The sequence below is a fragment of the Allomuricauda sp. F6463D genome (assembly GCF_023015965.1).
GTDB lineage: Bacteria > Bacteroidota > Bacteroidia > Flavobacteriales > Flavobacteriaceae > Flagellimonas.
Genome location: NZ_JALKAN010000001.1, coordinates 1174187 through 1231857, shown reverse-complemented (window position 1 = coordinate 1231857; position 57671 = coordinate 1174187). Strand labels below are relative to the sequence as shown.

At 45.1% G+C, this 57671-nt stretch carries 55 protein-coding genes (2 of these 55 running past the window's edge); 48 read left to right on the top strand and 7 right to left on the bottom strand.

Going from position 1 to position 57671, the window contains the following annotated elements:
- A protein-coding gene (locus MWU56_RS05420) for a zinc-dependent metalloprotease (protein ID WP_141673188.1) crosses the window boundary here: on the top strand, positions 1-1925 show its 3' portion. It extends 382 nt beyond the left edge of the window; only the last 1925 of its 2307 coding nucleotides appear in the window; the start codon falls outside the window, past its left edge; it ends in the stop codon at positions 1923-1925.
- 395 nt (positions 1926-2320) lie between these two features.
- Here the strand turns inward: MWU56_RS05420 and MWU56_RS05415 are convergent, their stop codons facing one another.
- The 4 genes from MWU56_RS05415 to MWU56_RS05400 all read right to left on the bottom strand — a co-directional run bounded on the left by MWU56_RS05415 (position 2321) and on the right by MWU56_RS05400 (position 4490).
- Positions 2321-2557, bottom strand: a complete 237-nt coding sequence (locus tag MWU56_RS05415; protein WP_067029123.1) for a DUF6520 family protein — start codon at positions 2555-2557, stop codon at positions 2321-2323.
- Positions 2558-2609: 52 nt separating this feature from the next.
- A complete protein-coding gene (locus MWU56_RS05410; protein ID WP_247042864.1) occupies positions 2610-3062 on the bottom strand; it encodes a MauE/DoxX family redox-associated membrane protein in 453 nt (150 codons plus the stop codon).
- Positions 3063-3158: 96 nt separating this feature from the next.
- Positions 3159-4085, bottom strand: a complete 927-nt coding sequence (locus MWU56_RS05405) for a helix-turn-helix domain-containing protein (RefSeq protein WP_247042862.1) — start codon at positions 4083-4085, stop codon at positions 3159-3161.
- Between the two features lie 18 nt (positions 4086-4103).
- A complete protein-coding gene (locus MWU56_RS05400) occupies positions 4104-4490 on the bottom strand; it encodes a hypothetical protein (protein WP_247042860.1) in 387 nt (128 codons plus the stop codon).
- A gap of 198 nt (positions 4491-4688) precedes the next feature.
- Here MWU56_RS05400 and MWU56_RS05395 point away from each other — a divergent pair, with 198 nt between their 5' ends.
- The 13 genes from MWU56_RS05395 (at position 4689) to MWU56_RS05335 (ending at position 16743) form a co-directional block, all read left to right on the top strand.
- Positions 4689-7094, top strand: a complete 2406-nt coding sequence (locus tag MWU56_RS05395; RefSeq protein WP_247042858.1) for an aminotransferase class I/II-fold pyridoxal phosphate-dependent enzyme — start codon at positions 4689-4691, stop codon at positions 7092-7094.
- Between the two features lie 12 nt (positions 7095-7106).
- Positions 7107-7946, top strand: coding sequence for an RteC domain-containing protein (locus MWU56_RS05390; protein ID WP_247042857.1), 840 nt, complete (start codon positions 7107-7109; stop codon positions 7944-7946).
- A 284-nt stretch (positions 7947-8230) separates the two neighbouring features.
- Complete coding sequence (locus MWU56_RS05385) at positions 8231-8509, top strand: helix-turn-helix domain-containing protein (RefSeq protein WP_247042856.1); 279 nt, start codon at positions 8231-8233, stop codon at positions 8507-8509.
- Positions 8460-9050, top strand: a complete 591-nt coding sequence (locus MWU56_RS05380) for a hypothetical protein (RefSeq protein WP_247042855.1) — start codon at positions 8460-8462, stop codon at positions 9048-9050. Before MWU56_RS05385 ends, MWU56_RS05380 begins: the two co-directional genes overlap by 50 nt.
- Positions 9047-9709: an ATPase gene (locus MWU56_RS05375; protein WP_247042854.1), complete on the top strand. Its 663-nt coding sequence runs from the start codon at positions 9047-9049 to the stop codon at positions 9707-9709. The genes MWU56_RS05380 and MWU56_RS05375 overlap by 4 nt, the downstream gene beginning before the upstream one ends.
- A 291-nt stretch (positions 9710-10000) precedes the next feature.
- Positions 10001-10288: a hypothetical protein gene (locus MWU56_RS05370; RefSeq protein ID WP_247042853.1), complete on the top strand. Its 288-nt coding sequence runs from the start codon at positions 10001-10003 to the stop codon at positions 10286-10288.
- Positions 10288-10566 (top strand): hypothetical protein, encoded by a 279-nt coding sequence (locus MWU56_RS05365; protein WP_247042852.1) that lies wholly within the window; start codon positions 10288-10290, stop codon positions 10564-10566. Before MWU56_RS05370 ends, MWU56_RS05365 begins: the two co-directional genes overlap by 1 nt.
- A complete protein-coding gene (locus MWU56_RS05360; protein ID WP_247042851.1) occupies positions 10559-12970 on the top strand; it encodes a TraG family conjugative transposon ATPase in 2412 nt (803 codons plus the stop codon). The genes MWU56_RS05365 and MWU56_RS05360 overlap by 8 nt, the downstream gene beginning before the upstream one ends.
- Positions 12967-13572 (top strand): conjugal transfer protein, encoded by a 606-nt coding sequence (locus MWU56_RS05355; protein ID WP_083157924.1) that lies wholly within the window; start codon positions 12967-12969, stop codon positions 13570-13572. The genes MWU56_RS05360 and MWU56_RS05355 overlap by 4 nt, the downstream gene beginning before the upstream one ends.
- The gene (locus MWU56_RS05350; RefSeq protein ID WP_176712344.1) at positions 13572-14411 is read left to right on the top strand and encodes a hypothetical protein; all 840 of its coding nucleotides are present in this window, start codon (positions 13572-13574) and stop codon (positions 14409-14411) included. The genes MWU56_RS05355 and MWU56_RS05350 overlap by 1 nt, the downstream gene beginning before the upstream one ends.
- Before the next feature lie 10 nt (positions 14412-14421).
- Positions 14422-15048, top strand: a complete 627-nt coding sequence (locus MWU56_RS05345) for a conjugal transfer protein TraK (RefSeq protein WP_067029097.1) — start codon at positions 14422-14424, stop codon at positions 15046-15048.
- Positions 15029-15961, top strand: coding sequence for a conjugative transposon protein TraM (traM, locus tag MWU56_RS05340; RefSeq protein WP_067029095.1), 933 nt, complete (start codon positions 15029-15031; stop codon positions 15959-15961). The genes MWU56_RS05345 and traM overlap by 20 nt, the downstream gene beginning before the upstream one ends.
- Positions 15958-16743, top strand: coding sequence for a DUF4138 domain-containing protein (locus MWU56_RS05335; protein ID WP_067029093.1), 786 nt, complete (start codon positions 15958-15960; stop codon positions 16741-16743). The genes traM and MWU56_RS05335 overlap by 4 nt, the downstream gene beginning before the upstream one ends.
- Positions 16744-17014: 271 nt before the next feature.
- Here the strand turns inward: MWU56_RS05335 and MWU56_RS05330 are convergent, their stop codons facing one another.
- From MWU56_RS05330 to MWU56_RS05320, 3 genes are all read right to left on the bottom strand, one after another.
- Complete coding sequence (locus MWU56_RS05330; protein WP_409552656.1) at positions 17015-19102, bottom strand: copper-translocating P-type ATPase; 2088 nt, start codon at positions 19100-19102, stop codon at positions 17015-17017.
- Between the two features lie 16 nt (positions 19103-19118).
- Entirely contained in the window at positions 19119-19412 is a 294-nt protein-coding gene (locus MWU56_RS05325) for a phosphoribosylpyrophosphate synthetase (protein ID WP_067029136.1), read from the bottom strand.
- 178 nt (positions 19413-19590) lie between these two features.
- Positions 19591-20010, bottom strand: a complete 420-nt coding sequence (locus MWU56_RS05320; RefSeq protein ID WP_067029091.1) for an HYC_CC_PP family protein — start codon at positions 20008-20010, stop codon at positions 19591-19593.
- A 571-nt stretch (positions 20011-20581) separates the two neighbouring features.
- On the opposite strand from MWU56_RS05320, the gene MWU56_RS05315 reads away from it, so the two are divergent.
- The 34 genes from MWU56_RS05315 to MWU56_RS05155 form a co-directional block, all read left to right on the top strand.
- Positions 20582-20998, top strand: coding sequence for an HYC_CC_PP family protein (locus MWU56_RS05315; RefSeq protein ID WP_067035961.1), 417 nt, complete (start codon positions 20582-20584; stop codon positions 20996-20998).
- 104 nt (positions 20999-21102) lie between these two features.
- Positions 21103-24939 (top strand): efflux RND transporter permease subunit, encoded by a 3837-nt coding sequence (locus tag MWU56_RS05310; RefSeq protein WP_067035957.1) that lies wholly within the window; start codon positions 21103-21105, stop codon positions 24937-24939.
- 1 nt (position 24940) lies between these two features.
- Positions 24941-26164, top strand: a complete 1224-nt coding sequence (locus MWU56_RS05305; protein ID WP_067035954.1) for a TolC family protein — start codon at positions 24941-24943, stop codon at positions 26162-26164.
- A 4-nt stretch (positions 26165-26168) separates the two neighbouring features.
- On the top strand, positions 26169-28010 hold the full coding sequence (locus tag MWU56_RS05300; protein ID WP_067035951.1) for an efflux RND transporter periplasmic adaptor subunit: 1842 nt from the start codon (positions 26169-26171) through the stop codon (positions 28008-28010).
- Positions 28011-28035: 25 nt separating this feature from the next.
- Positions 28036-30492, top strand: a complete 2457-nt coding sequence (locus tag MWU56_RS05295; protein ID WP_036385870.1) for a multicopper oxidase domain-containing protein — start codon at positions 28036-28038, stop codon at positions 30490-30492.
- On the top strand, positions 30493-31800 hold the full coding sequence (locus tag MWU56_RS05290; RefSeq protein ID WP_247042850.1) for an APC family permease: 1308 nt from the start codon (positions 30493-30495) through the stop codon (positions 31798-31800). It abuts the gene before it with no gap.
- Between the two features lie 131 nt (positions 31801-31931).
- Positions 31932-32561, top strand: a complete 630-nt coding sequence (locus tag MWU56_RS05285; RefSeq protein ID WP_067035964.1) for a DUF3347 domain-containing protein — start codon at positions 31932-31934, stop codon at positions 32559-32561.
- The gene (locus MWU56_RS05280) at positions 32562-33020 is read left to right on the top strand and encodes a heme-binding domain-containing protein (RefSeq protein WP_036385864.1); all 459 of its coding nucleotides are present in this window, start codon (positions 32562-32564) and stop codon (positions 33018-33020) included. It abuts the gene before it with no gap.
- Positions 33021-33360: 340 nt separating this feature from the next.
- Positions 33361-33858 carry a YybH family protein gene (locus tag MWU56_RS05275; protein ID WP_067035948.1) on the top strand — a complete coding sequence of 166 codons (498 nt, stop codon included), beginning with the start codon at positions 33361-33363 and terminating at the stop codon, positions 33856-33858.
- Positions 33858-34559, top strand: a complete 702-nt coding sequence (locus tag MWU56_RS05270) for a PepSY domain-containing protein (RefSeq protein WP_067035945.1) — start codon at positions 33858-33860, stop codon at positions 34557-34559. The genes MWU56_RS05275 and MWU56_RS05270 overlap by 1 nt, the downstream gene beginning before the upstream one ends.
- Positions 34560-34832: 273 nt before the next feature.
- Positions 34833-35420 carry a helix-turn-helix domain-containing protein gene (locus tag MWU56_RS05265; RefSeq protein WP_036383511.1) on the top strand — a complete coding sequence of 196 codons (588 nt, stop codon included), beginning with the start codon at positions 34833-34835 and terminating at the stop codon, positions 35418-35420.
- A 204-nt stretch (positions 35421-35624) separates the two neighbouring features.
- The gene (locus MWU56_RS05260) at positions 35625-35849 is read left to right on the top strand and encodes a heavy-metal-associated domain-containing protein (RefSeq protein ID WP_161594393.1); all 225 of its coding nucleotides are present in this window, start codon (positions 35625-35627) and stop codon (positions 35847-35849) included.
- 111 nt (positions 35850-35960) lie between these two features.
- On the top strand, positions 35961-36524 hold the full coding sequence (locus MWU56_RS05255; protein WP_067035938.1) for a DUF305 domain-containing protein: 564 nt from the start codon (positions 35961-35963) through the stop codon (positions 36522-36524).
- Positions 36525-36817: 293 nt separating this feature from the next.
- On the top strand, positions 36818-39076 hold the full coding sequence (locus tag MWU56_RS05250; protein WP_247042849.1) for a heavy metal translocating P-type ATPase: 2259 nt from the start codon (positions 36818-36820) through the stop codon (positions 39074-39076).
- A 27-nt stretch (positions 39077-39103) separates the two neighbouring features.
- Positions 39104-39313: a heavy-metal-associated domain-containing protein gene (locus tag MWU56_RS05245; RefSeq protein WP_051947607.1), complete on the top strand. Its 210-nt coding sequence runs from the start codon at positions 39104-39106 to the stop codon at positions 39311-39313.
- 788 nt (positions 39314-40101) lie between these two features.
- The gene (locus MWU56_RS05240) at positions 40102-40347 is read left to right on the top strand and encodes an Arm DNA-binding domain-containing protein (RefSeq protein WP_247042848.1); all 246 of its coding nucleotides are present in this window, start codon (positions 40102-40104) and stop codon (positions 40345-40347) included.
- 57 nt (positions 40348-40404) lie between these two features.
- Positions 40405-40578 carry a hypothetical protein gene (locus tag MWU56_RS05235; RefSeq protein ID WP_247042847.1) on the top strand — a complete coding sequence of 58 codons (174 nt, stop codon included), beginning with the start codon at positions 40405-40407 and terminating at the stop codon, positions 40576-40578.
- An 11-nt stretch (positions 40579-40589) separates the two neighbouring features.
- A complete protein-coding gene (locus MWU56_RS16655) occupies positions 40590-40712 on the top strand; it encodes a phage integrase SAM-like domain-containing protein (protein ID WP_410548920.1) in 123 nt (40 codons plus the stop codon).
- Between the two features lie 71 nt (positions 40713-40783).
- The gene (locus tag MWU56_RS05230) at positions 40784-41413 is read left to right on the top strand and encodes a Pycsar system effector family protein (protein WP_247042846.1); all 630 of its coding nucleotides are present in this window, start codon (positions 40784-40786) and stop codon (positions 41411-41413) included.
- Positions 41414-41794: 381 nt separating this feature from the next.
- Positions 41795-42496, top strand: coding sequence for a DUF2064 domain-containing protein (locus MWU56_RS05225; protein WP_247042844.1), 702 nt, complete (start codon positions 41795-41797; stop codon positions 42494-42496).
- 75 nt (positions 42497-42571) lie between these two features.
- Positions 42572-45823, top strand: coding sequence for a SusC/RagA family TonB-linked outer membrane protein (locus MWU56_RS05220; RefSeq protein ID WP_247042843.1), 3252 nt, complete (start codon positions 42572-42574; stop codon positions 45821-45823).
- Between the two features lie 10 nt (positions 45824-45833).
- Positions 45834-47279, top strand: a complete 1446-nt coding sequence (locus MWU56_RS05215) for a SusD/RagB family nutrient-binding outer membrane lipoprotein (RefSeq protein ID WP_247042840.1) — start codon at positions 45834-45836, stop codon at positions 47277-47279.
- A gap of 20 nt (positions 47280-47299) precedes the next feature.
- Positions 47300-48391, top strand: a complete 1092-nt coding sequence (locus tag MWU56_RS05210) for a nucleoside hydrolase (RefSeq protein ID WP_247042838.1) — start codon at positions 47300-47302, stop codon at positions 48389-48391.
- A 20-nt stretch (positions 48392-48411) separates the two neighbouring features.
- Complete coding sequence (locus MWU56_RS05205) at positions 48412-49401, top strand: phosphotransferase (protein ID WP_247042836.1); 990 nt, start codon at positions 48412-48414, stop codon at positions 49399-49401.
- A 117-nt stretch (positions 49402-49518) separates the two neighbouring features.
- Complete coding sequence (locus tag MWU56_RS05200; RefSeq protein ID WP_247042834.1) at positions 49519-51120, top strand: glutamate synthase-related protein; 1602 nt, start codon at positions 49519-49521, stop codon at positions 51118-51120.
- Positions 51104-51892 (top strand): hypothetical protein, encoded by a 789-nt coding sequence (locus tag MWU56_RS05195; RefSeq protein ID WP_247042832.1) that lies wholly within the window; start codon positions 51104-51106, stop codon positions 51890-51892. The genes MWU56_RS05200 and MWU56_RS05195 overlap by 17 nt, the downstream gene beginning before the upstream one ends.
- A gap of 40 nt (positions 51893-51932) precedes the next feature.
- On the top strand, positions 51933-52157 hold the full coding sequence (locus tag MWU56_RS05190) for a hypothetical protein (RefSeq protein ID WP_247042830.1): 225 nt from the start codon (positions 51933-51935) through the stop codon (positions 52155-52157).
- Between the two features lie 24 nt (positions 52158-52181).
- On the top strand, positions 52182-53042 hold the full coding sequence (locus MWU56_RS05185; RefSeq protein WP_247042829.1) for a sulfite exporter TauE/SafE family protein: 861 nt from the start codon (positions 52182-52184) through the stop codon (positions 53040-53042).
- A gap of 11 nt (positions 53043-53053) precedes the next feature.
- Positions 53054-53200, top strand: coding sequence for a hypothetical protein (locus tag MWU56_RS05180; protein WP_247042827.1), 147 nt, complete (start codon positions 53054-53056; stop codon positions 53198-53200).
- Positions 53197-54390 carry a bifunctional alpha/beta hydrolase/OsmC family protein gene (locus tag MWU56_RS05175; RefSeq protein WP_247042826.1) on the top strand — a complete coding sequence of 398 codons (1194 nt, stop codon included), beginning with the start codon at positions 53197-53199 and terminating at the stop codon, positions 54388-54390. Before MWU56_RS05180 ends, MWU56_RS05175 begins: the two co-directional genes overlap by 4 nt.
- Complete coding sequence (locus MWU56_RS05170) at positions 54380-55762, top strand: FAD-containing oxidoreductase (RefSeq protein ID WP_247042825.1); 1383 nt, start codon at positions 54380-54382, stop codon at positions 55760-55762. Before MWU56_RS05175 ends, MWU56_RS05170 begins: the two co-directional genes overlap by 11 nt.
- A gap of 12 nt (positions 55763-55774) precedes the next feature.
- Positions 55775-56056 (top strand): DUF427 domain-containing protein, encoded by a 282-nt coding sequence (locus MWU56_RS05165; RefSeq protein WP_247042824.1) that lies wholly within the window; start codon positions 55775-55777, stop codon positions 56054-56056.
- The gene (egtB, locus tag MWU56_RS05160; RefSeq protein ID WP_247042823.1) at positions 56056-57204 is read left to right on the top strand and encodes an ergothioneine biosynthesis protein EgtB; all 1149 of its coding nucleotides are present in this window, start codon (positions 56056-56058) and stop codon (positions 57202-57204) included. The genes MWU56_RS05165 and egtB overlap by 1 nt, the downstream gene beginning before the upstream one ends.
- 6 nt (positions 57205-57210) lie before the next feature.
- On the top strand, positions 57211-57671 hold the start of the coding sequence (locus MWU56_RS05155; RefSeq protein WP_247042822.1) for an L-histidine N(alpha)-methyltransferase. The gene runs 499 nt beyond the window's last position; only the first 461 of its 960 coding nucleotides appear in the window; it begins with the start codon at positions 57211-57213; its stop codon lies off the right edge, out of view.

The window sequence follows — 57671 nt, the reverse complement described above, 5'->3', positions numbered from 1 at the left end:
GTATCAATATCACAGATATCCTATTTGATGGATCCCTGGGATGGGAAACGCTATCCAATACACCCAATGTACCAAAATTGACCAGAGTTGTCGGCACCAAGGTGATGGGGGATGAGGTAGTGGTCAAGGTACATCTGGGCCAACAAAAGAAAAACGTCAAAATCATACAGCCGGTTTATTATAGCCTTATGAAGCTGTCAAGTCCCATGGATCCCAGACGGTTTGATTATCGAATGAGTTTTTTGATCGAGGGTATGCCCAACCACCGCGATCGTACCAAAAATGATATGGGAAGTATTGTCCGTTGGCGTTTGGAAAAAAAATATAAGGATAGGCAGACCAGTGTTCCCATCCGTCCCATCACCTTTATCATGTCCCCTGACATCCCGAAGCAATGGAGGACTTATGTCAAAGCCGGTATCTTGGAATGGCTGCCCGCTTTCGAGTCGGCAGGTTTTAAAGATGCCATCGTTGTGCATGAGGTCGATTCCTTGGATGAGTGGTCGAGCCATGGTCTGGGAACTTCAGTAGTTCGATGGTTCAGGAATGGGAATATCAGGGAGTTCGGGGAAAAAAGAAGCGGTTCGACCGTGACCTTGGTGGTGGACCAAAGGTCGGGAGAGATCATAAAATCCGATATTCTGTTGGGTTCTTCCTATGAACATCTGATGGATGCATACTTTATCCGATGCGCGGCCTTGGATGAGCGTGCCCAAACCTATCCCTTTCCCGATGAACTCATGGGGGAATTGATACAATCCTTGGTGGCCCATGAAACAGGTCATGCTTTTGGGATTACTGACAATAGCTATGGGGAATATCGGTACCCCGTTGTTAAAATGGGTGATGTACAATGGCTTCAAACGATGGGCCATACCCCGAGTATTATGAATTATGCCCGTCATAACAATATGGCACAACCCGAAGATAGTATTCCCCCTTCCCTTTTGATACAAAGAGTGGGTCCAACGGATGGATACTATATCCGATGGGGATATCAGGAGTTTCCTGAGGGTTGGTCGGCTGAAAAAAAAAACGATAGTCTGGAACGCCTCATTCGATTGCAGGATACCATTCCTTGGTATCGCTATACGAACGATCAGGGTGAATTCATCGGTCCGACCGCAACGGATGAGGTCGTCGAAACGGATGATCCTGTCAAAGGCGCCAAATTGGCCATGAAAAATCTGGAGAGGGCCATGGCGCTCTTGCCTAAACTGAACCAGGGCCAAAAGGACAATGCACGTATGGAACGTATCCATAGGGAGGCCATTGAACTTTGGTATTTCACTATGAGGCATGTCTTTTCGCTGGTAGGTGGATTTGAGGTATTCTATAAATCGATGGATCAACCCGGGAAAATGTATGATCCCATTCCCTTGGAAACCCAACGGGAGGCCATGGATTTTTTGGTCGATCAGATTGTTGAACCCCCAGAGTGGTTGGCCCGACCAACGTTCAATACCTATTCACGGTTTACGACCTTTCCGGATGAGCTATTTACATACCAACAGTTATTGTTACAGGAGATGTTGAAGCCGAAATTCATGAAACGTTTGCAATATATGGAGACCATCCATGGCTTCAAAGGGGTTATGAATACCTATTTTGTACAACTGCAAAGGGGACTTTTTAGTGAATTGAATGGGAAGGGTGGGTTTGTGGAGCCTAGAAAACAAGGGTTGCAGGCAGCCTATATCGATTCGTTGGTAAAGATTGTTTTGGAAGAAGGTACAGATGTGAAACGCAATCTTGATGTATTTGCCCAAACCGATTATGCCAAAGGCATGATGATGGGACAACTCATACAATTAAAAATACAGATGGATGAAAAGTTGCGGCAGGAAAGGCATCTGGAGCAGAATGGTCATTGGACCCTATGCCTTGCCAAGTTGGAAAAGGTATTTCTGATGGATCCTAATTGACCTTTCTTTTTTTATAGTAGATCATTTTTTTTGAATTAGTGATGAAGTCGTCTGGAAAGCAATTTCTGGGCGGCTTTTTTTATAGGAAGGAGATAGCAACCTTAAGGGGTCAACCAAGCTTTTTGGCGCCTCTTTGAAATAATGATTTGTGGCCAGGCCTATAGTGAGTAAGATCTCTGGTGTACCCTAAGGAATGCAATAAATTATGTTGACTTGGAGTTCAGGATGTTATTTTGCATCAACGGGTTATTGTTCATTTAAAAAGACCCAAAGATCATTTGTGTCGACATGTGGTGTTGCATCGGACAGGGCAATTATTTGACTTTAACGGTTTTTCATATAATAATGAGGCTGTCCTTTTGGACAGCCTCATCTTGACTAACGCATTATGGTGTTTAATCCCATGTACGCTTAGGGTCTGTCAACCCACTGTCATTGAACACCTGATCGAGTCCCTCATAACAGTACCCCTCACCAAGATTGGGACAATCTGTTTGAATTTCAGCATACCCGGATTGGGTAGCGATATAGCCCACATAAGGAAGATTGCTTTCCTCTGTGGCAAAGGCTAGGCCAACCGCCAAAAGGATGGCGAAGGCAGGTAAAACAAGTTTTAAAAAATTAGATTTCATAATACTTAATATTAAAGTTAATGCCTACTCTTTTCTAGGTTTTCGGCTTCCCCTACTGTACAGATTTTTGGGTTGCTTGGATGTTGTATTGTTTCTTCGACCAAATAATCCCTAACAGGGCAAGGACCATAAAGGAGATATTCAATAGTATGTGGTCCTTCCATCCGAGGGCCGAAATGACCCCGCCGCAGGAGCAAGGGATGGAATCACTGTATTTTAGGACTACAATGATATAGGTAGTGAATGAACCCAATAAGACCAAGCTGGCATATAGGGCTAGGGTGCGGTATCTTGTGAACCACAATAGGCCTGCGATTACCAACTCCAGAAAGGGCACGGCCCATGAGATCAAAGAGGCATAGGATGAAATATAAGGCATCCGTTCCAGGCGCCATTGAAAGAGATCTAAATGGTTCAGTTTACTTACCGCTGTATACATGAATAGAATGGTCAGCAAAAGGCTGAACAGGGTAATAAGTTTGGAGTAGATTCCTTTGCGTGACATATCCTTTGATTTGATATGACAAAGTTCGGGAGTCTGATGTATCTCTAAGGGAGTATTTGTTATCTGAAACGGAGTAAATGTATGATTTTAAATATTTTACAACCTTAAATCCGTAGGGGACATTCCATATTTGTCCTTGAATGCCCTTGAAAAATGGGTCTTGCTCTTAAAGCCGGTCATTTGGATGATTTGCTTTATCGTTAAGGAGCTGTGCTGGATCAGGGTCCTTGCCATTCGAAGACGTTCCCTGATCAGAAATCTAAAAATGGTCGTACCATAGATTTGTTTGAAGCCATATTTCAGTTTGTACTCGTTGGTACCCTTCTGACGGGCAAGATCCTGCAAGGTGGGAAGGTCTTTGTCCAGATTGTTGATGATCATATCATGAACGTCCCTGATGATTTGGATGTCCTCTGGCGTCAACGTGACCTTATGCTCCTTGATGCCCTTGGTTACTTTGAGTTTATTTTTGGGCAGCCCCGTTTCAAAAGGCTCCCCCTTGGAAAAGAATACGGAGTTCAACAGGGTTTTTTGACCGCTCCCATCCAAGGCCTGGTACACCGATATTTGACAATCCTTGGCCAGCAAAAGACCATCGTTCGTAATGAATTCCAGGAACAATACCGTTTCAGACCGCTCCCGTTTCAAATGTTTTGCCATCTTCTTGTGCCACCTTTCCTGGGACCGTTCCGTCATGAATTCAGTGATATGTTTTCCGAAAAGATCCTTAGGGGGATAGGACAATAGGGAGCAGGTGCCGTTGGTGAGCAGTTCAATGTGACCATTCGCATCCAAGATCATGGATAGTTGGATGACACATTGTGGGGTGTTGTGCGCGTTTGCAAAACCTTGATGGATAAAGGCCGCCCCTATTTCCTCATTGACCATGTTCAGCATGACCACCAAAGAAGCAATATTGTCATTCTTGTCCATGGGTTCAATGCTATAGAAGAAATTGCCCTTGGCCATTTCCAAGAGCATCTTTTGTATCCGTTTTACCCTAAAGTCATCGCTGTTCGGCATCCTGTTTAATAGTATAGATTAGTTATCATCGGTTTCCTTAATGCTCAAGTAGGCCAGTGCCTCCGCTTTTTTGGTAAAGGATTGTGTAGGCACCTTCTGGGCATGGGTGTCCAGATAAATGGAGCTTATCATATCCGTAACCGGTGGATCGATCAAAAAGGCCAGTTTCTCAATCCAAAGGGAACCTTCCAAAGCCAAATAGTCCCTTGCGGCCTTATCGATATTCCGGACCTCCCGTATATCGCAGAGCACCGGCATCACTTTACCTTCTTGTAATTCCATACGATCTTTGACAATGAGTTGTGCTGCCTTAACATTGATACAAGGCACTTTCTTGTAAATGATATGTAAAAGATCATCGGTCAACAGATATATGGCATAGCGGTTTTCATGTGTTTTTTTCATCTCCGGAAAACTGGTTAGCGCAATCAATTTACAAAATTACTGCAATTGATTTTTTTACAGGAGAGCTATTGACTTTAATAAAAGGATTTTAGTTATCTGAAAAGGAGTATTTGTTATCTGAAAAGGATTAAATAGAATAAGTGTGCTTTATCAACTTACAAAATCCGTTTCTTTTTATCACAAATTAAATCAAATAAAATGGCCAAGATCAAACACCACAATTTTTTGAACACTGTACATGAGGTATTTACTGATGCCAAGAACGCCGGGGTATTACACCTCTATGCCGGGGGAGCATCCTTTTCGGGCAGGACCATTGAGGTAGAGGGGAAGGAACTGTACCATTTTGGGACCACGGGTTATTTAGGGCTGGAACAGGATTCCCGCTTAAAGGAGGCCGCCAAGGAGGCCATTGATAGGTATGGGACACAATTTCCGTTATCCAAATCCTATATCTCCAATCCGTTGTATGAGGAATTGGAAAACTCGATTTCCGAAATGTATGGGTATCCCATTGTTATTACCAAAAACAGTACCCTTGGGCACATAGGGGTCATCCCCAGTGCAGTGGATGATGAAGACGTGATCATTCTGGACCATCAGGTCCATTGGAGTGTCCAAAATGCGGCCAAGATGCTAAAGACTCGGAGTGTGCCCATCGAGATGATTCGACATAACCAATTGGATATGTTGGAGGACAAGATCAAAAAACACCAGCATTCCAAGGGACGGATTTGGTATATGGCCGATGGCATTTATTCCATGTATGGGGACTATGCCCCTGTCAAAGAATTGATGGGGTTGGCAAAGAAATATCCACAGTTACATTTTTATTTTGATGACGTACATGGTATGAGTTGGGTGGGAAGGAATGGTACCGGATATGTGTTGGACCAGTTGGGAGAATTGCCCGAAAATGTATTGCTGTTTGGTACCTTGAGCAAGACCTTCGGGGCCAGCGGGGCTGTTCTGGCCTGTTCCAATGCTTCGATGTACGATAAGATCAAGACCTTTGGTGGACCCTTGACCTTCTCTGCCCAATTGGAACCGGCTTCGGTAGCTGCCGCCATGGCCTCAGCAAAAATCCATCTATCCCCGGAGATTTATTGGTTACAACAAGAATTGAGGGAACGCATCGAATATTTCAATGATTGTCTTTCGATAACGGAACTTCCCTTGATCGATCGGAATGAATCCCCGGTGTTCTATATCGGGACCGGTATGCCCAAGACCGGGTACAATTTTGTGAACCGTTTGATGGGGGAGGGCTTCTTTGTCAATCTTGGTATCTTTCCTGCGGTACCTGTAAAGAATACAGGTGTACGGATTACGATTTCAAGGCATAACCAAAAAGAGGAAATCAAAGCATTGGTGGAGGCCATGGAATATCATTTTCCAAAGGCATTGGAAGATACCCAGACCGATGCCCAAAGGGTATTCCACGCCTTTAAAATGGAACCAAAGATCCTAAGTGGACCGAAAGTATCCTCCGAGCTTACCATTGAAGTATTCGATACCATTGATCAAGTTGAAAAGGAGGCATGGAACCAAAGTTTAGGTGGGCAAGGGGTCTATGATTGGAATGCCCTGAAGTTTTTGGAGGAAGTGTTTGATGGCAATCCTGGGAAAGAACATAATTGGTTGTTCCGATATGTGGTCATAAAGGATACTGATGGGATACCCATATTGATGACCTTCGTAACCCTTTCCCTTTGGAAGGATGATATGTTGGCACAAGCACAAATTTCTGCTGCCATTGAGGAGGAACGAAAAACCGATCCCTACCATTTGTCATCCATGGTCCTGTCCCTAGGTTGCCTGTTCACGGAGGGGGATCACCTCTATTGGAATACTTCCCATGCATTGGGCAAGGAGGCTAGGGACACCCTATTGGAAACCATGGAAAAACTGGAGCAGCAGTTTGGGGCCAAAATGACAGTCCTTCGGGACTTTGGAGAACATTCACCATGGAACGAACCGCTTTACGGTCAGGGATTTTTAAGGGTGCAGATGCCCAACTCCTGTTACGTTGTCTTGAACGGGGTGGATTCCATGGAAGATTATTTGCAAAGATTGTCCTCCAGAAACAGAAGACATTTTCGAAAGGACGTCCAACCCTATCTCGATAGGGCAAAGACCCTAGTTCTTCCCAAGCTATCCAAATCTGAACTTGAACAGGTCAAATCCTTATTTGGGGAAGTACAGTCCCGGAATTTGGGGCTCAATACCTATTCATTTCCGGACTCCCTGTTTGAAAAGATGAACGAAAACCATTTGTGGGAGTTTATTGTCCTTTTTTCATTGGACGAACCTGAAAAGATAGTGGGCGTGATGTTCTGTTATACCAATTTGAACCAGGTCTATGTCCCTGCTTTTGTAGGTATGGATTATGATGGTCTGGAAGAATTTGCCATTTATCGCCAGTTGCTCTATCGGACCATTGAACGGGCCATTGGATCGGGCGTTCCCAAAATCGATTTCGGGTTGACCGCAGCCTTTGAGAAACGGAAACTCGGTGCAACGGTAGAGAAAAAATATGCCTATCTCCAGACCAATGACAATTTCATTTTGGAATTGCTCGGAATCATGGAAGGCCAGCATTAATGGAGAATCGTCATGAAATACCAAAAGCTGCTATCGGAATTTGAAGGCCAATTGGATGCCTTGGAAAGCGGGAACGGGGATATCCTTTTCAAAGCGGAAAAGGGAATCGTTCTCGTGGAGAAAAGTATCCGTAAACTGCAAAAACAGATTACCGGCAAGACCTTCGAGACCCAAGCGGACGAAATCTACTTCTTCAAGCACGTCAAGCCCCAAATCTTTAGTAAGCTGATCTATTATGTTAGATTGTTCAATATCGAGAGCAAGCGGCCAAGGGGAAACGATGCGGCACAAATCAAGTACCTACAACTTCAGATCGACAAGTTCCAGACCTTTTTTAACGATAATCTGGAGTTTTATAATTATTACCGTCGTGGGGCCATGTCCCTCGACGAGCAGTATTTCGTTCGGGGTAACCGAGATCTCAGGTTGCCCCTTGAATCCTTCCACTTTTTGATCGATGATCAGTTTTCCACCTGTCAGGATGGTACCGTGGCCACGATCATGGCCTATGACATGCTCATCGTGTACCTGAGAAAGGAGGTAGATGACCTACAAAACAATTTAGAACCCCAAAAGAACATGACCATGGAAAAACCTTCAAAACTCTTCTGGACCGGCAACAAGACCGATCTGATCGAACTTTTATATGCACTCCAATCCAGCAAATGCATCAATAGCGGTACCACGGACATCAAGGAGTTGGCCTCGCATTTTGAACATTTTTACAATGTGGACCTCGGTAACTACTACCACACTTTTATTGATATCCGGTCCCGAAAGACCAGTAAGACCCGCTTTTTGGACAAGCTCATTGAGATGCTCAACCAACGGATGGATTCCCTGGATGAATGAGTTTTAGTTTTTCCCAAGTTGGTACCAACTTGGGAATTTGCATTTTGATGGGCCATAGGGGTATAATCTTGAGATTTATGAGCCCATTATTGGATGTACATTGTTTAAATTGAACCAAATACCATCAAATCCTATGCGCAGAAAAAAACACCCACCTTGGTACCAACTTGGGAAGTTTTTCCAAAAACCTTTTTGAGTTTTGTCCCTGAAAGTCAAATCAATCGAAGGGCCATCAAATGAAATGATAGTAATGGGATGGTCCTTCTTTTAAAACTCAAAAAACTATGGGAGCAACCATCGTCACCTCAGAAGATCTCATGGAGTTCAAAGTGGAACTCTTGGAAGACATCAAAGCATTATTGAAGGACCAAAGTGGACAACCGGGCAAGAAATGGCTCAAATCCAATGAGGTCCGGGACCTGTTGGGCATTTCGCCGGGTACCCTCCAAAACCTTAGGGTCAATGGGACCTTGCCCTACACCAAGATAGGTGGGGTGCTCTACTACGAGTACCATGAGATCATGGAAGTACTGGAGCAGAACAAGGTCCATAACCGCATCTAAAGTGGAGGACATCAATTATATCAAACACCTGAACGGGGTGTTTGCCCAGTTTGCCAAGGACAACCGCTTGAACCCGACCCATATCAGCCTGTACATCGGACTGTTCCAATTATGGAACCAAAATTATTTTGTGGCCGAGTTCTATATCAGTAGGGAAGAGGCCATGGCCTATGCCAAGATAGGGTCCAAATCGACCTATCACCGCTGCATCCGAGAGCTCAGTGATTGGAACTATATCCTGTACTCCCCGTCCCATAATCCTTACAAGGGCAGCCGGATCAAGATGTTCGATTTTGGGACAAGTACTGGACAAGCCCTGGACCGGTACCGTACCAAATTCGGGACAAGCAATGGACAAGCGTTGGTACCTATAAACAAACATATACAAACAACTAAAAACATTACAAACGGGAAGAAACGGAAAAAAATGAAAAAGAAAGTTTTTGAGATCGAAGAAAACAATGCCGAACAAACCCCCACTGTCCCATATCTGGACAACTTACGGACTAGCAAGGACAAAGACTACAACGAACCGCTATGAATTTTAAGGCCCCACATATCATCACTGAAGGTGTCATAAGCTATGAACTGGGCTCCTTGAAGGGCAGGGAGATCAAATACGATTTCGATAAGATCCTGGTCTACCTCGATGCCAAGGGAAAACTCCTGTTTGGCAAGAAGTTCAGGATGCACAGGGAGGACCGGGAGATGCTGTACAAGCTCAGTCTCTACTTTATCAGGGACAGTGAACGTTGCAAACAGTTCGGGATCGATGTGGATAAGGGCCTTCTCCTCTCAGGTCCGGTAGGCTGTGGGAAGACCAGTCTGATGAAACTGTTCAAGTTCATGGTGCCCCACCAAAGGCCTTATGAAGTCATTCCCTCCAGGAACATTGTCTTTGGCTTCAACCATTTGGGCTATAAGATTATTGGGGACTATGGAAACACCCAATCCTTTTGTTTTGACGACCTGGGTGTGGAACCTGATGGGGTCCATTTTGGAAAGGAGTGCAATGTCATGGGGGAGATCTTGCTGTCCCGCTATGAGCTGTTCACTGACCATAAGATCAAGACCCATGCCACCACCAATCTCAATGCACAGGAACTCGAATCAAGGTATGGGAACCGAGTAAGGTCAAGAATGCGGGAACTCTTTAACCTAGTGGGATTCGATAAGGACAGTAAGGACAAAAGAAAATAAGGTTTTGTGGCGGTGTAGCATGTAGCTTTGAATTTTGGCGAATTGCAATACTTTTTGATGGGCCGATCAGCCAATTTTGACGTTTTTCTGCTTTTGTGATGGGAACCAGATGGCACTTATTAACAAGGACTGGTCAAGGAACAATTAAATCTGTACGGATTCCTGACCAATTAAGCTTCTTTCAATGCAGCTAAAATGATGTTCACAAATAATTGATATTCAGCTATTTGAATCATCTATTCCTCTAATTTTCACATATCAATAATCGTCTAACCCTTAAACGTTTACGATATGCGAAAACCGTTCTTTATCACCTTAGTATTGCTTTTTACCTCCAGTGCCGTTTTGGCCCAGATCGGGGGCATCGAGGATTCGGTCAACGATATTTCTGATACCATTCGGGCCATATTTCCCATAATCCTGGGAGTTATCTTTTTAGTGGGCTTTCTTTTTAATGCAGGTCACTTCTTTGGAGAAAACGCCGACCTTAAAAAGGGGATTACCCGTGTATTGGTCTTTGTCCTTATTGCTGGTGCCGTGGTGGGCATCTTTACCTATCTCATCGGAATCGTGGTCTGATGAAACAGTTCGAGGTTTATAGAAATATACGAAAGCGGGCCATGATCATGAGGCTGTCCATTTCACTGTTTGCCCTGATGATGGTGTCTATCATCGGTTCGCTTTTGATCATCATTTTTTCGTTTCATTTTGGTGTCATCGTGGGCCTGCTGCTCTTCAATGCCCTTTTCTATGGGGCATTGGTGCGGTGGGTTAGGAAACCCTTCCAATTCACGGTGGTGCAAACCTTTCCCAAGATTATAAGCCTAAAACAGTTGAATCTCTTTACAAATGGCTAAACTCAATTTCCACGCATATCACCCCATACTGGATATCCAAAACCATGTGGTCTTTGGAAGCAATGGCAATGTGGTATTGTGTTATCAGGTGGAACTGCCTGAGATATACACCCTTTCTGAAACGGATTTTGAGGAGCTGCATGGGATGTGGTTCCAAGCCTTTAAATCCTTGCCTGTAGGTACGGTTATACATAAGCAGGATATATATCAAAAGAAGGGTTATGATGGTAGAAATCTTCCAAAGGATTCCTTTTTAGCAATGGCTACCCATGATTATTTTGTAGGTAGGGAGCATTTAGGCCATCAGAGTTATCTGTTCTTTGTACTTCCTCTTGACAAAGCCATTAATGCTACCAAATATGTCAATCCCTTTCGAAAAGTGGAGATAGGGTTGCATCGGAAATTGGATGTGCAAGTTGGTGAATTTGTGACCGCCGTCAACGATGCTGTATCCTATGTCAACAACTCCAAAAACGTGTCCATGGTACCCATGGAACCTGAAGCAATATTGGAGCATACCCATGCTTATTTCAATGGATACAATCTTGATTTTGATACGGATATCCAGCTAGGAAAAGGCCCCATCGAAATTGGTGACCATTATTTTGATGTGATGGCCATCAATAATGAAGGTTGTTTTGGTGAAACTGTGCGAAGCAGTGTGCCCAATTGGAAATTCAGTTCGGACGGATTTAGTTTTCATAAAGGTTTTTTGGACGGTCTGGGACTGGAATTGGGGGAGAACCATATCATCAACCAAATCCTTTATCTGGACGATACCCATCAATGGCGTAAACTATTGGATAAAAAAATTGAGGAACTCTCCAAGAGCTCCAATTTTGGTTCCCAGAACAAAGTGGTTCGCAATAAGGTCCAACATATCTTGGACAGGATCAATGGGGATGATACCGCACGGATCGTTCGTGGCCATGTAAACATTGTTTTTTGGCATACGGAAGCTGGGGTGTTGAAGCGCATTGCTTCTGGCATTAAGGCCATATTAAAGGAACTGGATATACGACCCTATCATCCCCATGGGGAGGAGCGCAAACATTATTTTTTGAACTCCTATCCCAGTTATGCTTCCAACTTTTCCAATGAAGATCTTTTTGTGATGGACCTGAAGGCAGCCCTTTGTCTGTATATCAACAATACCAATTATCGCTCTGATGAAACAGGAATCGTTTTTAATGATAGACAGTACAATATTCCTGTGGTCAAGGATGTATGGGACGAGGGGAAAAGGCGTATCAAGGCCCGGAACTTTGCCATTTTTGCCCCGACAGGGGAAGGGAAATCCTTCTTGGCCAATAATATCCTACGTCAATACTTTGAGGCCGATGTACGACTGGTCATTATCGATTTAGGGGGTTCTTATGCCAAATTTGCCCAATTGTATCCCGATGATCACGTGGTCCTTCGCTATGAGCAAGGCAAGAACTTGGGTATTAATCCCTTTTATATTTCTGATCCGTCCGATTTGACCCCTGAACGATTGGAAGATCTGGCCCTGTTCCTTTTGGAGCTCTTGGCGGAAAGCCATGTGACCAAATCCAAGGAAGTGGCCTTGAAAAAAGTGTTGTTGCACTATTATAATAAGATCATGGAGGGGCATTCCTTGGCTTCCCTATATCAATTCGTGGACAAGCACAAGGATACCTTGATCGAGGAAACCCAAGTTCAGGAATCCGATTTTAGTGTTTATGGCTTTTTGCACATCCTTTCTGAATATGTGGATGGGGGCCTGTACAGTTTTCTGTTCCATGTGGCAGAAGACCAGACCTATAAGATCGAGGACAAGCGTTTAATTGTCTTTGAGTTGGACGAGGTGCGCGACAATAGGGAAATCCTGTCCGTAATGCTCAAATTGATCAAGTCGGCCATCCAACGCACCATTTGGCGAAACCGCTCGGAAAGGGGCATCATCCTGTTCGATGAGTTTGCCAAGCAACTCAAGTTTCCCAATGTATTGGAGAGTGTGGAGTTCTATTACCAGGCCATCCGAAAGCAAAACGGGGCCATTGGTATCATCCTGCAATCCATCAACCAATTACCGGAAAATGCCACTTCGGCAAGTATCCTGGAGAATACGCAGGTCGTGTACAGTTTACGGAACGAAAAGGGCTATGATGAACTGGCAAGGCGATTGAACCTCTCCAACCATGATCTCAATCAATTGAAGTCCCTTAGAAACAACCTGACAGGGGAACACAAATACACCGAAATCTTTATCAAGATCGGGAAGGAAAGCAATGTCTTTCGCTTGGAGGTACCCCCAGAGGTCTATGCGGCCTATCTCACCGATGGGATGGAACATGGTCAGATCATGGAACTCTTTGAACAGTTCGGGAATATGGAACGGGCCATTACGGAATTTATAAATCAACAAAAGAAAACGATATGAAAATAGTTAAGAAACAAAACCTAAGGAACAATCCTAGAACATGGATGTTGGCGCTGTCCTTGGCCCTGTTATTGCCTGCAGGCGCTGCCTGCCAAGGGATGCCGGTGTATGACAATACGAACTTTATCAGTATGACCAAGTCCCTGTTGGAATCGGCCAAACAGACCTCTGAACTGCTAAAGACCGTGGAGTTTCTGAAGGAACAGAAGGACAATATTGTCAAGGTCAATAACACCATCAAACAACTGAAGGCGGTTCGGGAATTGGCACGGAACAACGAGATTTTATTTCGAACGGTACAGAACGATCTTCGTGATATTCTGAACTCACCCTATATCAAGGCAGGGGAGGTGGAACAGGTATCCAGAGCCTTTGAGCAGATCATGGATACGGCCATTGATGACCTGGATTTTGTAAACCAGATTTTGTCCAGTGATTTTTTGAAGATGTCCGATGCGGAGCGCACGGCCATTTTGATGGAAAAAAAAGTGCAGTCGCAGGAAATGGTGGCCGAGTTGGAGGTCAAGACACGAAGGTACCGGGAAATCATCTCCTTTCGGCGTATGCAGGATATCATCAATAACCGGGAAACCAATTACTGATGGCGGGAATCTTTTTGGGCATAGGATTGGAATATGTGGATGCCGTCTTCCAGACCATCAAGGACAGTGATTTCTCCCAATATACCATTGTGGGGATGAAGACCCTGGCCGTACTGTTTTTTTTGATCAATATTTTGAAGAAATACAATGAGGGAATAGCTTCCACCGATGGCCATACCTGGGGGTTGACCCCCACGGAACTGGCCAAGAATTTTTTGGTGGTGCTCTTGGTCATTTTCTCCACTGAGGTATTGGGAGTGTTCGATGGGATCCTGGTGGCCATTGAGGCCCAATACCGGGACACGGCTCCGGCACTCCTCCCATTACAGTTGCAGGATGTGGACCTGGAACGGGATGTGGGTGCCTTGGAAGCCGCCAAGAAAGCCATGGCACTGTTGTATGAGGCCTTGGTCACTCCTTTGTACGGATTAAAGGTCTTGGCCTTTATCATCGGGGTCATTCTTTGGTTGATGGACCTGTTCATCTATCCTTTGTTCCTTGCAGAGCGATATTTCCTATTGGGGATCCTACAGGCCTTTTTTCCCTTGGTCATCAGCTTGGCCGTCTTTGAAAAGTTCAGGCCATTGGCCTATAATTATTTCAAGCTCTATGCAGCAGTATATATGCTGGTTCCCGCCTTCTTTTTGGTCAATGTCTTCGTCAACAACCTTTATACGGAGATCACTACCAACTTCTGGGGGAACCTCTTTGGTTTCGATTTTGGGAGTGAATTCTTTGCCTCCATCATTGAACTCGGGACCATTGGCTTTATTGTCTTGCTCAAATTTAAATTGTACCGAAGGGCGACCAGTTTTACCCTTCGATTGTTCACCGGTTAAATTGAAGTCTATGAAAACACCTTTTAAAAGTATTGTTCATGTGCTGCGGCTCAACCGTTTTGTGGTTCTTGCCGTGGTTATCGCCTCGGGTTTGGTCTGTATGGTTGCTATGGTCCTAGTGGGCAGGATATACCGTGAATCGTTGAACGGGGCCTTCGTGGTCAATGGGGAAGGGGAGGTCATACCGCTTTCCTGGGCCGAACAACGAGATCATCTGGAAGTGGAGGCCCTGGCCCATTTGGAACAGTTTCATAGGTGGTTTTATGGGGTGGATGCCGGCAGTTATGAGAAGAACATGGAGAGGGCCCTTTGGTTGGGTAATGCCTCCGTGGGTGCTGTCTACCAACAGAAAAAGGCAGACGGTTTCTATAACCGGTTGTTGCAATATTCCCTTGTGCAAGAGGTCATCAGAATCGATGCAGAGCTGGATTGGGATGGGACTTCCTTTGCCTTTAGGTCCCAATTGCATATACGGATCAATCGGGGAACCGTCACCGATACCTATGAACTGGTGACCTCGGGACATCTGATCCAAGTGGAACGGAATTTCCCCCATAATCCACATGGATTGTTGATCACTGATTTTTTTGAAAACTCACTTCGTAAACTTGAAACTCATGAAAACACAGAAGAATAAAATAGTTTTTGTTCTGGTACTGGTATGTATGGTACTCTTTATCACCATATATAGTATCGTCACTTTTGGAAAGCCAAAAAAGGAAAGCCTTGATGTGGGAAGGATCCCCATGCCGGATCTGGAGGACACTTCAGTGGAATTTGAATCCAAACTGGAAGCCGTGGAAGCCATCAAGGTGGAAAAACAATCCACGGCACCCCAAGTATATCCCGACCACATGGTGGATGATAAAGGGTATTTCAATCCAAATTATATGGAATATGAAAAGCAGCGGATCATAGACAGTGTCTTTGATACCAATGTCTTTACTGCGAAAAAAGTTTCTGTATCGGATGTAGATGAAATGCCCCAGTTGGAGGTTGTAAAAAAGGTAAGGGAAGATGACCAAAACATGGCAATAGGTTCCCCAAGGACGGAAACGGATCTGGGACTTGCACATCAACTGTTCTTTGCCTCCAATCCAAAAAGGAACCGTCCCGATGGAAATTTACCAACTGCCGCTGCGGCCAAGGTGTATGTGGATGGAGATCAAACCCTTCGGGACGGACAACGTTTGGACTTGCGACTCACACATGACTATGTTGTGGATGGAAACAGAGTGCCAGGAGGTACCCGCCTCTATGGCTTTGTAAAGATAAGGCCCAACCGGGTGATGGTGGAACTTACCCGATTGGGGACAACCCTTATGGATATGCAAGCCTATGATGCCCAGGATGGACAGGAAGGGATTTATGTGAAGAACCATCTGCGAGGTGAAGTGGTGGATCGGTCTTTGGAAGAGGGCCTTGGAGAGATCAATGTGCCGGGTGTGCCCCAGTTCAATGGGATCAAACGCATATTTCAGCGCGATCAACGTACCGTTAAGGTTCAGATTTCCGATCATTATCAATTCTTCTTAATACCTAGATCATGAAAACACTAAACGTCATCATTGCAGTAATGCTAATGGCCTATGGACACACCGTGTCGGGCCAAAAGGCCCTGGATACCATCCGTGCCAATTCACAAATGAACGTGGCCCTTTTTTTTTCCAGTCCCATCAAACAGGCTGTAACGGGAAACAGTAAAGCGATCTTTACCTATAACCGGGAAGAAGCTCAGTATTTTGGGCTGTTGCAGGCCACAGCCAACACCATTACTAACCTCTTGGTGATCACCATGGACGGACAAGCGTACGACTTCATGGTGGTCTATGGGGAACACTTGGCACAAACCCATTTTTTTGTGGACAAGGCGCATAGCATTGGCCAAGTACAGCAATTACCTGGTAAAAAAGGGGATTCCTTGGCTTCCCACACAGCTCGATTTCCTCTTTTAAGTGGATTGCTATCAAGTGATGGAAATGGTGCCTTGGCATCGGTACGAAGAAAGGGAATCCGATTGCGGTTGAAAAGGTTGGTCTACCGAAACGCTCAAGTATTTATGGTCGTAGAGGTGCGCAACCGATCAGGCATTGATTTTGAAGTAGGCACCCTTGAGGCCCTAAGGATAAATGGCAGCTTGAAACGGAGATCCTCGTATCAAGAAACCAAGTTGGAACCCCATTATATCTTTGAACGGCCCAAAATCATTAAAACCGGGACTTCCCAAGGATTTGTACTTGTGCTACCCAAATTTATCCTTTCCCCTAAGGAGCATCTAAGACTGATTCTCTTGGAAAGCCGTGGAAGCAGAAGGTTGGAGCTCAACTATTGACCTATCGATAAAGGGAAGTGGAATCCCTTTTTGGGTATACACTTTAACATGAAAACAAAATTTTGCCATAACAAAGGTTATAATGGTTACTAAGAAAGGAAATAAATTAGGAATGGCACACCTCAAGAAAAATGGAACTGGCTTCCAGCAGTATTAATACCAGAATCCAGTATTCTCTTCGTAGTGGCCTAATAGGATTGCGGGAACACTGAAAATCCGTATTGCTATTGGGAATGCACCCTTTTATATGCTAAATTGCTCTATTTGCCTATCATCCTTTGATCTGATTACTTCCTATCTTACGTTTTAACAACTGCGCATTGATGGCCACAATGATGGTGCTCAGGCTCATGAACACAGCACCGACGGCAGGGCCCATGACAAACCCTGAGGAATACAGTACACCGGCGGCCAACGGAATGGCGACCACATTGTAGGCCGTTGCCCAAATCAGGTTCTGGATCATTTTGTTGTAGGTGGCCTTGCCGAACAGGATGAGATTGGCAATATCCTTGGGGTTACTGTTGACTAAGATGATGTCGGCGGTTTCCGCCGCAACGTCTGTACCGGAACCAACGGCAATGCCCACATTGGCCTTTGCAAGGGCCGGGGCATCGTTCACACCGTCCCCGGTCATGGCCACGAACTCGCCCTTACGTTGGAGTTCTTCCACTATTTCCACTTTTTGGTGGGGCAACACTTCGGCATAGTAGCCATCCAAACCGAGTTTTTCGCTAACGGCCCTGGCCGTTTTTTCATTGTCCCCAGTGGCCATCAATACCTTGATGTCGTTCTTCTTGAATACTTGGATGGCCTCTTGGGATTCCGATCGTATCTCATCGGCCAGTGCAATGTATCCGGCCAGTTTTTCCTCGATCAACACAAATACCACGGTTTCGGCGGCATCGCTATAGGCGTCTTTGGGAATGGGAATGTTGTTGTCCCTTAAAAAACCGGGACTGACCACTTTTACCGGTTTGTCCTCCACGGTTGCCTCGACCCCTTTTCCAGTGATCGCATGAAAGTTCGAGGGATTGGGAATGGTGACCTTTTCCTCTTGGGCCCTTTTGATGATACCCACGGCAATGGGGTGTTCCGAGCTTTGTTCCAAGGCACTTGCCAGGCGAAGGACTTCATCCGGGGAATAGTTGTCATCGACCGATTGGATTCGGGTAACGCCAAAATCACCTTTGGTCAGGGTCCCCGTTTTATCAAATAACAAGGCCGATATCTTCCGGGATTCCTCAAAGGCGGTCCTGTTGCGGATCAATAGGCCGTTTTGGGCGGATACCGCGGTGGAAATGGCCACCACCAAAGGGATGGCAAGACCCAGGGCATGGGGACAGGCAATGACCATAACGGTCACCATGCGTTCCAGGGCATAAACAAAGGGGAAACCCAGGGCCAACCATACCGCCAGGGTCCCAAAACCAATGGCCAAGGCGATATAGGTTAACCATTTGGCGGCCCTATCGGAAAGGTTCTGCATTTTGGACTTGGTCTTTTGGGCCTCTTCCACCATCGTGATCACTTTGTTGAGGTAACTATCCTTGCCCGTGTGCTCCACTTTGATCTTTAAGGTGCTGTTGCCATTGACAGAACCGCCGATCACCTTGTCCTTTTCCTCTTTCTTTACAGGTTTCGATTCCCCCGTGAGCATGGATTCGTTCAGGTAACTGCTGCCTTCGACGATGGTACCGTCGGCTGGGACCTTTTCCCCCGGCTTGACCAGTATGATGTCATCTTTCAATACCGCTTCCAACGGTATGTCCTCTATGGTTTCCCCTTTGACACGGTGTGCTTCGGCAGGCATCATGCTGACCAACAACTGTAAGGCTTTTGAGGCACCAAGGACGCTCTTCATCTCTATCCAATGCCCGAGTAGCATGATGGCGATAAGGGTGGACAGTTCCCAGAAAAAGTCTTGGCCCTTCAGTCCGAATACGGTGGCCGTGCTATAGAAATAGGCTACGGAAATGGCCATGGAGATCAAGGTCATCATTCCCGGTGCACCCTGTTTTATTTCTGACCAAAAACCTTTCAAAAAAGGCCATCCCCCATAGAAATATACAATGGTGGAAAGCCCGAAAAGAAAGTAAGGGTTACCGGGAAGCAGGAATTCATACCCAAAAAAATCCTGGATCATGGGCGATAGGAACAAAATGGGTATGGTGAGTACCAGCGTTGTCCAAAATCGCTTTCGAAAGTCGGCGATCATCATTTTGTGGTGGTCATGACCCATTTGGCCATGTGCGGGGTTGTGCCCAGAATGGCCCCCAGGGCCATGGTCCATTTTGGAGTGGTCGGTCTTATCGTGGTTCATCCGTGAATGGTCGTGGTGTTGGTGCTTTTCCATCATCGGTTCTTTTTAAGGGTTATCGTAATTTTTTTCTCATTTTTTCAGAAATGTTTCCGGCATAGACGCCATAGGCATCCACCAGGATGCCCCTGATGCCATCTTTGGAGGATATGGCGTACAGCACGCTGTTGTCATCGGTGCTGCTCATCCCCTCAAAACGATGGGTCTGGTCGACCTTAAAGTCCTCCGGTCGAATTTCGATTTTAAGGGAAGCGCATTCCAGACAATGGGGCTTGAGATTAAAATCATAGGTATAGCCCTTTGCCTGTAAATCGGATATGGCTTCTGAAAGGGTATCATAATTTTTCATAGGGTTTCGATTTTGGGTTATTGTGATATAACCATTTGTTGTTACAATCTCCATTGATAAATCGTCGTTTTTACAACAGATCAGAATGTATTGTCCTGAAAATGCCCCAGCCATTTAAAGGACGAATGTCCTTACAAAGGGACAAACCAGGGCATAGTGCCCAAGGTGGAAAAAAAAATCAAATCAATAAAGTCCTGTGGAGGATAGGGAGGTTTCGTTCGACCCAAGGGGGGATATAGTCTTTAAAAGGAACAATGCTTTCCTGTAGCCCACCAAAGCTATCGGTATGGTAAAAAATGGAGGTATATGGAACTAAGAGTGTATCGAAATCAAGGTCAAAAGATCGAACCATCAGGTCATTCTTGCCGAAATTGGCATAAGTAGCCGTGCTACAGCAATTCTTTTGCTCCAAAGAACACTTCCTTAAGGGGCTTTTGGGGTTTTGAAGCTTTTGGTCGCAGGGTTTTGCCTTTCCTGTCACGGAAAAACTGACCAATTTGTTACAACAAAAATGGGCGTTGGAAGCAAAGGAAGTCGTACTGACCAATACGGAACAGGCTAGAAACAGGGATAATATTTTCGATATGGTTTGCTTCACCTATTAAAATTAAAAAAAATAGTACACCGATCATAAAACATATTGAAATCAATTCGATCTTAACTCACTCATACATTAGTAGTTTTTTGTATTCTGATAATGTGGATTGTTCCTGTTTCAAAAGTATGGGAACTACTTCTGAAAAAACATGATGGACATCATGTTTTGGATTGGGTGGAACAACTTCATATGCCCATTCGATTTCTGTTGCTTGGGCAACAGGTGAAGCTAAAGGTCAATGTGCCCGATCCACCGACAGGATGTGGTATGGGACAACCTTTGTGGCCCGGCCTAAGAAATTGGTATACCATATATTCCCTATGGAAGACAAAATAGCATAGCCCGTCCTTCCTTCATTTCTGACATAAGGCCGACCTGAAAAAGCCGTTATGTCATTGCTGGCCAGGGAACGTTTTGTCATACTATATGTAATTGAAAATCAAACCGATGATTTTGTGGGGCCTGCTTAGGTTCAGGGCTGTGGAATGGCAAGGATTTTACATGAAATCGCCATAAAAAATATGTTAAATAAAATAGGGTTGTTAAAATTATTGTAGTTTTGTAATCGCATATGAAACTATTTTGGTTCAAAATATTATCTTGTTTCATGGCACTGAATGTGCTGGCCTCCACATTTTCCTTTGCGGTGGGGCAACACTATTGTGGTGAGGATCTTGTTGATTTTTCCTTCTTCGGTAAAGCGGAATCCTGTGGAATGGATGTGCAACAAGCTTCCGATTCGCATGAACATAATCTGCAAAAAAATGGATGCTGTGAAGATGAGACACTTTCTGTCCTCGGGCAGGAAGATCTTCTACTTTCAGTTGAAAATGTAAGTATAGGGGAGCATCAGTTCCTAATTGCCTTCACCTACAGTTACATCAATCTTTTTGAGGGATCACAGGAAAATATAGTTCCTGTCGTACATTACCCTCCGCCCCTTTTGGTCAAGGATATTCAGATTCTTGATCAAACTTTCCTTATTTAAGAGCATATCGATGACGTTTGGCCGTGCTATGGTTTTTGGCATGGCCCTAGGTATTTATTGCCTTTGGAACAATTTCACTATTTCCAACACAATAAACTCATGATATGCTCAATAAAATCATAAAATACTTTTTAGAGAACAAACTGGTGACCGTTCTCGTTTTAATAATGTTGGTTACCTGGGGGATTGTCACTTCCCCCTTCAATTGGAATACGGGCTTTTTGCCCAAAGACCCGGTGCCCGTGGATGCCATTCCCGATATTGGGGAAAACCAGCAAATTGTTTTCACGCAATGGCCCGGACGTTCGCCACAAGATATCGAGGATCAGATTTCTTATCCAATGACGACCTATTTACTGGGGATTCCAGGAGTGAAAACAATCCGTAGTTCATCCATCTTTGGATTTTCCAGTATCTATATCATTTTTGATGATGATGTGGAATTTTATTGGTCGCGTTCCCGGATCCTGGAAAAATTGAATTCACTTCCCACGGGTCTGTTGCCCGATGGCGTTACCCCGACTTTGGGTCCCGACGCCACGGCATTGGGACAGGTATATTGGTATACCTTGGAAGGAAGGGACAAGGATGGCAACCCTACGGGAGGATGGGATCTGCACGAGATACGGACCGCCCAGGATTTTTATGTGAAATATGGATTGAATGCCGTGGACGGGGTGTCCGAAGTGGCTTCGATCGGGGGTTATGTCCAAGAATATCAAGTGGATGTAAATCCGGATGCCCTAAAGGCCTATAATATCCCCTTATACAAGGTCATGGAGGCCGTACGGAAGTCGAACAGGGATGTGGGCGCCAAGACCATTGAAGTCAATCAAGCAGAATATTTGGTCAGGGGCTTGGGGTATGTCAAAAATACGGAAGACATAGAAAAGGCCGTGGTTGCCGTATTTGACAATGTCCCGGTTCGGATCAAGGATATTGGGGTGGTCAGCTTGGGACCGGCCACACGAAGGGGCGTGCTAGATAAAGGGGGCGCCGAAGTGGTAGGTGGCGTAGTGGTCGCCCGTTATGGTTCCAATCCCTTGGCGGTCATCAATAATGTGAAGGACAAGATCAAGGAAATCGCACCCGGATTGCCCAAGAAGACATTGGCCAATGGTGTGGAAAGCCAATTGACCGTGATCCCATTTTATGACCGGACACAGCTCATCCACGAGACCATAGGCACTTTGGAAAATGCCCTGTCGCACGAAATACTGATCAGCATCATCGTTGTACTGGTACTTGTCCTCAACTTGAGGGCCTCTGTGATCATATCCAGTCTATTGCCCGTCGGGGTACTAATGACCTTTATTGTCATGCAATATGCCGGGGTAGATGCCAATGTGGTCGCGCTTTCCGGAATAGCCATTGCCATAGGGGTGATGGTGGACGTGGGGATCGTGTTCGTCGAGAACATTATCCGACATTTGGAAATGCCCGAGAACCATGGTGCCAAGGGCAAGGAACTCATTCAGGTAATATATAGGGCCACCGTGGAAGTGGCCTCGGCAATTACCACGGCATTGGCGACCACTGTCGTGAGCTTTGTGCCTGTCTTTGCCATGCAATCGGCAGAAGGGAAGTTGTTTAGACCCCTGGCCTTTACCAAGACCTTCGCCCTGTTGAGCGCCTTTGTACTGGGAATCGTTGTACTGCCTGCCTTGGCCCATTTTGTACTGGGGGTGGATTATGACAAGAAACGGGTGCGACGATTTTGGTCCATTCTATTGATATCCACCGGGCTTATCTTTGCATTCTATGCCCAGATGTGGTTGCCATTGGTCATTTCACTCATTGGGTTGAACAATTTGATGGAACCCAAATGGCCGGAGCACTATAAATCGTTTCCCAACTATATCAATTTGGGATTGACCGTTTTTATCGCCTCGTTCTTCTTGACCGAGGAATGGATGCCCTTGGGACCCCAAAACGGTATTGTGGTCAACTACTTTTTTGTGTTGTTTCTAGTGGGCATTATCCTGGCCGCTTTGATGGGAATCGTACATTTCTATACACCGGTCCTAAAGTGGTGTCTGGAAAACAAGGGAAAGTTCATGCTCATCCCATTCGTGACCCTGTTTTTTGGGGTATTGGTTTGGCTGGGGTTCGATAGCACCTTTGGAATCGTGGCCAAAGGCTTTGAATCGGTAGGTTGGAAAAGTGTCAGACAGACCTCGGGATGGCAGGCAGCTTCCAAGAGATTCCCGGGAATAGGATCCGAGTTCATGCCATCACTCAATGAAGGTTCGTTCCTGTTGATGCCGACATCCATGCCGCATTCAGGGGTGGAATACAACAAAAGGGTGGTTGGACAGTTGGATATGCTCTTGGGAAGCATACCCGAAGTGGACTTGGTTGTCGGTAAACTCGGTCGCGTTGAATCCGCACTGGACCCTGCACCCATTTCCATGTATGAGAACATCATCAACTATAAACCTGAATTCATTGTGAATGAAGACGGACATAGGGTCCGTTATAAAGTAGATCGAAAAGATAGGTTCATTACCCAGCATAAAGACACTTTGACCAATGAGGAGGCCTTGCAGCGAGGGATTGCCGAGAAGGACCTGATCGTGGATGAGGACGGTGAGTTTTTCCGAAACTGGAGGCCCCATATCAAATCCCCCAACGATATCTGGGATGAGATCGTAAAGGTCACCAAAATCCCGGGCATAACCTCTGCTCCCAAATTACAGCCCATTGAAACCCGGTTGGTGATGCTGCAGACCGGAATGCGCGCTCCCATGGGGATCAAGGTTTTTGGACCCGATCTGAAGACCATCGAGGATTTTGGGATGCAATTGGAAGGTATCTTGAAGGAAGTGCCCTCAGTCAAGGCAGAAGCCGCATTCGCCGATAGAATAGTCGGCAAACCTTATTTGCACCTCAATATCAACAGGGACGGGATATCCCGATATGGTTTGAACATTGAAGATGTGCAGCAAAGCATCGAAACAGCGATCGGTGGGATGAAAATCACCTCCACCGTTGAGGGTAGGGAACGTTTTCCCGTGCGGGTGCGCTACCCGAGGGAATTGAGGGACGACCCGGAATCGTTGAAGAAAATTTTGATTCCCACACCGGTAGGGGCGCAAATTCCCTTATCCCAAGTGGTGGATTTTGAATATGTCCGCGGGCCTCAGGCCATCAAGAGCGAAAACACCTTTTTGGTGGGCTATGTGCTTTTTGATAAACGGGACGGTTTTGCGGAAGTCGATGTGGTGAACGATGCCCAAGAAGCCATCCAGAAAAAAATCGATGCAGGGGAATTAACGGTCCCCGCAGGAATAAGCTATAAGTTTTCAGGGAGTTATGAAAACCAAATCAGGGCAGTGAAAAGACTGTCCATTGTCATACCGATCAGTTTGATCGTGATTTTCTTGCTCCTGTTTTTTCAGTTCAAGACGGTCATCGCATCCTCCATCCATTTTTCCGGAGTTTTTGTTGCTTTTGCGGGAGGTTTCATAATGCTCTGGCTCTATGGTCAGGATTGGTTCATGAATTTTGCCATTGCAGGGGTCAACATGCGCGATCTGTTCCAAATGCACACGATCAACTTAAGCGTTGCGGTTTGGGTAGGATTTATCGCGCTTTTCGGTATTGCCACCGATGATGGTGTCATCATGGGTACGTACATCCACCAGGTTTTCGAGGAAAAGAACCCTCAAACCGTACCGGATGTGAGAGCGGCAGTTTTGGAGGCCGGGAAAAAAAGGGTGCGTCCCGCCATGATGACGGCAGCGGTGGCCATTATCGCCCTTTTACCAATACTCACCTCGACCGGAAAAGGGGCCGACATTATGATTCCCATGGCCATCCCGACTTTTGGGGGAATGACCATACAGATCATGACCATGTTCGTGGTCCCGGTACTCCAAGCCTATTGGAGGGAAACAGTCATTAAAAATCGCAACAAAGCATTGAAAAAAATACAGTAAAATGAAAAAGGTAGTGACCATTATATTTATCTTGACAAGTATCCTATCCAATGGCCAGACCTTGGAAGACTACTTTGAGATTGCTGCTGGGAACAACCCGGGGCTTCTTTCACAGTACAAAGATTTTGAGGCGGCGTTACAAAAGGTACCGCAGGTAAAGGCTTTACCAGATCCAAACCTGTCCTTTGGGTACTTCATCTCCCCGGTCGAAACCCGGGTAGGGCCCCAAAAGGCAAGGTTTTCACTGACTCAGATGTTTCCTTGGTTTGGAACCTTAAAGGCCCAAGGTGATGCCGCTGCACTTATGGCAGAGGCCAAGTACCAGTCTTTTTTGGATGCCAGGAACAAACTTTATTACGAGGTTTCAGCAGCTTATTTTCCATTGTACGAACTTAAGGAGTGGGTACGGATCGAAGAGGACAACATTGCCATTCTGGAATCCTACAGGACGGTTTCCAATACGAAATTCAAAAATGGCTTGGGATCATTGGTCGATGTCTTAAGGGTGGACGTGCTTTTAAAGGAAGCCCGGACGAATCTGGGTATCCTTAAACATAAGGAAATCCCCCTTTTGGCGTCCTTCAATAAACTATTGGACCGTAAGGAAGATGAACAAATAAACATCCCTGAGACCTTTGGGGTCAATGTACTGCCCATTGATTATGTCAAAGATTCCTTGGTAGTGGACCATCCGCTCTTGAATTCCCTGGAATTAAAGGTCAAGGCTGCAGCGGCATCCGAAAGGGCAGCCCTTAAACAAGGCCTGCCAAAAGTGGGGGTCGGACTGGACTATGTAATGGTTGATAAGCGTACCGACATGGTGGTTCCCGATAATGGCAAGGATGTATTGATGCCCATGGTTACCTTGAGCCTGCCCCTATTCAGGGGTAAGTACAGGGCAGCCGAAAAGGAGGCCCAATTGATGCAGGAAAGTTATGCACTGCAAAAAAAGGAAGTCACCAATACATTGAAGACCAATTATGAAATGGCCGTTTTTGACATAAGGCAGCAGACGGATTTGATTTCCCTCTTTGATGAACAGATCATGGAATCGGAACAAGCACTCAATCTGTTGTTCACAGCCTATGGGAATTCCGGGAAGGACTTCGAGGAGGTGTTACGAATGCAGCAACAATTGTTGAAGTATACTAAATTGAAAATAAGCGCATTGACGCAATATGAAATAGCGTTGGCCAAGTTTAACTATATCACGGCAAAAAAATAATCAGATGAAATCAGAAACACAAAAAATAGTAAAAATAGCCTTGTCCACCTTGGTTCTTGGACTTTTGCTGGGATGGCTATTGTTCGGGGGCTCCAAGGGCAATGCCACAGAGGAACACCAACATACTTCGGAAGTATCGGGAGAAACCATTTGGACCTGCTCCATGCATCCCCAGATCAGACAGACGGAACCGGGAGATTGTCCCATTTGTGGGATGGACTTGATCCCTTTGGAAAATGACAACGGTTCGGAACTGGACCCCATGGCCGTTAGCATGTCGAAAACCGCCATGCAGCTTGCCAATGTCACTACGGAAATCGTGGGCAAGACCGCCCCGGTCAAATTGATCGATCTTAATGGCAAGGTGGAAGCGGATGAACGATCGATCTATTCCCAATCTTCCCATATTCCCGGGAGGGTGGAACGGCTAATGGTCAATTTTACAGGGGAGTACATCAAACAGGGGCAGATCATCGCCTATATTTATTCCCCTGACCTGGTCACTGCCCAAGAGGAACTTTTTGAAGCAAGAAAGGTAGCGGACACCCAACCGCAGTTTTTTAATGCCGCCAAGGAAAAATTAAAAAACTGGAAGCTTTCCGACAACCAAATCGCACAGATACTTCAATCCGGGACCGTTAAGGAGGAATTGCCGATACATGCCGATGTTTCAGGCTACGTTACCGAAAAAATGGTAAACCTTGGCGACTATGTCAACAAGGGCAAGGCATTATATCAAATTGCCAACCTGAACAGCGTTTGGGTATTGTTCGATATTTATGAGTCCGACATGCCCTGGGTAAGGAAAGGCGACGAAGTGGTCTTTACCATACCCTCCCTCCCGGGCGAAAATTTCAAAGGCAGGATTTCCTATATCGACCCGGTGATCAATCCCATGACAAGGGTTGCCAAGGCCAGAATCGAGATCGGGAACACCGGTTTAAGGTTAAAGCCGGAAATGTTCGCTTCCGGAACCGTAAAAGCAAAACAGCCCATTGCATCAGAAGCGATAACCATTCCTAAGTCGGCAGTGATGTGGACCGGGGAACGTTCTGTGGTATACATCAAGAATACCACATCCAATGGGGTGAATTTTGTGTTGCGCGATGTCACCTTGGGACCATCGTTGGGAAATGGTTTCATTGTCAAGGAGGGGCTGCAAGAAGGGGATGAGATCGCGGTAAACGGGACCTTTAGTATCGACGCGGCGGCCCAATTGGCCGGGAAACCGAGCATGATGAATCCTGAAGGTGGGCCCGCCATGACGGGACATAACCACGGAGGCATGAAGATGGGGGATGACAAGGGTACAGGCGGTAGCGATCATTCGGAAATGGATATGGGGGATCCCGGCTTGGAAAACAAAACAGACCATTCTGATATGAACCAGCGAATGACGGCGACAGCGACTTTTAAAAACCAATTAAAACAGGTGTTGAGCGCCTACTTGGAGTTAAAGGATGCCCTTGTCAATGATAATGGTACCAAGGCAAATGCCGCTGCAAAAAAAGTGTTGTCGGCCTTGGAACATGTGGATATGAAACAATTGACGGACAAGAAGGCGCACGGCCATTGGATGACGATATCGAAGGAAATCTCCAGTTCGGCGAATTCCATTTCAAAGATATCGGATGTCAAGGTGCAACGCAACCATTTTAAACAGCTGTCCGCCCATTTATCCAATGGTATCAAGCTTTTTGGGGTGGATCAAAAGATATACGAACAGTTTTGCCCGATGGCCGATAACAACAAAGGTGCCTATTGGTTGAGTACGACCAAAGAGATCACAAACCCCTATTTCGGAGAGGCTATGTTGACCTGCGGTGAAATCACCGATGAAATGTAATTGAACAAATGTAAATGAATGAATGATGAAAATATTGAAATCTAAAATCTTGTTTTTTGTCCTAACTGCCTTGACGACCCATGTTTTTGGGCAAGTGGGGACAAATGGTGAGGACAGAAAAGAGGAAGGTAGACCCGTTCGGGAATACAATCTTGTACTGGAACAGAACAAATTGACCCTCGGTGGGGTCACTGCCGATGCAATGACCATCAATGGGAGTATTCCGGGACCGGTCTTGGAATTCAACGAGGGTGACTTCGCCCTGATCAACGTGACCAATAAGATGGATGTGGAAACCTCCGTACACTGGCATGGATTGATCTTGCCCAATTTTTATGACGGGGTTCCCTATTTGACCACACCGCCCATAGAACCTGGCACAACTTTCCAATATCGGATTCCGATCAACCAATCAGGTACCTATTGGTACCATTCCCACACCATGCTGCAAGAGCAAAAGGGGGTGTATGGCTCGATACTGATCCATCCCAAGGAAAAGACGTTGGACTACGATAAGGATTTGGTCGTGGTGCTCTCCGATTGGACGAACGAAAAGGCCATGAACGTGCTCCGAAACCTTAAACGGGGAAACGAGTGGTACCAGGTCAAAAAAGGGACCGCGGTGCCCTTGAGCAGGGTCATCAAGGAAGGTGCACTAGGTGCACAACTCAAATTTTGGCGAGATCGTATGGAAGGAGCGGATATTGCGGATATCTACTACCCCGCATTTTTGACCAATGGGAAAACATTGGCCGAATACCCTGATTTCAAACCAGGGGAAAAAGTGCGGCTCCGGTTCGTCAATGCCTCTGCCTCCACCTATTATTGGATGGATTTCGGTGGCGGTAACCCCATGGTGGTTTCCGGGGATGGTGTCGATGTGGAGCCTGTTTCCAAAAGTCGTTTTCTTTTTGGCATTGCCGAGACCTATGATGTCATCGTGACCGTTCCTGAAGGCACTTTGGAGGTAACGGCCACGGCACAGGACGGCTCCGGGCATACCTCGTTGCATTTAGGGCAGGGAACGCTTTTTCCCGCAACGACCATCGATAGGCCCGACAAAGTGGCGATGATGAAACAAATGGCCCAAATGGACATGAAAATGGGAGCTCCGGCAATGGCCGGCAACAAGAAGAAAAATACACCCGAATATTTGATGCAAAAGTATGGGATGCAGATGGACATGAAGGATGGCAGCATGGATATGGGTATGCACAATGGGATGTCGATGGATAAGACCGAAATGAGCGGTCAAAAGGATAAACCCATTGCGAAGATGGATGATAAAAGGCCTATGAATGCGAATGAAGATCATAGGCACATGGAGATGGATAAAAAGATGGGGGATATGGCAGGAATGGAAAAGGATTCAACGTCAATGAAATCCACCGGACATAAGGACAAGATGGAAAACCCTATGGTTCAGACTATGCCAATGATGCAGAAAGACACTTCAGCTTTTGATTACGATACCCGTAAAACGTATTTCAACTATGACTTCTTAAAAGCAAAGGAAAGTACTACCTATAATGCCGATCTGCCCGTCAATGACATTCTGTTGAACCTGACGGGAAATATGCAACGGTATATCTGGAGTATGAACGGTGTGCCACTTTCAGAAACCGATAAGATCAAGATCAAAGGTGGGGAAGTAACCCGGATCACCCTCAACAACCTGACCATGATGCACCATCCGATGCACCTCCATGGGCATTATTTCAGGGTCATCAATGAGAATGGTGAAAAGTCACCCTTGAAACATACGGTCAATGTGCCGCCCATGCAGAAAGTGGTCATCGAATTTTATAATGAAGAGTACGGGGATTGGTTTTTCCACTGTCATATCCTCTACCACATGATGGGGGGCATGGCCAGGGTTTTCAGTTATGATACCCCAAGGGATCTGAGGATGAAGGATTTTCCTGTTCAAAAGTTGGTAGATGAAACTGACCATTATTATGCTTGGGGTGCTGCCAGATTGGGTTCCAATTTTAATGAACTCTTCCTTGTTTCAAGTAATATCAGGAATGAATTTGGGGTACGGGCAGAATTTGACTACGACCAAAATGCCGAGGTGGAAGTCAATTATAACAGGTATCTCAATGACTGGGTACGGGTCTATGCAGGGGTAAACACGGAAACCTCCATCCCTGATTCCTATGACCGTTTCAATACAGTGGGACTGATAGGGGTCAAGTATTTTACCCCATACCGCTTTAATATGGATGTGAGTATGGACCACCAGCTGCGTCCAAGAATAAGGTTGGATAGGGAACTATTGCTTTTTCCCAGGATTTTCCTCGAGGGGGAATATGAATTTCGGGCCGATTTTGGATGGGTCAACGATTTGGGGAATTCATCCTATGAAAGTGAGACCCAATGGCTGGTAGGGGCCTCCTATATCCTTTCACGTAATTTTTCAATCCAGGCCAATTACAACAACCGATATGGTTGGGGCGGAGGCCTGCTAGCCCGTTTTTAAATGGCAGAATACAAAAAAAATAGCCTGAGTCTGACCAATACCATTGCTTTGGGAACCGGTGTGATGATCGGTGCGGGAATTTTTGCGCTCTTGGGTCAGGTTGCCGAACTCTCCGGCCAATGGTTTCCCTTTGCTTTTTTAATCGGGGCAGTCATCTCAGGTTTCAGTTCCTACACCTATGTCAAAATGTCCAATACCTACCCCTCTGCCGGGGGCATTGGCATGTACCTCAAAAAGGTTTACGGTAAAACGGCCTGGACCGCTACCGGTGCACTGCTGATGGCCCTTTCCATGGTCATCAATGAGAGTTTGGTGGCCCGGACGTTCGGGACCTACGTATTGGAGCTTTTTGATGTGGAGTCGAAAGGATTCTGGCCCCCGATCCTTGGGGTATTGTTGTTGATCACAGCCTTTATTGTCAATGTGATGGGAAACAAAGCTATCGGGGGATCGTCCTTGGTCATGGCCATACTAAAAATCGGCGGGATAGCGGTTTTTGCCATTGGTGGCCTTTGGGCAGCTGGATTTACCTTTGATCAGGTCGTTCCTTCCCAGTCCTTGACCGAGCATTCCCTGGTGGATTATTTGGGGGCATTGGCACTGTCGATATTGGCCTATAAGGGTTTTACCACCATTAACAATAGTGGGGATGAGATCGTCGATCCCAAACGTAACGTGGGACGGGCCATTGTCATTTCTTTGGTGATATGTACCCTGGTCTATCTCATGGTGGCATTTGCGGTCTCTTCCAATCTTTCCATCCAGGAAATCATTGCGGCCAAGGACTATTCGCTGGCCGAGGCATCCAGACCCGCTTTTGGAAAATATGGGGTCTGGTTCACCGTTGGTCTGGCGATCATATCCACCGTTTCCGGGGTCGTTGCCAGCATTTTTGCCGTTTCCCGGATGACCACCATGCTCACTGAAAAGGAATTGATACCACATCGACATTTTGGGATTCCCGGGGACATACAGAAACATATGTTGGTGTATACCGTGGTGATTGCCATAGGGCTCACCATGTTGTTCGATCTGAGCCGGATCGCTGCATTGGGGGCCATCTTTTATTTGATCATGGATATCGGGATCCATTGGGGGGTCCTAAACAATCTACGAAAGGAAATCGGTGCAAATCCCATTATCCTCATTACGGCCCTTGTGCTGGATGTACTGGTGTTGGGCGCCTTTATTTGGTCAAAGGCCGGTAGTGATCTTTTGGTGGTCATTGTTGCCCTGGTATTGATGGTGCTTATTTTTTTCGGGGAACGATTGTTTTTGGGGAAAAAGCGTACGGTCGAGGAAGAATAAGGGTAGAGTGCTTGCGTGGGAGAAATGGAAAATTAGATGAAAAAATTAAAATAGTAACAATAATGGGGGATAATACAAATATGCCGACCCCGGGCAATCAAAATCAGGAATTAATCTTAAAATCAATTACAATGAAAAGAACAACAGTTACATTAAGTACAATTGCCATTGCGCTATTGACCGTTACCGTGATTTCCTGTAAGGACGGTAAGAAGGAAACAAATGACAAGGAAGGAGCCCATATGGAGATGGGAACGGAAGAGGGCCATCACCATGAGAGCTCTGCGGGGGAAATGGACCACGGGACCATGGACCATGATATGGGTTCGTCCGATGCACAGGGCACATCTGTGATCGATAGCTACCTCCAACTGAAGGATGCCCTGGTGGCGGACAATAAGGATGAAGCGGCCAAATCGGGCCAAGCCTTGGCCAGTGCCTTGGGCAGCTTTGATATCAGCGTATACGATGAACAGCAACAGAAGGAGCTGTCCGATATCATTGAAGTGGCCAAGGAACATGGGGAGCATATCGCCAAAAGTGATATCGGTCACCAACGGGAACACTTTGAGGGACTGGGCAAGGATATGGTCGATTTTATTGCCATAACCGGGACTTCCAAAACCTTGTACCAACAATTCTGCCCCATGTACAACAACAACCAAGGAGGAACGTGGCTCAGCGCAAGTAGCGAAATCCAGAATCCATTTTTTGGAAGTAAGATGTTGACCTGTGGTAAGGTGCAAAAGGAAATCAATTAAATGAAAGTACTGAAAATCATAGTATTGGTAGTGCTGTTGGGATTTGTGGGCATCCAGTTTGTGCCCACAGATCCCAACTTGAGCGATGTGGTTCCCGATACGGACTTCATGTCGGTGAACCAGGTTGCCAAGGATATCGAACACGATTTGCGGGTATCTTGCTATGATTGCCACAGTAACAACACCCAATACCCGTGGTACAATAAGGTCCAACCCATCGCCTGGTTTTTGGAAGAACACATAAAAGAGGGAAAGGAAGAACTCAATTTCAATGAATGGGGCGACTATTCGGATCGAAGAAAAAGGAGCAAACTAAAGTCCATCGCAAGTCAGATCGAAGACGATAAGATGCCCCTATCTTCCTATACCCTGATCCATAAGGATGCAAAATTATCGGTGGAAGAGAAAGAACGGATATTGACCTTGGTAAATGATCTAATGGAAGAATTGGATAATTGAAAATGACATGGAAATTACCCTAAAACCGGGACAAACGATATTGCTATTGTTGTTGGTCATGTCCGGTTACTATGAATGAGGAAATAAAGTCCTGAAAGGGAGGGGAACACCCAAAGTTGATTGGTTGGTGAGTTAGTTAGTTAATCGTTCCCTTCCCTTGTCAGGCACTAATGGAAAAAAAGGATGAAAGATTGTTGTCGTGACAATGGACCTGTGCAGCCGAAAAAGGCCATTTTAAAAAAATGGTTGGCCCATATCCTATATGGGATCGTCATTTCGATTGTCCTGGGAGCCTTTATCATACAATATATACTAACCTAAACAATGTTAAAACAAACCAATGAAACGTATTACTTTACAGATTTTTCTAATGGCCGTATTTCTCACAGGGACAAGCTTTGGCCAAACAAACCCTAACAAGGAAAACCTAGACCAGGACAGGGCCGCTGTGCTGCGGATAATGGAAAGCTACAAGGAGGCCCTGCAAAATTTGACCACGGAAGGCACCTTGGAGCTTTTTGCGAAAGATTCCGAAGTTTTTGAATCCGGGGGCGTGGAAGGCACCTATCAACATTATCTCGACCATCATATAGGTCCAGAACTTGGACATTTCAACAGTTTTAGGTTTTCGGATTATACCATTGAAGTGAAGGTGGAGCTACCCTTTGCCTTTACTACGGAAAGCTATGTCTATACCATTGGCCTAAAATCGGAAAATGGAGGTGAGGCCAAAACAATCAGCAGAAAAGGGGTTGCCACTGCCATCCTTAAAAAAACGGATGGGGAATGGAAAATTGTAAAGATGCATAACTCCTCACGGAACAACGGGAAGAACTAATGGTCGGAAGAAAAACATCGATGAAGGTCAGAAAGATACATAGATATCTTGGCCTATTTATTGGGATCCAGTTCCTAATGTGGACCATCAGTGGACTATATTTTAGTTGGACGGACATTGACGAGATCCATGGAGATCAATTCATCAAGGAGCATCCGGACCAGTCAGAATTTGGGAATTTAATTGCTCCCAATGGACACGGGAACGTTAAAATCAAATCTTTGGAAATGAGAAATATAGGGGGAAGTCCCTATTATTGGATCAATGGTGGGGTTTTGATGGATGCACAAACGGGGGAGATCAAAAAGGGTATCGATGAACAACAGGCCTTGGCCGTTGCTTCACAGTATATGTTGCCCGAACTTAAGGTCAAAAGTGTCGAAAGACTCACCCAAACAGGTGGGCAGCACGAGTATCGTGGACGTCCATTACCGGCCTATGTGATCACCTATGAAACGGATGAAAACCTTAAAGCGTATGTCTCAGAGACCGATGGGTCGTTTCAACGTGTAAGGTATCGGTCCTGGAGATGGTTCGATTTTTTGTGGATGACCCATACCATGGACTATGAGGGACGGGACGATTTTAACACCATGGTTTTACGGATTTTTTCCCTGATGGGATTGATTACCGTTTTGAGCGGATTCTTGTTGTGGTATGTCAGCTCACCAACGATCAGAAAATTATGGAAAAGGCGATAGTTCAAACACATTGACATACTTATTTGGCAAAGGACTCCTGTTAGGAGCAAATAGTTGACTATTGTGCCAGTTGAACCATTTTGGGAAAAATGAGCGAACTTAGGAGGCAAAGGCGAAAGAAAAAAAGGGGTCTGGCGAAAAAGAAACGGGATCCGGCCAAGAATAGAAAGGAAAAAAGAAAGAAAATCCTTGGCATATTGGCCTTGATATTGATCGTTATATTGGCAGTGGTCGTCATTTTTTTGAAGGCCCTGTGGAAATTCACTGCATGATATGGAAGTTGGGTCCAGTAAATCGAAAGATGTGTTGTACATCAAAAACATGGTCTGTCCGAGATGCATCATGGCCGTCAAAGGTATTTTGGACGATGAGGGCATTCCCTATATGAATGTGTCGTTGGGTGAAATAACCCTCAATGGGAAAATCACGCCTGAAAAACGGGAAGGTCTCAACGAACGACTTGAGAAAATTGGATTTACGATCATCAACGATCGTAAAGGTCAGTTGATAGAACAGATCAAAAACCTAGTGATTGAGGCGATACACTACACCGGACCCATGGAAAAGGTCAAATGGCCCGAATACCTTTCCGATGGATTGCATCTTGACTATAAGTATCTTAGTTCGCTGTTTTCCGCGGTGGAAAGCATTACCTTGGAGCAATATATCATCAACCAAAAGATTGAAAAGATCAAAGAGTTTCTTGTTTATGACGAATTGGGCTTAAAGGAAATAGCGTTTCAATTGGACTATAGCAGCGTTGCCTATTTAAGCAACCAATTTAAAAAAGTTACTGGAATGACACCTACACAATTTAAGAAAAGTGCCATACAAAATAGAATATCGCTTGATGATATTTAACCTCTACCATTAAGGGCGCAATACCTTTCCAAGGAACCAGCCTCCTAAACGCTATTTAAAAAACACCTTTCTTCGCAAATGGGTCAAGGTTTGTTTTTTTTCAAACAACGCCCTTATACAGAAAGTGTTACTTTTCCCATACGTGTTGGAACCAACATTGTTGATTCTAGGTGTAAAATTGTTAAAATAAAAAATGATCACAACATGAAAAGAAGATACCAAATAGAAGGAATGACTTGTGATGGCTGTAGGGGGCACGTTGAAGAAGCTCTTTTCAATGTGGCCGGTGTAGCCGATGTAGCGGTCGATCTAAAAAACGCAGAAGCTACAGTGGAGTCGCAATTTGAGGTCCCCCTTGAAAAGCTACAAAAGGCATTGGAAAATAAGGGGGGTCAATATAAAATACAAGCGATGAACAAAGCCAATTGAACCGATATACGATAACTGGAACAGGTAAATTGTCAGGCCTACAATTGGAATGGAACAATTCAATACTCGAAAGTCAAGGAATAATCACAATAACCAGATAAAATTTGCACAATGGAAGATAGTCAAAGGAAATCCAATAATTATTTAAAGTTTTTTGCGATGATTGGTACTTCAATGGTCGCCATGTTTTTTTTAATGTACACCCACTCATATCAAATCATTGATCATTTTTGGTATAGTGAGACTAGATTTTTCATGACTTTGATCATGGGGGGATCGATGATCATTATTATGCTACTATATATGCTACAGATGTATAAAGACCGACGCAAGAACATGTCAATATTAGCCTTGGGTGTTTTGTTGATTGCAGGTGGGATATGGCTGGTCAGGAGTCAGGTTACCGTTTCAGGAGTCGACTACATGGAAGGAATGATACCCCATCATTCCATTGCTATTTTGACCAGTGAACGTTCTCAAATAAAAGATGTCAGGGTACGGGAGCTTGCCAATGAAATTATCAAGGCACAACGCAGGGAGATAATGGAAATGCAGTGGTTGATAAACGACATCAAGGAAAATGGAATAGTGGAAACCGAAGCAGGAAAAGAAAAGCGGCCTATTCCTAAATTCGAGGGATCTCTTAGGGAAGAAACAAAGAATCTGGCCGAATGAGAGGCGATTATTTACTACCAATATTCTTGTTTTGCCCCAAGTTCACTACAATGGTTTGTCCTATCGAATATATTCTAAACTGATCGGGGCAAATTCTCCAAAAAAGATTGACGTGGGCGAACCTGATTTCATAGATGTTGCCGAATTCTATAAACCACTCACCAATTATAAGTACTTGACGAGGAAAGATAAAAGTTGATTTTTCGGAAAATTCTACAACTCTTTCAGTAAATAACGTAACAGTCCATTTTAGGTCTATTCTGAAATTTGTACCATACAAATTGGAGTAGAAAATGGATGCAATCGATATTATTGAGGACACCGAAAGGAAAGCGAAGACGGTGTCAAAAAAATCTTTCCCGGTCACTGGAATGACCTGTGCTGCCTGTGCATCCAGCGTGGAATCCATGCTGGGCCATACCGAAGGGGTCTACAATGCCAGTGTCAACTTTGCCAACAGTACGGTCCTTGTGGAGTATGACAGTGCTATGGACCTAAGCGATCTTCAAAATGCGGTACGTCAAATCGGTTATAATATAATTGTGGATGCCGAGGATCCTACCGAAGTACAGGAAGAGCTTTCGAAAAAGCATTATGTATCCATAAAAAAGCGAACCCTTTGGTCCGCTATTTTGACACTTCCCATTTTCCTTCTTGGGATGTTTTTTATGGATTGGGTCCCGGGTAGGTGGATTTCGTTGGTACTTGCCGTTCCTATCCTGTTCTGGTTTGGCCGAAGCTTTTTCATAAATGCCTTCAAACAGGCCAGATTCGGTAAGGCCAATATGGATACCTTGGTCGCACTCAGTACGGGCATTGCCTTTTTGTTCAGTGCATCCAATACCTTTTTTCCTGAATTTTGGCTCAGTAAAGGCATGGAACCCCATGTATATTATGAGGCGGCCACAGTGATCATCACCTTTATTTCATTGGGGAAATTATTGGAAGAAAAGGCGAAATCAAATACATCCTCCGCCATAAAGAAATTGATAGGGTTGCAGCCCAAGACCTTAAAGGTGATAGCAGATGGGGAGGAAAGGGAAATCCCTATTTCTTCGGTTAAGGTAGGTCAAACGATTTTGGTTAGACCGGGAGAGAAAATCCCTGTGGATGGAACGGTGTCCAAAGGAAGTTCCTATGTTGATGAAAGTATGATCACGGGCGAACCCGTCCCTGTAGAAAAGACAAAGGATGAAAAAGTTTTTGCCGGTACCGTAAACCAAAAAGGAAGCTTTCAGTTTGTAGCTGACCGGGTGGGAGGGGAGACCCTTTTGTCCCAGATCATCAAGATGGTGCAGGAAGCACAGGGGAGCAAAGCGCCCGTACAAAAATTGGTGGACAGGATTGCCGGTATTTTTGTTCCCGTGGTAATGACGATTTCACTGGTGACATTTATCACCTGGATGTTCCTGGGAGGTGAGGACGCTTTTACCCATGCACTGTTGACCGCAGTTGCCGTATTGGTAATAGCTTGTCCCTGTGCGCTGGGTTTGGCAACCCCCACGGCCATCATGGTGGGAATCGGCAAGGGGGCCGAACACAATATCCTCATCAAAGATGCGGAAAGTTTGGAGTTGGGTTACAAAGTAAATGCCATTGTCCTGGATAAAACGGGAACCATAACAGAAGGAAAGCCAGTGGTGACCGATATGGTCTTTGCGGACCATGTGACCGATCACAGGGCCCTGGAGCAAATTTTATATGCCATGGAAGGACAGTCCGAACATCCCTTGGCTGAAGCCGTGGTCTCCTTTTTAAAAAATAGAAAGGTAAATCCGGTCGAAATTTTGAACTTCAATAGTATTACAGGAAAAGGTGTTCGCGCTGAGGCATTGGATGGAACCCAATACCTTGTGGGCAATCATAAGTTGATGGTCGAAAAAGGAATCGCCATGGATGACAACCTGGGGCACATGGTCGAAGGGTTAGAGCAGGAAGCCAAAACGGTCATATACTTTGGCGGTGGAGGCAAGGTGAAGGCGATTTTGGCCATTATGGATAGTATAAAGGAATCCTCAAAGGAAGCCATACGGGAAATGCAGGGGAATGGTATGGAAGTTTACATGATGACCGGTGATAACAAGATGACCGCCGAAGCCGTATCACAACAGGTGGGTATCAAAAGCTATGAAGCCGAAGTGCTCCCATCAGAGAAAGCTGATTTTGTGAAAAGGCTTCAAGAAAGTGGAAAGGTGGTCGCCATGGTGGGCGATGGTATCAATGATTCGCAGGCACTTGCCCAAGCAGATGTCAGTATCGCGATGGGCAAAGGGTCCGACATTGCCATGGATGTCGCGAAAATGACCTTGATCACCTCTGATTTAAATGCCATTCCCAAAGCGTTGAAGCTCTCCCATAAGACCGTTATAGGTATAAGGCAAAATCTTTTTTGGGCCTTTATATACAATATCATTGGAATTCCTATAGCTGCAGGGCTGCTGTATCCGATCAATGGATTTTTGTTAGATCCGATGATCGCTGGTGCCGCTATGGCCTTTAGCAGTGTATCGGTCGTATTGAACAGTTTGAGGCTTAAAACGATTAAACTATAGTAATTTTCTAATTTAAAATCGATGAACATGAGTACATTACAATTCAAATCAAATATTAAGTGCAGTGGGTGTGCCAATACCGTAAAACCATTTTTGGATAAGGTGGATGGCGTGACCGATTGGTCTGTTGACTTTGCCTCCCAAGACAAATTGTTGACCGTACAGACTACAAGTGCCACGGAAGAGGAAATCACTTCTGCTGTTGAATCGGCTGGATATCATTTGACCAAGAAATAAAGGAATGTCCAGAAGAATATATTAAATGGTTCGAATAGGGTTGGGGTTACCTTAATCCTATTCGGGTTGTATAAGTTTATTGGATTTTTCTACACAACTTCGGTATAGGCATGGTCATTGGTAGTATTGAAAACATCGCAAGATTCAGGTATCACTGCAATCAAAACCTCTAAACTTGATTGTGTCAATCATGTAAGGTGGACCAGTAATGGCTTGGCTGGAACACCGGTGGCAAAAATCTAAATCTTGTAATTTATACAGCTAGTTTAAAAATGACAATCAAAGTTCTTATTATATCTGCTTGTCGATAGGGCGAATAGATACTCATCTTGTTTGTGATGAGATTTTGAACTCACAAAAATTCCTTTGTCTATTTTGATTTAAAATTAAATAAAACAAGATGGTGTGGTTTGATTTTAAATATCGATATTTACGTTGTGAAAATCATTATTTCACACGAAGATGTCCTATGGGATGTCCTATTTTGGGAAAATCGACATAATATTCTGGATATTAATGGGTTAGCGCCTCTTCAAGAGGTCTGTCATCCCGACAAAAAGGGTGTCAAAAGACACCAAAATTGTACTATTCAGATGAAAACCAAGGATTTAAATTTTCCTTGGTTTCATTTTGTATAGTTTTGAAATCATAATCGAAGGTGTTCTATTACGTGTCCTATTTTAGAACCGTATGTAGCCCATAAAAACACGTTCAACCTGTCGCAATAGACTTTTCACAGCGATTTGGCTTTCGTTTAACGGATTCAATAATCTTTAAAAACGAAGGTGATGAAAACAACACACACTTTTATTGTCCATTTTTGGCTAAAGAAAAAATCGGTCAAAAAGGACGGAACTATTCCTATCTATGCCCGCGTTAGGCTCGATGGAAATTCGAAGGACATTAGTACCATAGAGTCCATTCTTGAATCAAATTGGTGCCTATTGGCGGAAAAGATAAACAATAAGGTTAAAAATGCAAGCCTGACAAACAATGTATTGGATGATACCTTATCAGGGCTTAAAACTATATAACGAACTTTTTTTCAGTAGTTTGTATTTATGCCGGTTCTAGCTGTTAAACATAGATTTTTGGGAGAAGACAGTCCTTTAGCGACCCTCAATGATTTTTTTAAATATCATCGTAAAAATGAGGTTATAATGCTCAAAAGCGGCGCAGCAGAGAACTATAATGCCACTGAAAATACCTGCAACGATTTATTTAGACAAAGTACAGAACAACGCACATTAATCTTGGTCAAATAAATTATGCCTTTGTGCTAAGTTTTGAGAATTACCTTCGTACGTGCACACTGCTATTAAAACCGAAACCTCTAGGTAACAATGGTATTATGAAGCATATGAAACGTTTTAAGAAAATGGCAAAAAAAGACCGGTAGTAACCTGGACAAAGTTCTTATCTCTAATTTATTATATAAACTATCTTTAACAATGTTAAAAATTCGTCGGTATGAAAAACAAAGAAAAAGAAAAATTAGAAAATAAGGTCTTGTCCGAGACCTTGAATATGGACGAGAACCACATCAAGAAACTGAAAAAAAAGTTGGCCAAGATAGAACCCAGGTCGGAAAGAGGAGGGGAGACCTTGTTCAGGTTGGTATCTAAAAATCATTATACACTGAATACCATGATCGACCGAAAATCCCATATCCTAATCACCATCAATGCCCTGATACTTTCTATCATCATTGGCACCGTATTGGGGCAGCTACAAAAAGATCCCCACCTTATTTTCCCGGCTATCATGATGTTGCTCACCAACCTAATCTCAATAACCTATGCCGTTATGGCCACAAGGCCCGAACCAAAGCATGGGGGTGCTACCACGGAAAACCTATTGTATTTTGGGAATTTTCGGGGCATGGATGAAAACGAATATACAGAGCAATTGGTGGAATTGATCTATAGTGGCGATGAGCTGTACAAGTCCATAGCCAAGGACACCTTCTATTTGGGTAAGTCCATTGACAAAAAACATGGCTACCTGAGAAAGTCCTTTAACCTATTTTTGATAGGAGTCATCCTTTCTGTGTTGGGATTCATTGTCTGCCATGTATTTTTTAGCGATCTATTTTTTTAGATACAGAGGCTGAGGTGATGACTCGATATCCTTCTTCATATAGTGCGGAGGCGCACTTTCCACTTTGGTGAAAAAGACTAGGGCGAAAACAGCCCATCATAGAGTAACGCTGTATTGAATTTCATACTTGGCGGTGTTGCAAATGAATTTTGGACCCGCTGTAAGTTGATATTTTTCTTTCCGACTGTATATTCAATATAAATACCAATGGAATAAATTATCGGAATTCCTGTGAGCATCCCCAAGGTTTTTGTGCTCCATGCTTTTTTGTTCCAATCAAGGTAACGAAGTTATGACAGGGCAGAACATCTTGGAAGTTTCAAGTACTGTTCGACTTAAAAACTATGGAGCACATCACCAAGTGGTCCATGATAAATCTTTATGATAACAAACCAAAAGAAAACTGCCCTGCTTGTTTTTTCCCTCTCTAGGGAAAAGGAAATTGAACGTAAGGCCATTTTTCATGGGCATCATAAAAAAGGGAATAGGGTTTTGTTCCACCTATTGATCGAACAGACCAAAAAATTGGCCCATCATTGCGGCATCGATGCAATCTGGATGGATGAGCACCAGCAAACCGGGCCGGATTTCGCCTCACGCTTTACCAACGCTTACCAAAGGCTTTTTGATGAAGGCTACGAAAATGTGGTGTCCATAGGGAATGATTGTCCTGATCTTACTATTGAACTGCTGACCGATGCCGTAGCAAGTCTACGGAATAATTCAATGGTCTTGGGACCCTCCTCTGATGGAGGTGTTTATCTTTTGGGCATTAATAGGGCCGTTTTTGATAAGGATTCCTTTCACCGGCTACCATGGCAGATCGAGACGTTGCAACAGGGTTTGGAAACGTATGGGCAAACCCAAGATATTGAGGTTGAATGGCTCCAGGAGCTCAGGGACATAGATTCCTTTAAGGACCTGCGGGAGTATGTCCAGACCGGTCCATCAACAGTTGTAGCCCGATTGTTCAGGGCCATTATGGAATCCATGAGAATCATCGTATTCTCAATCTTCAAAGATGTTATACCATCCTTTTTCAAATATTCGCATATAGGCCTCAGGGCACCTCCAATCGTTTAATTGCTCCCCTTACATATTTTTATCAGTTCATGGCTTGGATGAAACCCATCAATAAGTAATAAAACTAATTATCTAATGAAATCACTTCTGATTGCAGTAATGCAATTGTTTGTGCTTGGTCTCTATGCACAAGAAAACAAATATACCTCCAGGGTATTGGATACCAATGGACAACCAATTCCCTATGTTGCCGTATATGAGGAGGGCACCCAAAATTATGCTACAACGGATGAGGACGGATTTTTTGAATTGGAGACCCCATCCCATAATTTTACCCTTCAAATTTCGTCCATAGGGTTCACGACCCAATATGTTCAGGTAGTGAATCGCCAATTGCCTATGGAACTAACCTTGATGGCTTCACAAGAACAGTTGGATGAAGTGGTCGTAACCGCTCTAGGCATTGAAAAGGCCAAACAGGCATTGGTGTCCGCCGTATCTACGGTAAGTTCCGACAAGTTGGTCACGGTACCACAGACCAATTTGGTAAACAGTCTGGCAGGGCAGGTTGCCGGTGTTCAGATTACCAATGGTTCCAGTGGAGTGGGATCTTCCTCCAGGATCATTATCCGTGGTGAAAACTCCCTGAGCGGAAGCAACCAACCGCTTTTCGTGGTGGATGGTGTTCCCATTAGCAATGAACAGATTACAAGTGATTTGGTAAACAATGGGGCTTTACAGGAAGTGGATTTTGGCAATGGCAGTTCCGAGTTCAGCCCGGACGATATTGCCTCCATTTCTATTTTGAAAGGTGCCGGTTCCGCTGCCCTTTATGGTGCAAGGGCCGCAAACGGGGTGGTCGTTATCACCACCAAACGGGGCAAAAGGGCCGAAGGTTTTGGAGTGAGCATCAACAGTAATTTCACTATCGAGACCCTACTGACCTTGCCGGAGTATCAAAATGTGTACGGATTGGGCTCCAATGGGGCCTATGCCTTTCAAAATGGTGTTGGTGGGGGAATCGGTGATGGTGGGATCAGCAGTTACGGTCCACGATTGGACGCCGGACTTTTGATCCCCCAGTTTGATAGTCCCTCTATGGATGTCAACGGGAATCCGGTACGTGCAGGGGATGTCATAGCAAGAACCCTTCCCGATGGTTCCTTTACCCCGATAACACCGACTCCTTGGGTGGCACGGCCCGACAATGTGCGGGATTTCTTTGAAACCGGGATTACCTATCAAAACAATATAGCCATCAGCAATAGTGGGGAGAAGGGCAGCACCCGTGTTTCCTATAGCAATTTGCGCAACGAGGGAATCGTGCCGAATACCGACCTAAAGCGGGACGGTATCGCACTGAGTTTGGATCAAAACTTGAGCGATAGGCTTCAGGTCAATACCTTTGTCAATTATATCTATACCCGAAGCGGCAACCGGCCGAATTTGGGCTATGGCTACGAGAATGTACTCTACGGTTTTAATTGGACGGGAAGACAGACCAATAGTGCATCGCTCAGGGATTATTGGCAGGCCGGGCAAACGGGCCGTCAACATTTTGACATCAATTACCTCTGGTTGACCAACCCCTATCTCACCCTATTTGAAAACACCAATAGTTTCGATAAGAACCGGGTCTTGGGCAATGTTTCGGCGACTTATGATTTTTCCGATCGCCTTTCCTTGAAAGTCCGAACGGGCTTGGATACCTATAATGAGGACAGGGAGTTCCGGCGGGCGGTCAGTACCAACGCCAATCCGTTCGGTTCTTTTCGCAAGGACAACCTACGATTTACGGAACTCAATATGGATTTTTTGTTTACCTATCAAAACAGCCTCAATCTCGATTGGGACTATACCCTTACCGTCGGAGCCAACCGATTCGATCAAAAAATCAATTATTCCTTTGCAGAAGCATCACAACTGGCCCTACCTGAAATCTATACCTTGGCCAATTCAAGGGCTCCTTTATTGGGGAGCAGCGAGAATCTGGACAAACGGATAAACAGTATCTACGGTACGGCGAATTTTGCCTACCGAAATGAAATGTATGTGGACCTGACCTATCGCAATGATTGGAGCAGTACGCTGCCCGATGGCAATAACTCGTTCGGATACTATTCGGCAGGTATTAGCTATATTGCCTCCAAAGCCTTGGAACTTCCTAATGCAATCTCCTTTTTGAAAGTCAGGTTGAGTGCCGCCTCGGTAGGCAATGATACCGACCCTTTCCAAAATACCCAGACCTTTCAGCTTAATGGCAATTATGGCCCCAACTTCAGGGTCACCAATGAAACGGTACTTAAAAACACCAATTTAAGGCCAGAACGGTTGGATGCCTATGAAGCTGGGCTGGAAGTATGGTTTTTGAACGGCAGAATACAATTTGAGGGCTCCATTTACCAGAATACAAGCAAGGACCAAATCATATCAAGGCCTATTTCAAATGCTACCGGTTTTAGCAGTTTCAACGAAAATGGGGGCAAGATAAGGACCCGGGGACTGGAAATGATGTGGAGCGCCTCACCCATAAGGACCTCCGATTTTACATGGAACAGTTCGGTGAACTTCAGTATGTTTAAAAGTGTGGTTACCGAACTCCCTACGGGGGTGGACCAATTTGTAACGGCTACCGCCAATGTGTTCAGTGGTAGTGGAGGTTCTAATACAGTGTTCTATATTGCCCGTGAGGACGGACGTGTAGGGGATATGTACGGTACCGGCTTTGTACAGATAGACGGGCAAGACCTTTATGATGCCAATGGACTGCCGGTACAAGATGCCAACCTGCGTAAATTGGGCAATTACAACCCTGATTTTACTATAGGGTTTAATAATAGCTTCTCCTACAAGAACTTTGATTTTACGATTTTGTTCGATTGGCGCCAGGGCGGCACCATTGTTTCCAGGATTAAGGCCTTGGGGAGTACCTCGGGGGTTTTGAAGGAAACCTTGTTGGGACGTGAAGGTGGGTCTGAGAGCACGCAGTTTGTGGATGGCAATGGCATAGTGGGCCAAGGGGTAGTCAATGTGGGCACTGAAGAAAGTCCAGAGTATGTTCCCAATACCACGGCTGTGGCGGCCAGTAGGTTCAACAACGCATTCTATGATCGGGGAAACGAAGCCAGTGCCCTATATGACGCCTCTTATGTCAAATTACGACAACTGAGTATCTATTACACCTTCCCAAAACGGATGGCAAATTCCATAGGGGTTCAGAACCTTAAGATCGGACTTATTGGCAGCAACCTATTGCTGTTCACGGAAAACCCACACTTTGACCCAGAGCTGAATTCCCTCCAAGAACGCAATATTGTGTATGGCGTGGAGGACTTTTCCTATCCATCGACCCGTAGTTTTGGGGTAAGCCTTAAGACCAATTTTTAAACATAATCCCATGAAACATATACAATCGATCATAATTTTCGTATTTGGCCTATTGATAACAAGTTGTACCAATGATTTTCAGGCTATAAATGACAACCCGAACGCACCCCAAGAAGTAAGTCCCGAGTTCTTGTTGACCAATGTTTTGGCGGCCGAGAGCAATGAGCATACCTATAATCAAGGATTAATGTTGAATAATTATTTGGTGCAATTCAATGCGGATGTGGAGTTTGAGCGGATAGACCGGTATGAACTGGGAAGTAACAGTGGTTATTGGAGCCTGATCTATAGCTTATTGGCCGATTTGGAAGCAATGAAATCTTTGCCCGGTTATAACGAAGCCTATGATGGAGTGGCCGAGATCCTCCGAGGCTATCTCTTCTCCCAGCTTACGGATCTATGGGGCGATGTGCCCTACAGTGAGGCCTTAATGTTCAACGAGCTCAATTTTACGCCCGCCTATGATACCCAGGAACAGATCTATACCGACCCTGAAAATGGGATTTTGGCTCGCTTGGAAGCCGCTGTGGTTCAACTTCAGAACACTACAGAAAGTATTCAAGGGGATATCATGTTTGACAATGACTTGACCCAATGGATCCGGTTCGCGAATTCGCTCCAAGTGCGCTACTATCTCCGGATTAGCAAAAGAATCACGGATTTCAGTAAATTACAGGAATTAGCGGAAGGCGGAATGCTGATGCAATCCAATACCGATAATGCGACCGTGCCTTATCTGAGCGCAGCTCCTAATCAATTTCCCTTGTTCAGTGCATCCACCGGCATCTACCAGGGCCTTAAGATGAGCCAAACCGTGGAGCAAATTCTGAAAGAATGGGATGACCCTAGAATTGGAGTTTTTTTCAACCCCACACAGGAAAGTCTACTCACGGGCACCCAAGAATTTAAAGGGATGCCCAATGGATTAAGTACCCAGACCATTGGTGAACTGGGCATTGTGCTCAATGATGTATCCAACATGGCAGATCGCTTCAGACTGGTGCCAGATGGCGTGGACGCGCAGTTGATGTTATATTCAGAAGTGCAATTTGCCTTGGCCGAAGCAGTGGAAAGAGGTTATATTACTGGAGATGCCCAGATTTATTACCAAACTGGAATAGAAGCCCACTTTGAATACTATGGTACAGCCGTACCTGTGGATTATTTTTCACGTGAAGGGATAGCTCTGAATGGCGGTACGGATGAAAATCTGGAAAAAATTCTCACCCAAAAATGGCTCAGCCTTTTTATGGTAGGCCATGAAGCCTGGTTTAACATTAGGCGCACGGGTATCCCCGCATTGACCCCCGGCCCCGATAATTTTAACAATGACCAATACCCATCCCGTTATTTGTACCCAGAGTCCGAACAAGCTGTGAATAAGGCCAATTATGATGCTGCCGTATCCCGGATTGGAGGAGACAAAATCAATGTAAAGGGATGGTGGGAAATGTAAACATGTTTAAAAAAAGACAAATGAAAAACATCAAAAAGACATTGGGAATTTGCTTGATCATAGGACTTATGATTCCTATACAAGTGGAAGCCGGCTTGCCGGGTTTGACCCACCGAACGCCCCTTGATCAGGGCATTGTTAAAACATTGAAACAACGAACAGCACCCTTGAAAAAAAATGCCCTGCCAAAAAAAAAGAAGGTATGGATAGATACCGATCTTGCGGTGGGCATGAAGCGATATCATCGGGAGGGCTATAGTGATGTGGATGATGGGTATGCCCTGCTGCAATTGTTCAAGGCGGACAATATCCATATCACTGGCATCAGTGCCGTATTTGGGAATACCCGAATCGATGATGCCTACAGGCTTTGTAACCAGATGGTGGATGACTTTTCGCCTTACCCCATTCCCGTGTACAAGGGAGCAGGGGAGAAGCTGGATATTTCCAATGTATCGTCCAATGAAGCGGTGGAGGCCATGGCAGCAGCCCTGCGCAAGGAACCCATGACCATATTGGCCATAGGTCCGGCCACCAATGTGGGGCTGTTGCTGCTGCGCTATCCCGAGCTCGCATCAAGGATACAGGAAGTAGTTCTGGTCGCAGGGAGAAGAACGCCCACTTCATACTTTGAAATCGGCAACCCGGTACGGCATGCGCCCGACCTGAATTTTGACCTTGACAACGATGCCTTTCGCATTCTTTTTGAAAGGGGATTGAAGGTGGTGCTCTGTCCCTTTGAAATATCGAACAAGGTGTGGTTGACCGCCAAAGATCTTGTACAGTTGAAGAACGGTGCCACGGGAAATGATTGGCTGTCCGAGAAGTCGGGACCATGGCTGCAACAATGGGTGAATGCCGGGGATATTGGTTTCAATCCCTTTGATGTATTGGCCAGCCATTACTTGATTGCTCCGGAGGACCTTATCCTTGAGCCTCTTGTGGCTCGATTGGAGATTCATGAAAACGATTTGCAGCTGAGCGATCCTGAGCAACACTTCAAGCAATACCTTTTGTGCGATAAGGGCAAGGGATACCCCATCCTGTATTGCTATGATGTGGTACCGGATTATCATAAGCGATTGATGGAAAGCCTTCTGAAATCCAAATAACAATCAAAAACGTTGGAACAATGGAAATGATGACCAAAGATATCGACCATCTTGAAAACTACCTACGTGGACAAGCGTGGCTAAAGAAGGATGAACGCATAACCACGGTGGAAATCCCCGGAGCGGGAAATATGAACTTTACCTTGCGTATACGCACTGATCAAGGAAGTTTCATTTTAAAACAGAGCCGGGGCTATGTGGAGAAGTACCCACAGGTCTCCGCCCCTTCCGACAGGGCATTGCGAGAGGCTGAATTCTATACCATCACCACCAATGATGAATTCCTAAGGTCAAAGATGCCGAAACTCCAAGGGGTGGATGAAGAAAACCATGTGTTGAAGCTAGCCGATCTGGGCGATGGAGTGGACTACACGTTTTTGTATGAAAAAAATAGTATCCTGGATTTAGGGGTACTGGAGGAAATCATGGATTTTGCCGCCGCGCTGCATACGGGTTTCCACTGCGATGGTCGGGAAAAACGACTGCCCAATCGGGAAATGCGCAAGCTCAACCACGAGCACATTTTTGTGTATCCCTACCTAAAGGAGAATGGATTGGATTTGAACGGAATACTTCCCGGGTTACAGGAAATCGGGGATGCGTTTAAAGCGGACCATGCCCTCAAAAAAAAGGTATTTGGCCTTGGCGAACGCTATCTGGCCGATGGAAATGTTTTGTTGCATGGGGATTATTTTCCGGGAAGTTGGTTAAAGACCGACGAAGGCCTTAAAATCATTGACCCGGAGTTCTGTTTTTTTGGTGAACCCGAATTTGAGATAGGGGTGACTTTGGCACATTTGAAAATGGCGGGACAACCACAGGCCATCGTTGACAAGGCCCTTGCCATTTACACGGATAATGCTCCGATACAGGACGAAGTGTGCCTTCAGTTCATGGCAGTTGAAATGGTGCGACGCATATTGGGTCTGGCGCAGTTGCCCCTGAATCTGAATTTGGAAGAACGCACAACCCTGTTGACGGAGGCACGGATAATCTTGCTTGGACCCTAGATGTTTTCTAGTGGACACGGGTGACGGGTATAAGAAAAGGACCGGAAAATTTGATAAAATCCGTGTTGAGGATAAGGTTTTTAGTTTTTTTACTACTAAACAGTAAACTTTCTAAATATGACCCGAACTTTAAATTACCATAATCTCCCTAAAAAACAACCTGTACATTACCAAGTCAATGGATTGGACCTCGTCATCATAAAATATGATGATACCGTATCTGTCCTTTATGGTCGCTGCCTGCACCGCGGAGCTTTGATGTCCGATGGATATGTGGATGGGCACAACCTTATTTGTGGTCTTCACGGTTGGGATTACCGTATAGATACCGGGGTTTCCGAGTATAACAATGAAGAAGTACTGCATAAGTTCAAGGCCGAAATAAAAGATGATTTCATTTGGGTAGATGAATCGGAGATCAATGATTTTTTGGTAAAACATCCGCAACCCTTTAACAGAGAACAATACTTAGGTCAATATGCCGATACCCATCCTGAAGACACCGAGCCTTACACCAATTATATCAAAGAACTTGCCCAAAACGGACTAAAAAACTGGGGACACCACGGCCCTTCCGCCAGTATGGGGGTAGATAGAACTACCTTGCCCAAATGGGAAAACATCCAATTTTTACCTGCTCAGTTGGCAACTCGTCCGTTATTGGATGAAGAAGAAGTAGCAACTTCCGTCGTCATTGGGCCAGAGGCTAAAAAGCCTTTGAAACTGGACATGCCTCTTTTTGTTTCGGACATGAGTTTTGGGGCACTGTCCCGTGAAGCTAAAATTGCCCTGGCCAAAGGAGCTGAATTGGCGGGTACAGGTATTTGCAGTGGGGAGGGAGGGATGCTTCCACAGGAACAAGAAAACAATTCCAAATATTTCTATGAGTTGGCATCCGGCAAATTCGGATTTTCCTGGGACAAGGTAAAAAAGGCCCAAGCTTTTCATTTCAAAGGGGGTCAAGGAGCCAAAACGGGTACGGGTGGACATTTGCCAGGCAACAAGGTCACCAAAGAAATTGCCGAAGTGAGAGGACTCAAAGAAGGCGAAACAGCTATTTCTCCGGCGGCATTTCCAGACTTGTTTACCGTAGAAGATTTCAGAAAGGTGGCCGAAGAAGTCAGGGAAAAAACAGGTGGCATCCCCGTAGGCTTTAAAATCGCGGCCAGCCATATAGAGGCTGATATTGATTTTGCTCTTCAAGTGGGCGTAGATTATATCATTCTGGACGGTCGTGGGGGCGGAACCGGATCTGCCCCTACTATTTTGAGGGATAATATCAACGTGCCGACCATTCCCGCCTTGGCGCGTGCCAGAAAACACCTCGGCAAAATAGGAGCAAAAGATGTTACCCTTATCATCACGGGCGGACTGCGCGTGGCGGAAGATTTTGCCAAGGCCATGATGCTGGGGGCTGATGCCATCGCTGTTTCCAACTCGGCCTTGCAGGCCATTGGTTGTTTGGGAATGCGAGCATGTAGTTCCAACAATTGTCCGGTGGGCATTGCCACGCAAAAGGAAAACTTGCGCAGTCGCTTGATTATTGACACTTCCGCCAAGCAATTGTTCAATTTCTTTACAGCCACCAATGATTTGATCAAGGTTGTTGCCCGTGCTTGTGGACACGACAACGTCGAGAAGTTTAATCATAACGACTTATCCACATTGGATTATGAAATGCACCGTTTAACTGGAATCAATTATGCAGGAATACACTAACATAGACCAGCACATACACCAACTTTGTCAAACCTTGGCCAAGTTTGGACGAAGTTTTGCCAATAAGAAAGAAGATGATAGCCACACCAACCTTAGGTTTGATTTTATCGGAACACGAATCTGGGGGCGATGGGGAACTTTTACCAAGGGACGATTGATCCCAGTGTTGAATTTAGAGGATCAAACGTTTCATTTTCTTGACCATCAGTACCAAATAGTCGCTTCTTTTGAGACCATGGGCAAAACACAAAGTGAAGTAGAAGAGGCCGTTGCCCAATATTTGAGCAAGGAATTAAAAGCCAATGGAGCTGATTTCACTGGACCCTTACATTTTGAAATTCCAGATTACGATTTTAAAAGTCACACCATTCAAAAATGGGATAGCGAAGCGCTTAAACAATGGATGCACTACAGACTTTTGGCCAACCAGGCCAGTGGGTTTTTGCTTGACCATCTCAATGTCGCATCCGAAATTCGTATTTGGCCCCATCATTTTGATACTGGAATTTATGCTGAATTGAATACAAATATCGCTATTGGTTTTGGCTGGGCCATGGCCGATAGTCTGGTAGATGAAGCGTATTTTTATTTTTCCGTTTATGGTCTCAACGGGCATAGTATTGACTATGCTAAGGTAAAATCACTTTCAGCAGGTAAATGGATTACCGGGGAACACTGGAATGGAGCAGTACTTCCTTTAGGTGAGGCTGAAGCAAACCATATTCATTCGTTTTTAAGGGAAACTACAGCATGGACACTTTCGCAAAATTGATCTTAATACTATCTTTTTCAATGGACGCATCTCAAATAATGTGGGCACAAGATCCGGGGAACTCAGAAGAAGAGCAGCGCCATTGTTTATGGAGGACAACTCATTTTCTATAGGTCTTGCGCCCCAGTATGCATTTAATATGGAAAGTAAGAGTGTCCATCGCAATTTCAAATTGTTTACCGGTTCTGTGGAGTCCACGCATGCGGAAAATAAAAAGAATGATTGGCTTTTTACGCTAGGAATCAACTATCGGTTCAAAATTTAATATTTTTTTTTACTAAAACCCATTATGGAGCTCTCACTTGAATTTTGGTATCTTTTTCCTGTCTCCATACTTATTGCTACTATTGCAATGAGTACTGGTATTGGGGGAGCTGTATTTTTCTCCCCTTTGTTCATGCTGGCCTTGAAACTGGAGCCAAAAATAGCGGTAGGTGCGGCACTAATCACCGAGTTATTTGGATTTTCGAGTGGTTTGATCGCCTATTACAAGACTAAACTTATTGACTTTAAACTGGCCAAAAATTTACTGTTATTTTCCGTACCAGCAGCTATTGTGGGAGCCTATTATGCAGAAATGGTCCCCCCTATGGTGCTCAAGGCCATTTTTGCGGCGGGTCTCGTGTTTATTGGATTCCAATTGTTCAATGCGTGGCGAAAAGAGGAAAGGGAAAAGAAAGAGGCCGAGCAGCGTGAAGAGTTTGCGATAAACCACGAATCGGAATTGACCGACGCAGAGGGCAATACCTACAGGTACACCGTATGCAATAGAAATATGGGGAGGAGTTTTGCCGCCGTGGGTGGTGCATTTATCGGAATGATTTCCGTGGGCTTGGCAGAATTGCAGGAGTACCATTTGGTGGCCCGATGTAAAGTGCCCACACCAGTGGCCGTGGCTACTTCCATTTTTGTGGTGGTCATCACCGTATTGGTTGCTTCTGCTGGCCACTTTTACGAATTTGCTGTAGCGGGCGGTGAGGTACTTGACCAAGTAATGAGTGTGGTGATGTTTACCGCGCCAGGGGTGGTCATTGGCGGCCAGATAGGACCCAAACTACAAAAAAACCTGCCCGAAGACAAAATGAAAGTGGGTATTTCCATCTTATTTGTTATACTCGGTTTCTTTATGCTTTACACATTAACAACATAAATATGTTCATTATGAAAAATATCTTAGTTATTCTCTTGATCATTATAGCCATCGCTATGATCTTTATTTCGTTTAAAGCGGGCATTCCCGCTCCGGGCCTTACCGGATTGGGATTTATCATCATTGCGGCATTATTTTACCAAAAACCCAAAGGATGAAAACACAGATAGCGATCCCCAATTCAAATGGTGAAACCCTGCATGCCACATTGGAACTGCCAGCAAACAAAAAAGTAGAACAGTATGCCATTTTTGCACACTGCTTTACCTGTAGCAGCCAGCTTTCCATTGTTCGCAATATTAGCAATGGACTTACCCAATACGGCTTTGGCGTGCTGCGATTTGATTTTACCGGTCTGGGCAGGAGCGAAGGCGATTTTGCGGACACGAATTTTTCCCACAATCTGGAGGATTTGATCACCGTGAACGATTACTTATCCCAGCACTATCGAGCACCTACTTTAATGATAGGGCATTCCCTGGGTGGTGCCGCTGTTTTGGTGGCGGCAGCTAAACTGGCGAACATAAAGGCAGTTGCCACTATCGGAGCTCCTGCCGATGCACTGCATGTGTCGCACTTGATAGCTGATAAGGAGGATATTATGGAAAATGGGGCGGCCTCGATTTCAATTGGTGGCCGTCCTTTTACTATTAAAAGGCAATTTTTGGAGGATCTTGAAAATCACGATGTCCATACCATTGTTCCAAAACTTCGCATTCCCATACTCATTCTTCATTCGCCCCAAGATACGGTGGTGGGAATCGAGAATGCGGCCAAAATCTATCAATTGGCGCATCATCCGAAAAGTTTTATCAGCCTGGACGGGGCCGACCATTTGCTTTCCAAAAAAGCCGATAGCCTTTATGCGGCACGTTCTATAGCTACATGGGCGGACCGCTATTTGGGTTTTGACGATGAGCGGGAACCCCTAAAACCCGATAATGCACAGGTAGTTGCCCATCTGGACCTTGAAAATCATTTTACGACCCAGATTTCTAATGGAAGGCACGGTATTACAGCCGATGAACCCAAAAGCGTTGGAGGCGATGATTTGGGATTGGCACCATTCGAGTTGCTTCAAGCAGCTTTGGGTGCCTGTACCAATATGACATTAAAACTTTATGCCGAACGCAAAAAATGGGATTTAAGGGAAGTGTATACCCACATGAGTTTTGTAAGGGATACCGTTGATAATGAAAAAATGGAGACCATTACCAAAATGATTATATTGGAGGGCAACCTGACCGAAGAGCAGGAAAACAGGTTAATAGAAATTGCCGCCAAATGTCCGGTCAATAAAACCCTACTTGCAGGGGTGAACATTAAAACATTGCAGTATGAACAGTAGACATATGAAAACCTTTGACGCCATTATTATCGGATCGGGACAAGCAGGGACCCCCTTGGTCTTTAAATTGGCGGCCCAAGGTCAAAAAGTAGCTTTTATTGAAAAGGAACATTTTGGGGGCACTTGTCTGAATGTGGGATGCACGCCCACCAAGGCGTATGTGGCTAGTGCCAGAAGAATGTGGGATGCACAGCATGGGGAAGCCCTAGGGATCGAAATTCCGAAAGGTGCCAAGACCAATCTTCAAAAGATCAAGGCCCGAAAGGATGCTTTGATCAAAAAGTCTGTGGACGGTATCGCCCAAGGAGTGGAGAAAAACGAAAACATTACCTATTTTAAGGGTGAGGCCCGTTTTGAAGGGAAAAAAATTGTGGAAGTGAATAACGAAAAATTGACTGCCGATGAAATTTACATCAACGTAGGGGGCAGGCCATTTGTTCCCGAAGGCTATGAAGACATCCCATATCTGACGAATCAAAGTATTTTGGAACTGGAAGCGTTGCCGGAACATCTATTGATCGTAGGGGGCAGCTATATCGGCCTGGAATTCGGACAAATGTTTGCCCGCTTTGGCTCCAAAGTCACTATTATTGAACGAGGTAGCGCGATTATAGGTCGGGAGGATGAGGAAACCAGTCGTACCATTCAAGAATTTATGGAAGCCGATGGGGTGGATTTTAGGTTGGAAGCCAACTGTATTTCAGCAAAGAAGAATCAGGATGGAAGCATTTCGGCCCAAATAAATTGCTCCAAAGAAGGGTCCGTCGAAATACAGGGAAGCCATCTGCTATTGGCTGTTGGGAGACGCCCAAACACGGATGGTCTGCAACTCGAAAAAACAGGAGTGGAGACTAACGATAAGGGGTTTGTAATGGTTGATGATCACTTGGAGACCAACATAAAGGGTATCTATGCCCTTGGTGATTGCAATGGGAAGGGAGCATTCACCCATACCGCTTACAATGATTATGAAATTATAGCCGATAACAAATTCGAGGGGAAAGACCGCAAAGCTTCGGATAGAATCCTCACCTACGGACTTTTTGTCGACCCTCCCATGGGAAGGGTAGGTATCACCAAAAAGGAGGCAGAAAAAAAAGGCTTGGAGGTACGGATTGGCCATCGCCCTTTCAGCAGGATTTCCCGTGCCAAGGAAAAAGGTGAAACCCATGGCTATATGAGTGTGGTGGTGGATGCCAAGACCAAAAAAATACTGGGGGCCACCGTACTCGGTGTAGGCGGGGACGAAATCATTAGCGGGTTGATCAATATCATGTATGCCGATGCGAGTTATGAAGTCATACGAGACTCGGTACAACCGCACCCCACCGTTTCGGAACTTATTCCGACGATGCTGGAATCACTAACTTAATACCTATAGAAAATGAAAGCCATCTGGAACAATCAAATTATAGCGGAAAGTGACGAAACCATCGTCATTGAAAACAATCATTATTTTCCTGAGGAAAGCATTAAATCAGAGTTTTTTGAAGATAGTGACACCCACACTAGCTGTCATTGGAAGGGTGTGGCCAGTTACAAAACGCTGGTTGTAAATGGTGAGACCAATAAAGATGCCGCATGGTACTATCCCGAGCCCAAGGAAATGGCAAAAGGAATTTCGGGCTATTATGCTTTTTGGAGGGGCGTTAAAATTGAAAGCTAATGAATATCGAACAACAGTTTTTGAAAACACGACAACAAACGGAGTCTATATGCAGCCCCTTGGAAACGGAGGATTATGTGGTACAGCCCATAACCGATGTGTCGCCCCCAAAGTGGCATTTGGCCCATACCACATGGTTTTTTGAGCAGTTTGTTTTGGTGAAATATGACCGTAACTATAAGGTGTTCCATCCAGATTTCGCCTATTTGTTCAATAGCTATTACAACCATATGGGCGAAAGAACGCTACGACAAAATCGGGGGATTATGACCCGGCCAACGGTTGCCCAAGTTTATGAATACCGAACATATGTTACCGAAGCCATCATAACTTTACTGGAAAGAGGATACACGGCTGAGCTTAAGGGCTTGGTAGAAATCGGCATCAACCACGAGCAGCAGCATCAGGAGTTGTTGGCCTATGACATCAAATATATCTTGGGTACGCAGCCCACCTTTCCACGCCTTGGTGAGCAGTTTAAACTCAAGGAAGAGACACATCAACACCAATGGCTCCATTTTTCGGAGGGGTTATACGAAGTGGGGTATCAGGGAAATAGTTTTTGTTTTGACAATGAACTGCCCGTGCACAAAGTCTATCTCGGGGAATTCGAAATCAGCAACAAAATGGTGACCAATGCCGAGTATCTGGAGTTTATGGAGGACGGCGGCTATGCTAATTTCAAGCTGTGGCACGATGAGGGTTGGCAATTTGTTCAAAATAATAATATAAAGCATCCGCTTTATTGGCATTTTAGGGATGGAGAATGGCGGCATTACCATTTCAATGGCTTGGAAAAGCTAAATCCCAACCTTCCCCTTTCACATATTTCTATGTACGAAGCTTATGCTTTCGCCACTTGGAAAGGCATGCGATTGCCCACCGAGTTTGAATGGGAGATAGCCGCCCAACAACTGCCCTGGGGCCAACTCTGGGAGTGGACAGGTTCGGCCTATCTGCCTTACCCTGGTTTTACCCATGTCGAAGGGGCCCTTGGTGAGTACAATGGGAAGTTCATGCTCAATCAAATGGTATTGCGTGGCGCATCGGTAGCCACACCAAAAGGGCATCAGCGGAATACCTACCGCAATTTTTTCTATGCCTCTAGCAGATATATCTTTTCAGGAATTAGACTCGTAAAAAAATAATATTTAATGCAGGAATTTTTTGAACACGTAAAAAATGGGCTCAGTAAATCTCCAAAGCAACTATCTTCCCGCTATTTTTACGATGCTAAGGGAGACGCCCTTTTTCAAAGTATCATGCAGTTGGAAGAATACTATCTTCCCCGTTGCGAGATGCAAATCATTAAGAGCAAGGGTGAGCAAATGGCCCAAGATATTTCAGCAGTCCATCCCAGTCTGCAGATTGTGGAATTGGGCGCGGGTGATGGCAGAAAAACCAAACATCTGCTCAAGCAATTCAAACCCTATATTGATGCACTGGAATATCTGGCATTAGACATTTCGGTCAATGTGTTAGCCACCAATAAAGCTGAAATAAGGAACGAAGTCGAACAGATTCAACATAAAAGTTTGGCCGGTAATTATTTTGATACGTACCAGGACTTGCCAACGACACCCTATGGAAGATTGGTCCTATTTTTGGGTGCTAA

What these genes read in the sequence shown, in the direction of transcription:
- MWU56_RS05270 (WP_067035945.1), top strand. Translation starts at nt 33,858, where the DNA reads ATGGTCGGAAGAAAAACATCGATGAAGGTCAGAAAGATACATAGATAT.
- MWU56_RS05230 (WP_247042846.1), top strand. Translation starts at nt 40,784, where the DNA reads ATGAAAAACAAAGAAAAAGAAAAATTAGAAAATAAGGTCTTGTCCGAG.
- traM (WP_067029095.1), top strand. Translation starts at nt 15,029, where the DNA reads ATGAAAACACAGAAGAATAAAATAGTTTTTGTTCTGGTACTGGTATGT.
- MWU56_RS05380 (WP_247042855.1), top strand. Translation starts at nt 8,460, where the DNA reads ATGAGATCATGGAAGTACTGGAGCAGAACAAGGTCCATAACCGCATCT.
- MWU56_RS05215 (WP_247042840.1), top strand. Translation starts at nt 45,834, where the DNA reads ATGAAACATATACAATCGATCATAATTTTCGTATTTGGCCTATTGATA.
- MWU56_RS05360 (WP_247042851.1), top strand. Translation starts at nt 10,559, where the DNA reads ATGGCTAAACTCAATTTCCACGCATATCACCCCATACTGGATATCCAA.
- MWU56_RS05220 (WP_247042843.1), top strand. Translation starts at nt 42,572, where the DNA reads ATGAAATCACTTCTGATTGCAGTAATGCAATTGTTTGTGCTTGGTCTC.
- MWU56_RS05315 (WP_067035961.1), top strand. Translation starts at nt 20,582, where the DNA reads ATGAAACTATTTTGGTTCAAAATATTATCTTGTTTCATGGCACTGAAT.
- MWU56_RS05345 (WP_067029097.1), top strand. Translation starts at nt 14,422, where the DNA reads ATGAAAACACCTTTTAAAAGTATTGTTCATGTGCTGCGGCTCAACCGT.
- MWU56_RS05280 (WP_036385864.1), top strand. Translation starts at nt 32,562, where the DNA reads ATGAAAGTACTGAAAATCATAGTATTGGTAGTGCTGTTGGGATTTGTG.
- MWU56_RS05350 (WP_176712344.1), top strand. Translation starts at nt 13,572, where the DNA reads ATGGCGGGAATCTTTTTGGGCATAGGATTGGAATATGTGGATGCCGTC.
- MWU56_RS05195 (WP_247042832.1), top strand. Translation starts at nt 51,104, where the DNA reads ATGCAGGAATACACTAACATAGACCAGCACATACACCAACTTTGTCAA.
- MWU56_RS05250 (WP_247042849.1), top strand. Translation starts at nt 36,818, where the DNA reads ATGGATGCAATCGATATTATTGAGGACACCGAAAGGAAAGCGAAGACG.
- MWU56_RS05260 (WP_161594393.1), top strand. Translation starts at nt 35,625, where the DNA reads ATGAAAAGAAGATACCAAATAGAAGGAATGACTTGTGATGGCTGTAGG.
- MWU56_RS05330 (WP_409552656.1), bottom strand. Translation starts at nt 19,102, where the DNA reads ATGATGGAAAAGCACCAACACCACGACCATTCACGGATGAACCACGAT.
- MWU56_RS05365 (WP_247042852.1), top strand. Translation starts at nt 10,288, where the DNA reads ATGAAACAGTTCGAGGTTTATAGAAATATACGAAAGCGGGCCATGATC.
- MWU56_RS05405 (WP_247042862.1), bottom strand. Translation starts at nt 4,085, where the DNA reads ATGCCGAACAGCGATGACTTTAGGGTAAAACGGATACAAAAGATGCTC.
- MWU56_RS05265 (WP_036383511.1), top strand. Translation starts at nt 34,833, where the DNA reads ATGGAAGTTGGGTCCAGTAAATCGAAAGATGTGTTGTACATCAAAAAC.
- MWU56_RS05310 (WP_067035957.1), top strand. Translation starts at nt 21,103, where the DNA reads ATGCTCAATAAAATCATAAAATACTTTTTAGAGAACAAACTGGTGACC.
- MWU56_RS05210 (WP_247042838.1), top strand. Translation starts at nt 47,300, where the DNA reads ATGAAAAACATCAAAAAGACATTGGGAATTTGCTTGATCATAGGACTT.
- MWU56_RS05175 (WP_247042826.1), top strand. Translation starts at nt 53,197, where the DNA reads ATGAAAACACAGATAGCGATCCCCAATTCAAATGGTGAAACCCTGCAT.
- MWU56_RS05185 (WP_247042829.1), top strand. Translation starts at nt 52,182, where the DNA reads ATGGAGCTCTCACTTGAATTTTGGTATCTTTTTCCTGTCTCCATACTT.
- MWU56_RS05370 (WP_247042853.1), top strand. Translation starts at nt 10,001, where the DNA reads ATGCGAAAACCGTTCTTTATCACCTTAGTATTGCTTTTTACCTCCAGT.
- MWU56_RS05170 (WP_247042825.1), top strand. Translation starts at nt 54,380, where the DNA reads ATGAACAGTAGACATATGAAAACCTTTGACGCCATTATTATCGGATCG.
- MWU56_RS05300 (WP_067035951.1), top strand. Translation starts at nt 26,169, where the DNA reads ATGAAATCAGAAACACAAAAAATAGTAAAAATAGCCTTGTCCACCTTG.
- MWU56_RS05240 (WP_247042848.1), top strand. Translation starts at nt 40,102, where the DNA reads ATGAAAACAACACACACTTTTATTGTCCATTTTTGGCTAAAGAAAAAA.
- MWU56_RS05390 (WP_247042857.1), top strand. Translation starts at nt 7,107, where the DNA reads ATGAAATACCAAAAGCTGCTATCGGAATTTGAAGGCCAATTGGATGCC.
- MWU56_RS05180 (WP_247042827.1), top strand. Translation starts at nt 53,054, where the DNA reads ATGAAAAATATCTTAGTTATTCTCTTGATCATTATAGCCATCGCTATG.
- MWU56_RS05200 (WP_247042834.1), top strand. Translation starts at nt 49,519, where the DNA reads ATGACCCGAACTTTAAATTACCATAATCTCCCTAAAAAACAACCTGTA.
- MWU56_RS05255 (WP_067035938.1), top strand. Translation starts at nt 35,961, where the DNA reads ATGGAAGATAGTCAAAGGAAATCCAATAATTATTTAAAGTTTTTTGCG.
- MWU56_RS05400 (WP_247042860.1), bottom strand. Translation starts at nt 4,490, where the DNA reads ATGAAAAAAACACATGAAAACCGCTATGCCATATATCTGTTGACCGAT.
- MWU56_RS05415 (WP_067029123.1), bottom strand. Translation starts at nt 2,557, where the DNA reads ATGAAATCTAATTTTTTAAAACTTGTTTTACCTGCCTTCGCCATCCTT.
- MWU56_RS05165 (WP_247042824.1), top strand. Translation starts at nt 55,775, where the DNA reads ATGAAAGCCATCTGGAACAATCAAATTATAGCGGAAAGTGACGAAACC.
- MWU56_RS05295 (WP_036385870.1), top strand. Translation starts at nt 28,036, where the DNA reads ATGAAAATATTGAAATCTAAAATCTTGTTTTTTGTCCTAACTGCCTTG.
- MWU56_RS05285 (WP_067035964.1), top strand. Translation starts at nt 31,932, where the DNA reads ATGAAAAGAACAACAGTTACATTAAGTACAATTGCCATTGCGCTATTG.
- MWU56_RS05290 (WP_247042850.1), top strand. Translation starts at nt 30,493, where the DNA reads ATGGCAGAATACAAAAAAAATAGCCTGAGTCTGACCAATACCATTGCT.
- MWU56_RS05225 (WP_247042844.1), top strand. Translation starts at nt 41,795, where the DNA reads ATGATAACAAACCAAAAGAAAACTGCCCTGCTTGTTTTTTCCCTCTCT.
- egtB (WP_247042823.1), top strand. Translation starts at nt 56,056, where the DNA reads ATGAATATCGAACAACAGTTTTTGAAAACACGACAACAAACGGAGTCT.
- MWU56_RS05375 (WP_247042854.1), top strand. Translation starts at nt 9,047, where the DNA reads ATGAATTTTAAGGCCCCACATATCATCACTGAAGGTGTCATAAGCTAT.
- MWU56_RS05275 (WP_067035948.1), top strand. Translation starts at nt 33,361, where the DNA reads ATGAAACGTATTACTTTACAGATTTTTCTAATGGCCGTATTTCTCACA.
- MWU56_RS05245 (WP_051947607.1), top strand. Translation starts at nt 39,104, where the DNA reads ATGAGTACATTACAATTCAAATCAAATATTAAGTGCAGTGGGTGTGCC.
- MWU56_RS05395 (WP_247042858.1), top strand. Translation starts at nt 4,689, where the DNA reads ATGGCCAAGATCAAACACCACAATTTTTTGAACACTGTACATGAGGTA.
- MWU56_RS05325 (WP_067029136.1), bottom strand. Translation starts at nt 19,412, where the DNA reads ATGAAAAATTATGATACCCTTTCAGAAGCCATATCCGATTTACAGGCA.
- MWU56_RS05305 (WP_067035954.1), top strand. Translation starts at nt 24,941, where the DNA reads ATGAAAAAGGTAGTGACCATTATATTTATCTTGACAAGTATCCTATCC.
- MWU56_RS05335 (WP_067029093.1), top strand. Translation starts at nt 15,958, where the DNA reads ATGAAAACACTAAACGTCATCATTGCAGTAATGCTAATGGCCTATGGA.
- MWU56_RS05385 (WP_247042856.1), top strand. Translation starts at nt 8,231, where the DNA reads ATGGGAGCAACCATCGTCACCTCAGAAGATCTCATGGAGTTCAAAGTG.
- MWU56_RS05410 (WP_247042864.1), bottom strand. Translation starts at nt 3,062, where the DNA reads ATGTCACGCAAAGGAATCTACTCCAAACTTATTACCCTGTTCAGCCTT.
- MWU56_RS05355 (WP_083157924.1), top strand. Translation starts at nt 12,967, where the DNA reads ATGAAAATAGTTAAGAAACAAAACCTAAGGAACAATCCTAGAACATGG.
- MWU56_RS05205 (WP_247042836.1), top strand. Translation starts at nt 48,412, where the DNA reads ATGGAAATGATGACCAAAGATATCGACCATCTTGAAAACTACCTACGT.